At 71.9% G+C, this 56,301-nt stretch carries 55 protein-coding genes and 1 riboswitch (1 of these 56 only partly in view); of the genes, 43 read left to right on the top strand and 12 right to left on the bottom strand.

Features of this window, described 5'->3' with window-relative positions:
* The 5 genes in view from KVF89_RS02860 to KVF89_RS02840 are tightly spaced (at most 14 nt apart) and all read left to right on the top strand, a layout consistent with a single transcriptional unit that may run on beyond the window.
* Positions 1-515 carry the 3' portion of an NAD(P)/FAD-dependent oxidoreductase gene (locus tag KVF89_RS02860; RefSeq protein ID WP_257423190.1) on the top strand. The gene continues 487 nt to the left of window position 1, outside the view, so only the last 515 of its 1,002 coding nucleotides appear in the window; the start codon falls outside the window, past its left edge; its stop codon occupies positions 513-515.
* A 1-nt stretch (position 516) separates the two neighbouring features.
* Complete coding sequence (locus KVF89_RS02855) at positions 517-984, top strand: pyridoxamine 5'-phosphate oxidase family protein (RefSeq protein WP_257423188.1); 468 nt, start codon at positions 517-519, stop codon at positions 982-984.
* A gap of 14 nt (positions 985-998) precedes the next feature.
* Complete coding sequence (locus tag KVF89_RS02850; protein WP_257423186.1) at positions 999-1,193, top strand: ferredoxin; 195 nt, start codon at positions 999-1,001, stop codon at positions 1,191-1,193.
* Positions 1,194-1,195: 2 nt separating this feature from the next.
* Positions 1,196-2,101 carry a 3-oxoacyl-ACP reductase gene (locus KVF89_RS02845; protein WP_257423184.1) on the top strand — a complete coding sequence of 302 codons (906 nt, stop codon included), beginning with the start codon at positions 1,196-1,198 and terminating at the stop codon, positions 2,099-2,101.
* Entirely contained in the window at positions 2,098-2,850 is a 753-nt protein-coding gene (locus tag KVF89_RS02840) for a glucose 1-dehydrogenase (RefSeq protein WP_257423182.1), read from the top strand. The genes KVF89_RS02845 and KVF89_RS02840 overlap by 4 nt, the downstream gene beginning before the upstream one ends.
* A gap of 13 nt (positions 2,851-2,863) precedes the next feature.
* Here KVF89_RS02840 and KVF89_RS02835 read toward each other — a convergent pair whose 3' ends face one another.
* A complete protein-coding gene (locus KVF89_RS02835) occupies positions 2,864-3,475 on the bottom strand; it encodes a TetR family transcriptional regulator (RefSeq protein WP_257423180.1) in 612 nt (203 codons plus the stop codon).
* A gap of 150 nt (positions 3,476-3,625) precedes the next feature.
* Here KVF89_RS02835 and KVF89_RS02830 point away from each other — a divergent pair, with 150 nt between their 5' ends.
* Genes KVF89_RS02830 through KVF89_RS02820 form a run of 3 tightly spaced genes read left to right on the top strand, consistent with a single transcriptional unit; the run spans position 3,626 to position 6,779 of the window.
* Positions 3,626-4,885: a glycosyltransferase family 4 protein gene (locus KVF89_RS02830; RefSeq protein WP_257423178.1), complete on the top strand. Its 1,260-nt coding sequence runs from the start codon at positions 3,626-3,628 to the stop codon at positions 4,883-4,885.
* On the top strand, positions 4,885-5,634 hold the full coding sequence (locus KVF89_RS02825; protein WP_257423176.1) for a class I SAM-dependent methyltransferase: 750 nt from the start codon (positions 4,885-4,887) through the stop codon (positions 5,632-5,634). Before KVF89_RS02830 ends, KVF89_RS02825 begins: the two co-directional genes overlap by 1 nt.
* Complete coding sequence (locus tag KVF89_RS02820) at positions 5,631-6,779, top strand: prenyltransferase (protein WP_257423175.1); 1,149 nt, start codon at positions 5,631-5,633, stop codon at positions 6,777-6,779. The genes KVF89_RS02825 and KVF89_RS02820 overlap by 4 nt, the downstream gene beginning before the upstream one ends.
* Here KVF89_RS02820 and KVF89_RS02815 read toward each other — a convergent pair.
* Positions 6,750-7,409, bottom strand: a complete 660-nt coding sequence (locus KVF89_RS02815) for a class I SAM-dependent methyltransferase (protein WP_257423173.1) — start codon at positions 7,407-7,409, stop codon at positions 6,750-6,752. The two genes, KVF89_RS02820 and KVF89_RS02815, sit on opposite strands and share 30 nt — an antisense overlap.
* Positions 7,410-7,474: 65 nt before the next feature.
* On the opposite strand from KVF89_RS02815, the gene KVF89_RS02810 reads away from it, so the two are divergent.
* Positions 7,475-9,514: an acyl-CoA dehydrogenase family protein gene (locus tag KVF89_RS02810; RefSeq protein WP_257423171.1), complete on the top strand. Its 2,040-nt coding sequence runs from the start codon at positions 7,475-7,477 to the stop codon at positions 9,512-9,514.
* On the opposite strand, the gene KVF89_RS02805 is transcribed toward KVF89_RS02810, so the two are convergent.
* Positions 9,511-10,710, bottom strand: coding sequence for a DUF418 domain-containing protein (locus tag KVF89_RS02805; protein WP_257423169.1), 1,200 nt, complete (start codon positions 10,708-10,710; stop codon positions 9,511-9,513). The genes KVF89_RS02810 and KVF89_RS02805 overlap by 4 nt on opposite strands.
* Before the next feature lie 60 nt (positions 10,711-10,770).
* On the opposite strand from KVF89_RS02805, the gene KVF89_RS02800 reads away from it, so the two are divergent.
* Complete coding sequence (locus tag KVF89_RS02800) at positions 10,771-11,643, top strand: PaaX family transcriptional regulator C-terminal domain-containing protein (protein WP_257423167.1); 873 nt, start codon at positions 10,771-10,773, stop codon at positions 11,641-11,643.
* On the opposite strand, the gene KVF89_RS02795 is transcribed toward KVF89_RS02800, so the two are convergent.
* Positions 11,640-12,899 carry an alpha/beta hydrolase gene (locus KVF89_RS02795; RefSeq protein ID WP_257423165.1) on the bottom strand — a complete coding sequence of 420 codons (1,260 nt, stop codon included), beginning with the start codon at positions 12,897-12,899 and terminating at the stop codon, positions 11,640-11,642. The two genes, KVF89_RS02800 and KVF89_RS02795, sit on opposite strands and share 4 nt — an antisense overlap.
* Positions 12,900-12,966: 67 nt before the next feature.
* Here KVF89_RS02795 and KVF89_RS02790 point away from each other — a divergent pair, with 67 nt between their 5' ends.
* A complete protein-coding gene (locus KVF89_RS02790; protein WP_257423163.1) occupies positions 12,967-14,394 on the top strand; it encodes a WS/DGAT/MGAT family O-acyltransferase in 1,428 nt (475 codons plus the stop codon).
* On the opposite strand, the gene KVF89_RS02785 is transcribed toward KVF89_RS02790, so the two are convergent.
* Positions 14,348-15,271: an alpha/beta fold hydrolase gene (locus tag KVF89_RS02785; protein ID WP_257423161.1), complete on the bottom strand. Its 924-nt coding sequence runs from the start codon at positions 15,269-15,271 to the stop codon at positions 14,348-14,350. The genes KVF89_RS02790 and KVF89_RS02785 overlap by 47 nt on opposite strands.
* Before the next feature lie 33 nt (positions 15,272-15,304).
* Here KVF89_RS02785 and KVF89_RS02780 point away from each other — a divergent pair, with 33 nt between their 5' ends.
* The 5 genes from KVF89_RS02780 to KVF89_RS02760 are packed head-to-tail and all read left to right on the top strand — an operon-like array spanning position 15,305 to position 19,940.
* Entirely contained in the window at positions 15,305-17,473 is a 2,169-nt protein-coding gene (locus tag KVF89_RS02780) for an acyl-CoA dehydrogenase family protein (RefSeq protein ID WP_257423160.1), read from the top strand.
* Complete coding sequence (locus KVF89_RS02775; RefSeq protein WP_257423158.1) at positions 17,470-18,009, top strand: FAS1-like dehydratase domain-containing protein; 540 nt, start codon at positions 17,470-17,472, stop codon at positions 18,007-18,009. The genes KVF89_RS02780 and KVF89_RS02775 overlap by 4 nt, the downstream gene beginning before the upstream one ends.
* The gene (locus tag KVF89_RS02770; protein WP_257423156.1) at positions 18,006-18,392 is read left to right on the top strand and encodes a Zn-ribbon domain-containing OB-fold protein; all 387 of its coding nucleotides are present in this window, start codon (positions 18,006-18,008) and stop codon (positions 18,390-18,392) included. The genes KVF89_RS02775 and KVF89_RS02770 overlap by 4 nt, the downstream gene beginning before the upstream one ends.
* 1 nt (position 18,393) lies before the next feature.
* Entirely contained in the window at positions 18,394-18,771 is a 378-nt protein-coding gene (locus KVF89_RS02765; RefSeq protein WP_257423155.1) for a MaoC family dehydratase, read from the top strand.
* On the top strand, positions 18,768-19,940 hold the full coding sequence (locus KVF89_RS02760; RefSeq protein WP_257423154.1) for a lipid-transfer protein: 1,173 nt from the start codon (positions 18,768-18,770) through the stop codon (positions 19,938-19,940). Before KVF89_RS02765 ends, KVF89_RS02760 begins: the two co-directional genes overlap by 4 nt.
* Before the next feature lie 59 nt (positions 19,941-19,999).
* Here the strand turns inward: KVF89_RS02760 and KVF89_RS02755 are convergent, their stop codons facing one another.
* Positions 20,000-21,313 (bottom strand): HNH endonuclease signature motif containing protein, encoded by a 1,314-nt coding sequence (locus KVF89_RS02755; RefSeq protein ID WP_257423153.1) that lies wholly within the window; start codon positions 21,311-21,313, stop codon positions 20,000-20,002.
* Between the two features lie 299 nt (positions 21,314-21,612).
* On the bottom strand, positions 21,613-22,104 hold the full coding sequence (locus KVF89_RS02750; protein WP_257423152.1) for a cupin domain-containing protein: 492 nt from the start codon (positions 22,102-22,104) through the stop codon (positions 21,613-21,615).
* Between the two features lie 86 nt (positions 22,105-22,190).
* A riboswitch (FMN riboswitch) is annotated at positions 22,191-22,320 on the top strand.
* A gap of 123 nt (positions 22,321-22,443) precedes the next feature.
* Here KVF89_RS02750 and ribD point away from each other — a divergent pair.
* From ribD to KVF89_RS02715, 7 genes are read left to right on the top strand one after another with little or no spacing between them, the layout of a single operon-like run.
* Positions 22,444-23,481 carry a bifunctional diaminohydroxyphosphoribosylaminopyrimidine deaminase/5-amino-6-(5-phosphoribosylamino)uracil reductase RibD gene (gene ribD / locus KVF89_RS02745; RefSeq protein ID WP_257423826.1) on the top strand — a complete coding sequence of 346 codons (1,038 nt, stop codon included), beginning with the start codon at positions 22,444-22,446 and terminating at the stop codon, positions 23,479-23,481.
* Positions 23,481-24,095, top strand: a complete 615-nt coding sequence (locus KVF89_RS02740; protein ID WP_257423150.1) for a riboflavin synthase — start codon at positions 23,481-23,483, stop codon at positions 24,093-24,095. Before ribD ends, KVF89_RS02740 begins: the two co-directional genes overlap by 1 nt.
* A gap of 2 nt (positions 24,096-24,097) precedes the next feature.
* Positions 24,098-25,336, top strand: a complete 1,239-nt coding sequence (locus KVF89_RS02735) for a bifunctional 3,4-dihydroxy-2-butanone-4-phosphate synthase/GTP cyclohydrolase II (protein ID WP_257423149.1) — start codon at positions 24,098-24,100, stop codon at positions 25,334-25,336.
* A 1-nt stretch (position 25,337) separates the two neighbouring features.
* Entirely contained in the window at positions 25,338-25,826 is a 489-nt protein-coding gene (gene ribH, locus KVF89_RS02730) for a 6,7-dimethyl-8-ribityllumazine synthase (protein ID WP_257423147.1), read from the top strand.
* Positions 25,827-25,871: 45 nt separating this feature from the next.
* Positions 25,872-26,135: a phosphoribosyl-ATP diphosphatase gene (locus KVF89_RS02725; protein WP_257423145.1), complete on the top strand. Its 264-nt coding sequence runs from the start codon at positions 25,872-25,874 to the stop codon at positions 26,133-26,135.
* Between the two features lie 26 nt (positions 26,136-26,161).
* Entirely contained in the window at positions 26,162-27,004 is an 843-nt protein-coding gene (hisG, locus tag KVF89_RS02720; RefSeq protein WP_257423143.1) for an ATP phosphoribosyltransferase, read from the top strand.
* A gap of 1 nt (position 27,005) precedes the next feature.
* The gene (locus KVF89_RS02715) at positions 27,006-27,461 is read left to right on the top strand and encodes a PH domain-containing protein (RefSeq protein ID WP_257423141.1); all 456 of its coding nucleotides are present in this window, start codon (positions 27,006-27,008) and stop codon (positions 27,459-27,461) included.
* A gap of 4 nt (positions 27,462-27,465) precedes the next feature.
* Here the strand turns inward: KVF89_RS02715 and KVF89_RS02710 are convergent, their stop codons facing one another.
* From KVF89_RS02710 to KVF89_RS02700, 3 genes are all read right to left on the bottom strand, one after another.
* Positions 27,466-31,134 carry a beta strand repeat-containing protein gene (locus KVF89_RS02710; protein ID WP_257423139.1) on the bottom strand — a complete coding sequence of 1,223 codons (3,669 nt, stop codon included), beginning with the start codon at positions 31,132-31,134 and terminating at the stop codon, positions 27,466-27,468.
* 124 nt (positions 31,135-31,258) lie between these two features.
* Positions 31,259-31,813, bottom strand: a complete 555-nt coding sequence (locus KVF89_RS02705) for a uridine kinase family protein (RefSeq protein WP_257423138.1) — start codon at positions 31,811-31,813, stop codon at positions 31,259-31,261.
* Entirely contained in the window at positions 31,791-33,029 is a 1,239-nt protein-coding gene (locus KVF89_RS02700) for an amino acid deaminase/aldolase (RefSeq protein ID WP_257423136.1), read from the bottom strand. The genes KVF89_RS02705 and KVF89_RS02700 overlap by 23 nt, the downstream gene beginning before the upstream one ends.
* A 34-nt stretch (positions 33,030-33,063) precedes the next feature.
* Between KVF89_RS02700 and KVF89_RS02695 the strand changes: the two genes are divergently transcribed.
* The 10 genes from KVF89_RS02695 to KVF89_RS02650 all read left to right on the top strand — a co-directional run bounded on the left by KVF89_RS02695 (position 33,064) and on the right by KVF89_RS02650 (position 44,357).
* The gene (locus KVF89_RS02695) at positions 33,064-33,594 is read left to right on the top strand and encodes an SseB family protein (RefSeq protein ID WP_257423134.1); all 531 of its coding nucleotides are present in this window, start codon (positions 33,064-33,066) and stop codon (positions 33,592-33,594) included.
* Positions 33,595-33,913: 319 nt separating this feature from the next.
* Complete coding sequence (gene infC / locus KVF89_RS02690; protein WP_235319263.1) at positions 33,914-34,543, top strand: translation initiation factor IF-3; 630 nt, start codon at positions 33,914-33,916, stop codon at positions 34,541-34,543.
* Between the two features lie 24 nt (positions 34,544-34,567).
* Positions 34,568-34,762 (top strand): 50S ribosomal protein L35, encoded by a 195-nt coding sequence (rpmI, locus tag KVF89_RS02685; protein WP_028654205.1) that lies wholly within the window; start codon positions 34,568-34,570, stop codon positions 34,760-34,762.
* Between the two features lie 44 nt (positions 34,763-34,806).
* The gene (rplT, locus tag KVF89_RS02680) at positions 34,807-35,193 is read left to right on the top strand and encodes a 50S ribosomal protein L20 (RefSeq protein ID WP_257423128.1); all 387 of its coding nucleotides are present in this window, start codon (positions 34,807-34,809) and stop codon (positions 35,191-35,193) included.
* A 20-nt stretch (positions 35,194-35,213) separates the two neighbouring features.
* The gene (locus KVF89_RS02675) at positions 35,214-36,002 is read left to right on the top strand and encodes a TrmH family RNA methyltransferase (protein WP_257423126.1); all 789 of its coding nucleotides are present in this window, start codon (positions 35,214-35,216) and stop codon (positions 36,000-36,002) included.
* Positions 35,999-37,036, top strand: coding sequence for a sensor histidine kinase (locus tag KVF89_RS02670; RefSeq protein WP_257423124.1), 1,038 nt, complete (start codon positions 35,999-36,001; stop codon positions 37,034-37,036). Before KVF89_RS02675 ends, KVF89_RS02670 begins: the two co-directional genes overlap by 4 nt.
* 4 nt (positions 37,037-37,040) lie before the next feature.
* Positions 37,041-37,640: a DinB family protein gene (locus tag KVF89_RS02665; RefSeq protein WP_257423123.1), complete on the top strand. Its 600-nt coding sequence runs from the start codon at positions 37,041-37,043 to the stop codon at positions 37,638-37,640.
* A gap of 47 nt (positions 37,641-37,687) precedes the next feature.
* Complete coding sequence (gene pheS / locus KVF89_RS02660; RefSeq protein WP_257423121.1) at positions 37,688-38,812, top strand: phenylalanine--tRNA ligase subunit alpha; 1,125 nt, start codon at positions 37,688-37,690, stop codon at positions 38,810-38,812.
* Entirely contained in the window at positions 38,809-41,286 is a 2,478-nt protein-coding gene (gene pheT / locus KVF89_RS02655; protein ID WP_257423119.1) for a phenylalanine--tRNA ligase subunit beta, read from the top strand. Before pheS ends, pheT begins: the two co-directional genes overlap by 4 nt.
* A 74-nt stretch (positions 41,287-41,360) precedes the next feature.
* Positions 41,361-44,357 carry an AfsR/SARP family transcriptional regulator gene (locus KVF89_RS02650; RefSeq protein ID WP_257423117.1) on the top strand — a complete coding sequence of 999 codons (2,997 nt, stop codon included), beginning with the start codon at positions 41,361-41,363 and terminating at the stop codon, positions 44,355-44,357.
* Positions 44,358-44,366: 9 nt separating this feature from the next.
* Here KVF89_RS02650 and KVF89_RS02645 read toward each other — a convergent pair whose 3' ends face one another.
* Positions 44,367-45,209 (bottom strand): ABC transporter permease, encoded by an 843-nt coding sequence (locus tag KVF89_RS02645; protein WP_257423115.1) that lies wholly within the window; start codon positions 45,207-45,209, stop codon positions 44,367-44,369.
* Positions 45,209-46,231, bottom strand: coding sequence for an ATP-binding cassette domain-containing protein (locus KVF89_RS02640; protein ID WP_257423113.1), 1,023 nt, complete (start codon positions 46,229-46,231; stop codon positions 45,209-45,211). The genes KVF89_RS02645 and KVF89_RS02640 overlap by 1 nt, the downstream gene beginning before the upstream one ends.
* Positions 46,232-46,334: 103 nt before the next feature.
* On the opposite strand from KVF89_RS02640, the gene argC reads away from it, so the two are divergent.
* From argC to argH, 10 genes are read left to right on the top strand one after another with little or no spacing between them, the layout of a single operon-like run.
* Positions 46,335-47,390 carry an N-acetyl-gamma-glutamyl-phosphate reductase gene (gene argC / locus KVF89_RS02635; protein ID WP_257423110.1) on the top strand — a complete coding sequence of 352 codons (1,056 nt, stop codon included), beginning with the start codon at positions 46,335-46,337 and terminating at the stop codon, positions 47,388-47,390.
* Positions 47,387-47,809, top strand: coding sequence for an ACT domain-containing protein (locus KVF89_RS30335; protein WP_257423108.1), 423 nt, complete (start codon positions 47,387-47,389; stop codon positions 47,807-47,809). The genes argC and KVF89_RS30335 overlap by 4 nt, the downstream gene beginning before the upstream one ends.
* A 27-nt stretch (positions 47,810-47,836) precedes the next feature.
* Positions 47,837-48,997 carry a bifunctional glutamate N-acetyltransferase/amino-acid acetyltransferase ArgJ gene (argJ, locus tag KVF89_RS02625; protein WP_257423107.1) on the top strand — a complete coding sequence of 387 codons (1,161 nt, stop codon included), beginning with the start codon at positions 47,837-47,839 and terminating at the stop codon, positions 48,995-48,997.
* Positions 48,994-49,932 (top strand): acetylglutamate kinase, encoded by a 939-nt coding sequence (gene argB / locus KVF89_RS02620; RefSeq protein ID WP_257423105.1) that lies wholly within the window; start codon positions 48,994-48,996, stop codon positions 49,930-49,932. Before argJ ends, argB begins: the two co-directional genes overlap by 4 nt.
* Positions 49,929-51,125, top strand: coding sequence for an acetylornithine transaminase (locus KVF89_RS02615; RefSeq protein WP_257423103.1), 1,197 nt, complete (start codon positions 49,929-49,931; stop codon positions 51,123-51,125). The genes argB and KVF89_RS02615 overlap by 4 nt, the downstream gene beginning before the upstream one ends.
* Positions 51,122-52,063, top strand: a complete 942-nt coding sequence (gene argF / locus KVF89_RS02610; protein ID WP_257423101.1) for an ornithine carbamoyltransferase — start codon at positions 51,122-51,124, stop codon at positions 52,061-52,063. Before KVF89_RS02615 ends, argF begins: the two co-directional genes overlap by 4 nt.
* 1 nt (position 52,064) lies before the next feature.
* Complete coding sequence (locus KVF89_RS02605; protein ID WP_257423099.1) at positions 52,065-52,595, top strand: arginine repressor; 531 nt, start codon at positions 52,065-52,067, stop codon at positions 52,593-52,595.
* On the top strand, positions 52,592-54,022 hold the full coding sequence (gene argG, locus KVF89_RS02600) for an argininosuccinate synthase (protein ID WP_257423098.1): 1,431 nt from the start codon (positions 52,592-52,594) through the stop codon (positions 54,020-54,022). The genes KVF89_RS02605 and argG overlap by 4 nt, the downstream gene beginning before the upstream one ends.
* 1 nt (position 54,023) lies before the next feature.
* The gene (locus KVF89_RS02595; RefSeq protein ID WP_257423096.1) at positions 54,024-54,509 is read left to right on the top strand and encodes an NUDIX hydrolase; all 486 of its coding nucleotides are present in this window, start codon (positions 54,024-54,026) and stop codon (positions 54,507-54,509) included.
* Positions 54,509-55,936: an argininosuccinate lyase gene (argH, locus tag KVF89_RS02590; RefSeq protein ID WP_257423095.1), complete on the top strand. Its 1,428-nt coding sequence runs from the start codon at positions 54,509-54,511 to the stop codon at positions 55,934-55,936. The genes KVF89_RS02595 and argH overlap by 1 nt, the downstream gene beginning before the upstream one ends.
* Positions 55,937-56,301: the final 365 nt, after the last annotated feature.

The raw sequence follows: 56,301 nt of genomic DNA, 5'->3' as shown, positions 1-56,301 counted from the left end.
GCGGCGACAGCGCCTTCGACTGGGCCGTCCATCTCGAGCCGATCGCGCGCTCGGTCACGCTCGTGCACCGCCGCGACGCCTTCCGTGCCCACCAGCGCACCGTCGACCAGGTCCGGGCGTCGTCGGTGCAGGTGATCACCAAGGCCGAGGTCGCCGCGCTCCGCGACGCAGACGGGGGAGCGACCGGTCCGCTGGCCGAGGTCGAGCTGACCGTCGAGGGCGAGTCGCGTGTCCTGCCCGCCCAGGCCGTGGTCGCCGCCCTCGGCTTCATCGCCGACCTCGGGCCGTTGCAGCAGTGGGGGCTGGAGACCCATCGCCGCCACGTGGTCGTCGACCCGTCGATGCAGACCACGCTGCCACGCGTGTTCGCGGCCGGCGACATCACCGAGTATCCCGGCAAGGTCCGGCTGATCGCGGTCGGCTTCGGCGAGGCCGCGACCGCCGTCAACAACGCGGCCGTGGTGATCGACCCGACCGCCCACGTGTTCCCCGGACACTCCTCGGAAGGGAGCTGACATGAGCGCCGGTCGCGACCAGGTCAAGCTGACCGACGAGGAGGTGCGGGGCTTGCTCGAGGAGAACGTCAAGGTGCAGGTCGCGGCCAACGGCCGGGACGGCTTCCCGCACCTCACCACGCTCTTCTACGACGTCCAGGACGGGAGGATCGCGTTCTGGACCTACGGCCGCAGCCAGAAGATCCTCAACCTCGAGCGCGACCCGCGGGTGACCGCGCTGGTCGAGGACGGCACCGACTACTTCGAGCTGCGCGGCGTCTCCATCGAGGGCCGCGCCGAGATCGTGCGCGAGCACGACCGGATCCTCGAGATCGGCAAGGCCGTGTCCGTGCGGATGTTCGGCGTCGACTCGTTCGAGGCCCTCGGCGAGATCGGCGCGCAGACCGTGGAGAAGCAGGCGACCAAGCGGGTGGGCGTGATCATCCACCCCGACCGGGTCGCGTCCTGGGACCACCGGAAGATGACGTGAAAGGCAGCATGTCCATGAAGATCAAGGTCGACTTCGACCTGTGCGAGTCCAACGGCCTGTGCGAGGCGATGGCTCCCGAGGTGTTCGAGCTGGACGACGACGACTTCCTTCAGCTCCACACCGAGCAGACGACCGCTGAGAACCTCGACGACGTCAAGCGTGCCGCCGCGGCCTGCCCGCGTGCCGCGATCACGCTGGTGGAGGAGTGAGCATGGAGGCGACGACGTCGCTGGACGGCAAGGTCGCCGTCGTCACCGGAGCCGGCGCCGGTCTGGGGCGCGCGGAGGCGGTGGCGCTGGCGCGCGCCGGCGCCCGGGTCGTCCTCAACGACCTGCCGGGTGCCGGCGACGAGGCCGCGGCGGAGATCCGCTCCTTCGGCGGAGAGGCGGTCGTCGTACCCGGTGACGTGAGCGAGCGGGCCACGGCCGACGCCATGGTCGCCGCCGCCGTCGAGCAGCTCGGCGGCCTCGACATCGTCGTCAACAACGCCGGCATGACCCGCGACCGGATGCTGTTCAATCTCGGCGACGACGAGTGGGACGCCGTCATCGCGGTGCACCTGCGCGGCCACTTCCTGCTCTCGCGCAATGCCGCGGCCTACTGGCGGGGCAAGGCCAAGGAGAGCGAGAGCGGCACGGTCTACGGCAGCATCGTCAACACCGCCTCCGAGGCGTTCCTCGGTGGCTCCCCGGGCCAGGCCAACTATGCGGCCGCCAAGGCAGGCATCGCCGCGCTGACCCTGTCGACGGCCCGCGGGCTGTCCCGCATCGGCGTGCGCGCCAACGCGATCTGCCCCCGCGCCCGCACGGCGATGACCGCCGAGGTCTTCGGCGAGGACGCCTCCGGCAAGTCGGTCGACCCCTACTCGGCCGACCACGTCGCTCCGTTGGTCGCCTACCTCGCCTCGCCGGCCGCCGAGCGGATCACCGGCCAGGTCTTCGTCGTGTACGGCGGCATGGTGGCCCTGGTCGCCGCGCCCGTCGTGGAGCAGCGCTTCGACGCCGCCGGCGACCTGTGGACCGGCGACGACCTCGACAAGCAGCTCGGCGGCTTCTTCGCCGACCGCGACCCGAACGTCGGCTTCGCCGCCGACTCGATCATGAGGCTGACCGTATGAGACTCGAGGGCAAGGTCGCGATCGTCACCGGCGCCGCGATGGGCCAGGGTGCCGAGATCGCCCGGGCGTACGTCGCGGAGGGCGCGCGCGTCGTCGTCGCCGATGTCGCGAAGGAGCAGGGCCAGGCGCTCGCCGACCAGCTCGGCGCCGCGGCCCACTTCGCCCACCACGACGTCAGCGACGAGGCGTCGTGGACGGCGCTGGTCGAGGACGCCAACAACCGGTTCGGCGCGGTCAACGTGCTCGCCAACAACGCCGGCATCCTGCGCTTCGGCGACATCGAGCGGATGCCCGCCGAGGAGGTCGAGCTGCTGTGGCGGGTCAACCAGCTCGGGGTCTTCCTCGGGATGCAGGCGGTCAGCCGCACCATGCGCAAGAACGGCGGCGGCTCGATCATCAACGCCTCGTCCGTCGAGGGTCTGGCCGGGATGCCGTCGTGCACGGCGTACGCCGCCACGAAGTGGGCGATCCGCGGCATGACCAAGTGCGCGGCGATGGAGCTCGGTCCCAAGGGGATCCGGGTCAACTCGGTGCACCCCGGCATGATCGACACCCCGATGACCCGGGTCCACGGCGGCGACGCGGCGATGGAGTTCGGCGCCAGCAAGGTGCCGTTGCGCCGGGTCGGCACGCCCGAGGACATCGCGCCCGTCTACGTCTTCCTGGCCAGCGACGAGTCGTCGTACATCAACGGCGCCGAGATCGCCGTCGACGGTGGCGTGACGAGCACGCACGCCTTCGGGGGCTGACGGCCCGATGGGCTCAGTCGCGCAGGATCAGGCCGACCGCGGTCTCCATGTGCGCCGCGGTCTCCGCTGCCGTGGAGCGGCCGGTCACCCAGGCCACGAGGGCCGACAGCCACACGTCGCCGATGACGCGCGCGATGGCCACGTCCTCGTCGGTGAGCGCGCCCTCGTCGGGCACGCCGCCGTGCATCGCATGGGTGACGATCGTGGTCATCGCCATGCCGACGACGTGGATCTCGTTGGTCACACTGCTGTCGGCGAACATGAAGGCGCGGGTGAGCGCCTCGGTGAGCTTGGGGTCGCCCTGCATGCCGCGTGCCATCCGCTTGAGGACGTAGAGCACGCGCTCGGCCTGCGTGTCGCCGGGGATGTCGCGCTCGTTGAGGCGCGCCGAGGCGTCCTCGAACTGGCGGCCCAGGGCGGAGACGAGCAGGTGGATCTTCGACGGGAAGTACCGGTACAGCGTGCCGAGGGCCACGTCGGCCTGCTCGGCGACCGCGCGCATCTGGACCGCGTCGAAGCCGCCGGACTTCGCGAGCTCATAGGTCGCATCGAGGATTCGCTTGCGGCGCTCCCGCTGTGCGGCCGATCCGAGATCGTCGGACGTGGACGGGTTCGCGATGGTCACGGGAAGTCCCCCCTGCGGTGCTGTGAAGAGTCGGGTCGATGTGCACCCAGTGGATAGGCTACCGGCAAGTAGCGCATAATTTGGAACACGTTCCACCACGTTTTCATTTCGGACTGCTCCCCGGGAGCAAGGCCTTGGGGAGAGGTACCTGTGCGGATCGCGATGCTGTCCTATCGCAGCAAGACCCACGTCGGTGGGCAGGGGGTGTACCTGCGTCACCTGAGCCGTGAGCTCACCCGACTGGGCCACACCGTCGAGGTGTTCTCGGGGCAGCCGTACCCGGCGCTCGACGACGGCGTCGCGCTGACCAAGGTCCCCAGTCTCGACCTCTACCGCGAGCCGGACCCGTTCCGCGTACCCAGGTTGCGAGAGTTCCGTGACCTGACCGACGTCCAGGAGTTCGCGATCATGTGCCTGGCCGGGTTCCCCGAGCCGCGCACGTTCTCCCGCCGGATCGTGAAGGTCCTCGCGGAGCGCAAGGGCGACTTCGACGTCGTGCACGACAACCAGGTCCTCGGCCACGGCATGCTCGACGTCGAGCAGGCGGCCGGTGCCCCGTTGCTCACCACGATCCACCACCCGATCACCTTCGACCGGCGCATCGACCTCGCGCAGACGCGCAACCCGTGGCGCAAGGTCACGCTGCGGCGGTGGTACGGCTTCTTGCGCATGCAGGCCCATGTCGCCAGGCGCGCGCGCTGGATCCTGACCCCGTCGGAGGCGTCCAAGCGCGACATCGCCCGCGACTTCGGGGTCGACCCCGCGAAGATGCAGGTCATCCTGCTCGGCGTCGACGACAACTTCGTGCCGCCGACCAAGCCGCGCGTCGCCGGCCGGATCATGGCGATGGCCAGCGCCGACGCCCCCATGAAGGGCATCGCGACGCTGCTCGAGGCCTTCGCCAAGCTGCGCACCGAGCGTGACGTCGAGCTGGTGCTGGTCACCCGCCCGGCTCCGGGCGGGCGCACCGAGAAGCTCATCGAGAAGCTCGGCATCGGCGACGCCGTCCGGTTCGCCCATGGGCTCACCGACGACGAGCTGGTCGAGCTGATGGGCTCGGCCGAGGTCGCCTGTGTGCCCTCGCTCTACGAGGGCTTCTCGCTGCCGACCGCCGAGATGATGGCCTGCGCGACGCCGCTGATCGTGTCCCGCGCCGGCGCGATCCCCGAGGTGGTGGGGGAGGACGGCGAGTGCGCCGACCTGGTCATCCCCGGCGACGTCGGCGAGCTGCTCCACGCCCTCGAGCGGATGCTCGACGATCCCGAGCGCCGTGCCCGGATGGGGGCCGCCGGCCGCAAGCGGGTCGAGGAGCAGTTCAGCTGGAAGGCAGTGGCGGTGAAGGTCGCCGCGGCGTACGAGAAGGTCATCGCCGACCATCGCGATGAGCACAGCAGCGAGGAGAAGAACTGATGCTGACCGTCGACTTCGACCGGCTGGGTCTGCGGCCCGGTGACCGCGTCCTCGACATGGGCGCGGGCGCGGGCCGGCACAGCTTCGAGATGTACCGCCGCGGTGCGGACGTGGTCGCGTTCGACCTCGACGCCGAGGAGCTCGAGGGCGTCCGCGACCTCTTCGTGGCCATGAAGGAGGCCGGCGAGGTCCCCGCGGGCGCCGAGGCCGACGTCAAGCAGGGTGACGCGCTCGCGCTGCCCTTCGCGGACGGCGAGTTCGACCGGATCGTCTGCTCCGAGGTGCTCGAGCACATCCACGACGACGTCGCGGCCATCCGCGAGCTGATCCGCGTGCTGCGCCCGGGCGGCACCCTCGCGGTGACGGTGCCCCGCTGGCTGCCCGAGGTGATCAACTGGCGCCTGTCGGCCGAGTACCACAACGCCGAGGGCGGCCACATCCGGATCTACACCGACCACGAGCTGGTCGACAAGGTCACCAAGGGCGGCAGGTTCAACGACGGCACCCCCGGCGACGCGATGCTCTTCGAGGGCAAGAGCCACACCCACGGGCTGCACGCGCCGTACTGGTGGATCAAGTGCGCCGTCGGCGTCGAGAACGACGGCAACCCGCTCGCGAAGGCGTACCACAAGCTGCTGGTCTGGGAGATCATGAAGCAGCCCAAGGCGCTCCAGCTCGCCGGCAAGCTCCTCGACCCGATGATCGGCAAGAGCATGGTGCTCTACTTCCGCAAGCCGCACCGAGCATGACGGCGACCCCCGAGGTCGCACTCTCGCGCCTGCCGTACGTCGACGGCCTCCTCACCGCCCAGCAGGTCGCGGACACCGCTGCCGCCATCGCGGCGATGCAGGAGCCGTGGGGTGCCGTGCCGTGGACGACCGGCGAGCACGTCGACATCTGGAACCACGTCGAGGCCGCCATGGCGATGCTCGTCGGCGGTCAGGTCGAGGCGGCCGAGCGTGCCTACGCCTGGGTGCCGACCATGCAGCGCCCCGACGGCTCGTGGCCGATGAAGATCGTGAACGGCGTCGCGGAGGACGAGCGCGGCGAGGTCAACATGTCGGCGTACTTCGCGGTGGGGCTGTGGCACCACTGGCTGGTGCGCCGCGACATCCGGTTCGTCGAGCGCTACTGGCCCTCCGTGCGGGCCGGCCTCGACTTCGTCGTGTCGCTGCAGGAGCCGTTCGGCGGCATCCGCTGGACGCCCGTCGACGACTTCTGCCTGCTCACCGGCAACTCCTCGATCTACCACTCGCTGCGCGCCGGTGTCGCGCTGGCCGACCTGATGGACGACCCGCAGCCCGAGTGGGAGCTCGCCGGAGGCCGGCTCGGCCACGCGGTGCGCACCCACCCCGACCGGTTCGCGGACAAGGCGAGCTACTCGATGGACTGGTACTACCCCGTCCTCGGCGGCCCGGTCCGCGGCGAGGCGGCCGCCGCGCTGCTCGCGCGGCGGTGGGACGACTTCGTCGTCCCCGGCCTCGGCATCCACTGCGTCGACACCAACCCCTGGGTGACCGGAGCCGAGACCTGCGAGCTCGCGATGGCGCTCGACGTCATCGGCGACCCGGAGTCGAGCCGCCGCGCCCTGCGACTGGTCACCGACATGCAGCACCTGCGCGAGTCCGACGGCCGCTACTGGACCGGCTGGGTCTACTCCGACGCCTCGCGGCCGGCGCCCGAGGGCGAGCCGCGCGACGTCTACTGGCCGCACGAGCACACGACCTACACGGCGGCCGCGGTCATCCTCGCCGTCGACGCGCTCGGGGAGACCTACGGCCACGCCACCCCGGGCTCGGGGATCATGCGCGGCACCTCGCTCGCGCCGCACTTCGACGAGATCGCGCTCGAGTGCGAGTGCCCGTCAGCGGAGCGGGTCTCCGGCCGCGCCTGAGACGCGCCGCAGCACCCGCAGCGAGCCGACGACCTCGATCTCCGTGAAGGCGCCGCCGGCCAGGGCAGGGAGGTAGATCTGCTCGTACGGCGGGCGCCCGCCGTCCGCGGGGTCGGGGAAGACGTCGTGGATGGCCAGGTAGCCGCCGGTCCCGACCCAGTGCGCCCAGCCCTGGAAGTCGGCGCGGGCCGGCTCCTCGCCGTGCCCGCCGTCGATGAAGAGCAGCGAGAGTGGCGTGCGCCAATGGGCGGCGACGGTGCTGGACCGGCCGACGACGGCGACGACGTGGTCCTCGAGGCCGGCGCGGGCGATGTTCTTGCGGAACTGACCGAGCGTGTCCATCAGGCCGAACTCGGGGTCGACGACGCTGGCGTCGTGGTGCTCCCAGCCGGCCTGGTTCTCCTCGGAGCCGCGGTGGTGATCGACGGTGAACACGGTCCCGCCCACGCGCTGGGCGGCGGCGCCGAGGTAGATCCCGGACTTCCCGCAGTAGGTGCCGACCTCCAGGCCCGGGCCGTGGGGGAGTCGCTCGAGGGCGATCCGGAAGAGCAGGTCGCCCTCGTCCGCGGGCATGAAGCCCTTGGCCGCGCGGGCGAGGTCCAGCAGGTCGGACGGCATGGTGTCGGTCACCGGGCCACTCTAGTAAACTGGAACTTGTTCTAGTTCCCACACCTTTCTGACTCCGCGGGGGATCCATGTCGATCGGCATCACCGACGAGCAGGTCGAGCTCGCCGACAGCCTGCGCAAGTGGGCGGCGAGCCTGTCCCCGCTGGCGGCCGTGCGTGCTGCGGAGGGTGACGTGCGTGCCGACTTCGCCGCGATCTGGTCGGCCGCCGACGAGATGGGCGTCGCGGCCATCGCCGTGCCCGAGAGTGCCGGCGGTGGAGGTGGCACGGTCCTCGACCAGGCGGTCGCGCTCGAGGCCTGCGCCCACGAGCTGGTCCCCGGCGGGCTCCTCGGCGCCACGATCGGGTCCCTGCTGACCGGTCGGCCCGGTCGGTACGGCGTGCAGGTGCACCCTGCCGGTGCCGTGTGGGACGGCGGCGCGGCCGTCGAGCGGCTGCTGCTCGACGGCGGCGACGTCACGCCCGAGGTCGGCGTCGACCTGAGCGCCCGGCACGCCCGCGTCTCCGCTCCGGCCCTCACGAGCGCCGGCGACGACCGCCGCCGGCTCCTCGCCGTCACTCTCGCCGCCGCCGAGGCTGCCGGCGTGACCCGCTGGTGCCTGGAGACCGCCGTCGACTACGCCAAGGTGCGTGAGCAGTTCGGCCAGCGGATCGGTGCCTTCCAGGCCGTCAAGCACCTGTGCGCCCAGATGCTCGAGACCGCGGAGGCGGTCACCGCCGCCGCCTGGGACGCCGCCGCGGCCGCTCCGGCGACCGATGCGGGGGAGGGCGACGTCGAGCAGTGGTCGTTCGCCGTCGACGTCGCTCACGTCACCTGCTTCGACGGAGCCGTCGAGGTCGCCAAGGCCTGCATCCAGGTGCTCGGGGGCATCGGGTTCACCCACGAGCACGACGCCCACCTCTACCTGCGCCGCGCCCTCACGCTGCGCGCCCTCGCGGGGTCCGCCGATGCCGCGGCCGAGCGGGTGACCGCCGCCGCCGTGGCCGGGGTGCGACGCCGCGTCGACGTCGACCTCGAGGGCCGCGACGAGGCGGTCCGCCCGGAGGCACGGGCCACCGCCGAGCGGATCGCGGCGCTGGCAGCGGGCGAGCGGCGGGCGGCGCTCGTGGACACCGGCTACCTCACGCCGCACTGGCCCGCGCCCTACGGCCTCGGCGCCGACCCCGCCACGCAGATCGTCATCGACCAGGAGCTGGGCAGGGCGGGCGTCGTCCGGCCGGACCTGGTGATCGCCGGCTGGGCCGTCCCGACGATCCTCAGCCATGGCACGGACGCCCAGCGCGAGCGGTTCGTGCGGCCCTCGCTGCTCGGCGAGCTGACCTGGTGCCAGCTGTTCTCGGAGCCGGGCTCCGGCTCCGACCTCGCCTCCCTGCGCACCCGCGCCGCGAAGGTGGACGGCGGCTGGTCGCTGACCGGGCAGAAGGTGTGGACGTCGGTGGCCGAGCGCGCCGACTGGGGCATCTGCCTGGCCCGCACCGACGCCGACGTGCCGCAGCACAAGGGCATCACCTACTTCCTCGTCGACATGCGCTCGGCCGGCATCGAGGTCCGGCCGCTGCGCGAGCTCACCGGTGAGGCCCTCTTCAACGAGGTGTTCCTCGACGAGGTCTTCGTGCCCGACGAGTGCGTCGTCGCGGAGCCCGGCGACGGCTGGCGGCTGGCCCGCACCACCCTCGCCAACGAGCGGGTGGCGATGGCGAGCGCCCGGCTCACCAAGAGCGTGGAGCGAGCCGTCGAGCTCGCTGACACTCGCGACCTCGGTCCGGTCGATCGGGTCGAGGTGGGCCGCCAGGTCGCCCTCGCCACCGTCTGCGCCCTCCTCGGCGTCCGCACCACCCTGCGCGCCCTCGGCGGCCACGGCCCCGGCGCCGAGTCGAGCGTCGCCAAGCTCCTCGGCGTCCGCAGCCGGCAGGACTCCTCCGAGCTCGTCGTCCGGCTCCAGGGCGACGAGCTCGCGCTGCTCGGCCCGATCGGCAAGGAGTCCGGCGACCCGCTGGCCGCCGACGTCTGGGAGCAGCTCAACACCCGCTGCCTGTCCATTGCCGGCGGGACCACCCAGATCCTGCGCAACGTCGCCGGCGAGCGGATCCTCGGCCTGCCGCGCTAGGAGACGCGGGACGTGCGCCGCCACGGAGGTACGCCGAGTACCGTCCACGCCCGCAGCAGCCACTCGAGCGGACCGTAGGCGTGGCCCCGCAGCCACCACCGGCTCACCGCGAGCTGGACCACGAACAGGATGATCGCGATCGCCGCGACGCCGGCCGGGTGTACCCGGCCGACCAGGCCGGCGCCGTACCCGGTGAAGAGCAGGGCGCAGACCAGTGACTGCCCGAGGTAGTTGGTCAGTGACATCCGGCCGGCGGGAGCGAACGCGGCGAGCGCCTGCTGGCCGCGGCGCGTGTCGAAGAGCCGCAGCATCGTGGCGCCGTAGGCCGCCGCGAGGAGAGGCGCGGTCAGCACGTCGATCCCGAGGGCGAGCACCTGGTAGGCGCTCTCGGGGTGGCGCAGGCTGGCGTGTGCGTAGACGAGCCCGCCGGCCAGCCCGACGGTGAAGCCGGCGACCTGTAGGCGGCGCAGCAGGGGCAGCAGGGCGCCCGGGTCGGCGAGCGCCCGGCGTCGGCCGACGGCGAGGCCGACGAGGAAGGCCGCGAAGGCCGACGGCGCCTGGAAGAAGAGCAGCAGGAAGGCCACGTCCGGCAGCTGGTCGAGATGTACGCCGATCACCGAGCCCGGATCGCCGCGCAGTGCCTCGGTCGCGGCGGCCGCGTGCTCGGCGGTTCCGGCCGGGATCGTCCCTCCGCCTCCGGCCTGGTGGACGGCGAGGGCCAGGGCGCCGTACGCCAGGGCGGTGACCACGAGCACCACCACCGCGGTGCGCACGGCTGCCCGCGGCGCCAGGTCGCGCACCGCCAGCAGGACCAGCCCGAGGAGGGCGTAGAGCGTCAGGATGTCGCCGGGGAAGAGCAGCACCGCGTGCAGCGCCCCGAGCGCGAACAGGCCCGCGAGCCGGCGCAGGAAGCGCGGTCCGAACCGGGCGCCGCTGCGGGTCGCGGAGTCGATCTGCAGGGTGAAGCTGTAGCCGAACAGGAAGGAGAACAGCAGGAAGAACTTCGCCTCGAAGAGCGTCGCGACCAGCCAGCGCACGCCGTGGCCGAGCGGGTCGTCGGTGCCGGGGTCCTCCAGGCCCGTGCCGTGATAGGCAGAGGCCAGGTAGGTGATGTTGACGACGAGGATCCCGAGCAGCGCGAACCCGCGCAGGCCGTCGACGTGGGCGAGGCGTCCGGGAGATCGTCGTGTGCTCATGACCAAGAACTATCATTTCAAGTACGGTCGTAGTCAAAACGAGCGAAAAGAGTGTGGGAGATGAACCGCCCGATCCCGACCCGGCTGCTGGTGGACGCGCTGGTGCGTGAGGACGGCGTCGTCGACGCGGGGGAGCTGTACGACGTCGCGGCTCTGCTCGGCATGACCGACCAGCAGGTGCGGCTGTGCCTGAAGCGACTGGTCGCCGAGGGGCGGTTCGCCCACGAGGGCCGGGGCCGCAAGGCGGTGATCACCGCGTTGGCCGATCCGGGGCACCCGAGCGGGGCACTCGCCCCCGATGCCGAGCACGTCCGCTACGCGTACCGGCAGGATGCCGGCCTGGAGCCGTGGTCGGGGACCTGGCACCTGTTCGGCTTCGCCGTACCCGAGTCGCGCCGGTCCGCTCGGGACGAGCTGCGCGAGACCCTCGTCCACCTCGGCGCGGCGCCGTTGCCCGGCGGGATGTACGTCGCGGCCAACGCGATCGGCGACCTGGTCGAGGCGCGTGCGCGGCATCTCGACGTGCACGACGCCCTCAGCGTGCTGACGACCCGCGACCTGCGGGTCGGCGGGACGGACGATCCCCGTCGGCTGGCCGCCTCGCTGTGGCCGCTCGACGAGATCGCCGAGCGGCATCGGGCGCTTGCCGCGCTCGCCCGGAGGGCGGCCGCCCGGATCGCGGCCGGCGAGGTCGTCACCGGCGCGGAGCGGACCACGCTGACCGTCGAGATCGCCGCCGAGTTCGACCGCGCACTGACCCCCGACCCGCTGCTCCCACCCGAGCTGCTGCCGCGGCCGTGGCCGGGGGCCGAGGCCCGTCGGCTCGCCCGTGAGTGCTGGGCAGCCCTCGAGGCGCTGCCGCCCGCGCCGGGGGAGTCCGACGCGCCGTTGCGGCTCTTCCGGCTGTACGACGACCCGGGCGGGCCTGCCTAGGCCTCCTGGGCCGCCGGTGCCGACAGGGCGGCCCGATGGCGCTGCCAGTGCCAGTGCAGGAAGCGGTCGGTGGCGCGGACGAGGTGCTGCGACCGGATCGACGGGAAGATGTCGAAGGCATGCTGCGCGCCCGGCAGCTCGGCGTAGGTCACGGTCCGCCTCGAGGTCGCGCGCAGCGCCGCGACGAAGGCCCGCGCCTGGCCCGGGTCGACCAGGGTGTCACGCGAGCCGTGGACGACGAAGAAGTCGGGGGCGTCGGCCGTCACCCGCAGCAGCGGGCTGGCCTCCTCGAAGGCGGCACGCTCGGAGCTGGGGGACCGCTTGAACACGATAGGGGCGAGGAACCTGTCCCGCATCAGCTCGGCGGTCCTCAAGCCACTCGCGCCGGCGAGGTCGTAGACGCCGTAGTAGGGGACGGCGGCCTGGACGCTGGTGTCCGCCGCCTCGAAGCCGGGCTGGAACTCCGGCGCGTTCGGCGTCACGGCGGCGAGGGCGGTGAGGTGGCCGCCGGCGGAGCCGCCGGTGATCGCGATGTACGCCGGGTCGCCGCCGTACGCGGTGATGTGCTCCTTGATCCACGCGATCGCCGCCTTCACGTCGACGATCTGGGCCGGCCACGGGTCACGAGGTGCGAGCCGGTAGTTGATCGCCACGCAGACCCAGCCCTTGGCGGCGAGATGCTGCATCAGGGGCAGGCCCTGCTGGTCCTTGTTGCCGATCGTCCAGGCGCCGCCGTGCACCTGGAGGAGCACGGGCGCCCCGGACGCCGGGGTGACCTCGGAGGTGTAGACGTCCAGCAGCCCCCGGCGCCCGTACGGCGCGAACGGGATGTCCCGGTGCACCTCGACCCCCGCCCGGCGGGCGGCGGCGCGGAAGGCGAACGGGTTGGCGATGCGTCGCCAGGGCGTGGCCAGCTCGGCCGGGGTGAGCTTCGCGTCGAGCTGCTCGACGTAGTCGACGCCCAGTCCCTCGACCAGCGCGTCCTCGGCGTCGGTGACCGCCTGCCGGCTCTGTCGGATGAGGTGCACCAGGCCGGCGCCGGCCAGTCCGGCGAGCGTGAGCCCGCGCCAGTCGCGCCGGGACCCGGTGGCGTGGGCGGCGGCGTCGGCGGCGGTGAGGCCGAGGAGATGAGGGGCCAGCTCGCCGGTGAGCCAGCCGGCGAAGAAGGCCGGGATCCCGGCGCGGGACCCGGGCAGGGGCCGGATGGCGTTGGCGGTCAGCGCCGCGGTGACGAGCTGGCGGCCTACGAATCCCATGACCCGAGAATATCCGGATCGTTGTGAGAAACTGATACTCGTTCTAGTTTTCCATGGGGGTTGGCGGATGGATCGGCTGTCGGGACTGGATGCGAGCTTCCTCTACCTGGAGACGCCCGCCCAGCTGATGCACGTGTGCGCGGTGATGGTGCTCGACCCGGCCACCATGACCGCGTCGTACTCCTTCGCCGCCATGCAGCGCGAGATCGACCTCCGGGTGCGTGACGTCCCGGGCTTCACGCGCAAGGTCCGTGGTGTGCCGCTCGGGCTCGACCACCCGGTCTGGGTGCGCGACCAGGGCTTCGACATCGAGCGTCACGTCCACCGCCTCGCGCTGCCGACGCCCGGTGGGTACGCCGAGCTCATGGACCTGTGCGCCCATCTCGCGTCACTGCCGCTCGACCGCTCACGTCCGCTCTGGGAGATGTGGGTGATCGAGGGCTATCGGCCGCAGGGGAGCGCGGAGGAGAAGGTCGTCGTGTTCGCGAAGATGCATCACGCGACCGTGGACGGCGTCTCCGGCTCGAACCTGATCTCGCACCTGTGCTCGCTCGAGCCCGACGCGCCGCCGTTGGTGCCCGAGAACGCCCCGCACCCGCGGGACCCCGGGCGCGGGGAGCTGCTGGGCCGGGCCGTGATCGGCACCGCGACCCGCCCGGTGACCCTGGTCAAGGTGCTCAAGCCGTCCGCGCAGCTGGTCACTCGGAGCATCGGCCGCGCCCGGCGCGGTACGGCGATGGCGGCGCCGTTCTCCGCCCCGCGCACCTCGTTCAACGGCACCATCACCTCGCACCGGTCGATCGGGGTGGCCGACCTGGACCTCGAGGAGATCCGTCGGATCAAGAAGGTCACGGGGACGACGGTCAACGACGTGGTGCTCGCGGTCTCCGGCGGAGCGCTGCGGTCCTACCTGGCCCAGCGCGACGAGTTGCCCGAGTCCTCGCTGCTGGCCACCGTCCCCGTGAGCGTGCGCGACAGCTCGCGCCGAGCGACGGGCGCCAACAAGGTCTCCGCGCTGTTCACCAAGCTCGGGACGGACCTCGACGACCCCCTGGCGCGGCTGCGGATGCTGGCCGAGCGCAATCGGCATGCCAAGGAGCACCACAACGCGATCAGCGCGGACGCGCTCCAGGACTGGGCGGAGTTCGCGGCGCCGCGCACCTTCGGGCTCGCCGTGCGTGCCTACGCCAACCTGCGTCTCGCCGAGCGGCACCCGGTGGTGCACAACCTGGTCATCTCCAACGTGCCGGGGCCGCCGATCCCGCTCTACTTCATGGGCGCGCGGATCGACGCGATGTGCCCGCTCGGCCCGGTCTTCCACGGTGCCGGCCTCAACGTCACCGTGATGTCTAATGCCGGGCAGATGCACGTGGGCGCGATCGCCTGTCGGGAGTCGATGCCCGACGCCGACGCGCTGGTCCGGCACTTCCCGGCCGAGCTGGCGAGGCTCAGCGCGGCGGTGGACGCCGCTGGAGGTCCCGGCGCCGCGCGTTGACTGTCGCGGCCGCCTCGACGAAGCGCGGCACGAACCTCTCGGCGCCGAGCACGCACCCGGCGTGCCCGTCGTCGACCTCGTGCAGGGTCGCGCCGGGGATCGCCCGGGCGAGGGCGAGCTGCCGCTGGGTCGGGATGACCCGGTCGCGCATCATCGCGACCACGGCGGTCGGCACGTCGATCCGGGAGAGCCAGGGCCGGGAGTGGTGCCGGCCGAGTGCGGCGAGCGCCTGCCCGACCGCCCACGGGCTGGTCGACCGGAACTCCCGCAGCGCCCACTCGTGCAGGTCCGACGGCTCCAGGTCGACCCCGCGGGCGGCCGCCCGCGCGGCCCTGAGCGCGGTCCGGGACCGCGACACGCCGCGCAGCGCGAGCATCGTGCTGCCCATGCCGAGGAAGAAGCCACGCTCGGCGGCGGTCAGCTGGAACCGGTCGGTGGTCGCGCCGAGCACCAGCCCCTCCACCTTGGCGGGGTGCTGACGCCAGACCCGCTGCGCGACGATCGAGCCCATGGAGTAGCCGCCGACGATGACGTCGCGCAGGTCCAGGAGGTCGATCAGCGCGGCGACGTCGTCGGCACAGTCGGCGAGGCTGAACTCCTCGCTCTGGATGCCGCGGCCGTGCCAGCGCTGGTCGAGCGTGACCACGCGGAACCGCCGGGAGAGCGGCTCGATCGCGGGGAACCAGGTGAGCAGGCCGGTCGTGCCCAGCGCGTGCAGCAGCACGATCGTGGGGGACGCGGGGTGCGGTCCCGGCGTGTCGGTCACGAAGGTCGCACCGCCGCGGCCGGGCAGCTCCAGCATCCGTCCCGGAGGGATCCGGGTGGGCGGCAGCCGGACGCGGTGCCGTGCGACGTCGATGAGTGAGACGGCCCCCATGCGGCCAACACTAGAACACGTTACAGTTTCGCTGTGGATGCAGAGTCGATCAACGCAGTCCGCGCCGTCGTCGGCGAGGTCCTGGAGCGCGAGTCCGACGCCCGCGAGTGGTCCGCGTGGGCCACCGCCGGGCTGACCTCGCTCCCCGTTCCCGAGGAGCACGGCGGCGAGGGACTCGGTATCGACGCGATCGCGGTGCTGCTGCGCGAGAGCGGACGTCGGGCGGTGCGGGTCCCGGCGTGGGAGACGCTGTGCTGCGGCGCGCTCACCCTGGCCGACCACGGCACCGACGCCCAGCGCAAGGAGCTGCTGCCGGGCATCGCCGCCGGCGACCTGCTGGTGACACCAGCACTGCGCGGTGAGGCGACGTACGCCGACGGCAGGGTCTCCGGTCGCAAGCTCGCCGTCACCTACGCGGAGCGCGCCCACCGCCTGCTGGTCCTCGCGAGCGAGGGCGAGCGCGAGGTCGTCGTCCTCGTCGATCCGACCGGCCCCGGCGTCACCCTGCTGCCCGCGAGCGCGTCGAGCGCCTCCCCCCAGCACACCGTCGTGCTCGACGGCGCGCCGGCCGAGCCACTGGCCGACGGTGCGGTGGAGGCCGCCGCCCGCCTCCGCGACCTGGCCCGCGCGGGTCTCGCCGTGACGGCGGCCGGCGTCCTCTCCGGCGCCCGCGACCTGACGGCGGAGTACGTCAAGGGTCGCCAGCAATTCGGTCGCGCCCTGGCCGAGTTCCAGGCCGTGTCGCTGCAGATGGCCGACGTCTACGTCACCTCGCGCACCCTCGACCTGGCCGCCGACAACGCCGTGTGGCGGGTCGCCGAGGGCCTCCCGGCCGCCGACGACCTCGCCGTCGCGGGCTACTGGGCGAGCCAGGTGGCGCCGTACGCCTTCCGCACCTGCCACCACCTCCACGGAGGCATGGGCGTCGACATCACCTACCCGCTCGTCGCGCTGACGACGTGGGGCACCGACCTCGCCCACGCACTCGACACCACGGCCGCCGACGTCCCCGTCGAGGGCGCCGGCGCCAAGAACCTCGAGCTCACCGAGGACCAGCGTGCCCTCAAGGCGCGGCTGCGCGAGTACTTCGGCGGCGTCGCGGCCGAGTTCGACGGCCTCCACGACCCCGACCCCGTCGAGGGAGCCTGGAACCGCCACGGACCGACGTACGAGCGGATGATCCGCCGCCTCGGCACCGACGGCTGGATGGGTGTCGGCTGGCCGAAGGAGTACGGCGGCCACGGGCTCGGCGAGGTCGAGCAGACGATCTTCGCCAACGAGGCGCAGTACGCCGACGTGCACCTGCCGTCGGTCACGCTGCAGACCGTCGGGCCGACCCTGATCAAGTACGGCACCCAGCAGCAGAAGGATCTCTTCCTGGAGCGCATCCTCAAGGGCGACGTGCACTTCGCGATCGGCTACAGCGAGCCCGATGCCGGCACCGACCTCGCGTCGTTGCGCACGACGGCCAGGCGGGACGGCGACCACTACGTCGTGAACGGCCAGAAGATGTGGACCACCGGCGGCCATCAGGCCGACTACCTCTGGCTGGCGGTGCGCACCGACCCCGACGCCCCCAAGCACAAGGGCATCTCGATCCTCATCGTGGACACGAAGGACCCCGGCTACAGCTGGACGCCGATCATCACCGCCGACGGCTCCCACCACGTCAACGCGACGTACTTCAACGATGTCCGGGTCCCCGTCGACATGCTCGTCGGCGAGGAGAACCAGGGGTGGCGGCTGATCACCACGCAGCTCAACCACGAACGGGTCATGCTCGGCCCCGCCGGCCGGATCGAGGGCCTGCGTGACCGCGTGGTCCGCTGGGCCGCCGCCGCCGGGATCCTCGACCGGCCCGACGCCCGCGAGATCCTCGGCAGGGTGACGGCGGTCTTCCGGATCAACGAGCTGCTCAACTGGGAGGTCGCCCGGGCCGCGGCCGCGGGGGAGATCAAGGTCGCCGACGCGTCCTCCTCGAAGGTGTTCGCCTCCGACCAGGTGCAGCACCTGCTCGCCGACCTCATCTCGCTCGTGCACCGCCACGGTGACGCGGGAGAACCGGAGACCAGGAGGTTGCTCGACTACCTCGACGCGCAGGCCAAGCGGAACCTCGTGCTCACCTTCGGCGGTGGGGTCCAGGAGGTCCAGCGCGAGCTGATCTCGATGTTCGGACTCGGCCTGCCGCGGGTGCCCCGATGAATCACCCCGCGAGCGAGGCTCTGGTGGACCCGGCCGTCCACGAGAAGATCATGGCCGAGGCGGAGCGGATCAAGGGCTGGGGCGAGGCCGCCGAGCGGTTCGCCCGCGACGAGGTCAACCAGCCGACGATCAACAACTGGCTCGAGGCGATGGGCCTCGACAACCCGCGGTTCAAGGCCGGCGAAGCACCGCCGTCGATGGCCCAGGTCTGGACCATGTACGGCCTCGGCGGCAGGCCGTCGGAGGACGACCCGCTGCACGCGATGATGCGCGCGCTCACCGGCGCCGGCTTCACCGCCGTCCTCGGCACCAACTGCGAGCAGTCCTACGACCGCTACCTCGAGGTGGGGGAGCGGCTGCGGGTCACCACCGCTCTCGACTCCGTCGTCGGCCCGAAGGCCACCGGCATGGGCGTCGGCTACTTCGTGACCTCGCGCAACACCTGGTACGTCGACCATCCCGACGGGCGTGGTGAGAGGGTCGCGACCATGCTGTTCCGGGTGCTGAAGTTCATCCCGAGGGAGAAGACGTCGTGAGCGGCCCGGTACGCCCGGTGATCAATCGGGACAACGCCTACTTCTTCGAGGGCACGTCGGCGCGCGAGCTGCGCATCCAGAAGTGCAATGCGTGCGGCGTGCTGCGTCACCCGCCCGGCCCGGCCTGCCCGGACTGCGGCGCCTTCGACCGTGGCTACGTCGTGGCCACGGGGGAGGGGACGGTCTTCTCGTACCTCGTCCACCACGCCCCGCAGGTGCCCGGCAAGCAGCTGCCACTGGTCATCGCCCTGCTCGATCTCGATGAGGGCGTGCGGATGGTCGCCGAGGTGACCGAGCCCGTCGAGATCGGCGACCGGCTGCAGGTCGGCTGGAACGTGATCGACGACGACCTGACCCTCCCGATCTGGACGAAGGCGGACTGACATGAATGTGGGCGACCGGCTCCCCGAGTGGAGCCTGCCGATCACCCCGACGCTGGTGGTGTCGACGGCGATCGCGACCCGCGACTTCCAGGACGTCCACCACGACCGCGACATCGCGCAGGCGGCCGGCTCGAAGGACATCTTCGTCAACATCCTCACCTCGACGGCGCTCTGCGAGCGCTACGTCACCGACTGGGCCGGCCCCGACGTGCAGATCCGGGGGATCTCGATCCGGCTCGGCGCTCCGGCGTACCCCTACGACACGTTCACCTTCTCCGGCGAGGTCACCTCCGTCGAGGACGGTGTCGCCACGATCAAGGTGGTCGGCTCGGTGTCGCTGGGTGACCACGTCATCGGGACCGTGACGGTGGCCGCATGAGCGAGCGCACCCTGTCCGGCAGGGCCGCCATCGCCGGCATCGGCGCGACCGAGTTCTCCAAGGAGTCCGGTCGCTCCGAGCTCCAGCTGTCCGTCGAGGCCGTCCGGCACGCCCTCGCAGACTGCGGGCTCACGCCCGCCGACGTCGACGGCCTGGTCACCTTCACGATGGACACCTCGTCCGAGATCGCCGTGGCCCGCGAGCTCGGCATCCCCGAGCTGCGCTTCTTCAGCCGGATCAACTACGGCGGTGGTGCCGCGTGCGCGACCGTCCAGCAGGCCGCGATGGCCGTCGCCACCGGGGTCGCCGACGTCGTCGTCGCCTACCGCGGCTTCAACGAGCGCTCAGGCGACCGCTTCGGCCAGGTCTCCAACTGGGCGGCCGCGCAGGTCAACACCAACGGCCTCGACAACGCCTGGACCTACCCGCTCGGCCTGTCCACGCCGGCCGCGACGGTCGCGATGCAGGCTCGCCGCTACATGCACGAGTACGGCGCCACGTCGGCGGACTTCGGCCGGGTCGCCGTCGCCGACCGGAGGCACGCCGCCACCAACCCGGCCGCGTTCTTCTACGGCAAGCCGATCACGCTCGAGGACCACCAGGCCTCCCGGATGATCGCGGACCCGCTGCACCTGCTCGACTGCTGCCAGGAGTCCGACGGCGCCGTCGCGCTGGTCATCGTGTCGGCGGAGCGGGCCAGGGACTTGGCCCAGCAGCCGGCGTACGTCGTCGCCGCCGCTCAGGGCTCGGGGCGCGACCAGTTCGTGATGACGTCCTACTACCGCGACGACATCGGCATCCCCGAGATCGGCATCGTCGGGCGCGAGCTGTGGAAGCAGTCCGGGCTCACCCCCGCGGACATGCCGATGGCGGTCCTCTACGACCACTTCACGCCGTACGTCCTCATGCAGCTGGAGGAGCTGGGGTTCTGTGGTCGCGGCGAGGCCAAGGACTTCGTCAAGGACGGCGCCATCGAGGTCGGTGGCCGGCTCCCGATCAACACCCACGGCGGTCAGCTCGGCGAGGCCTACATCCACGGGATGAACGGCATCGCCGAGGGCGTGCGCCAGATCCGCGGCACCTCGGTCAACCCGGTCGCCGACGCCCACCACGTGCTGGTCACCGCCGGCACCGGCGTGCCGACGAGCGGGCTGATCCTCTCGGCCTGACCGCCCGACCGCGAGCACGCCACGATCCCCGCCGGGAGGCGGGGTGTGGGGCGGGGTGGCTACTCGTCCGGTGGGCTGGGGTCGTCGGTGTCGTGGATGGGGTGGGTGCCGTGGTGGTCGACGCGGAACCGGTGGCTGGTGGGGCTGGTCCAGATGTAGGTGGCCGGCATCGGGGTGTCGTAGGCCCAGGTGGAGTGGGTCTTCGCTCGATGGTGCCGTCGACATAGCGCCACCTCGTTGCACGGACAGGTGAGTCCGCCCTGACCGTAGGGTCGGGCGTGGTCGATGTCGCAGCGTTGCGCGGGTCGGGTGCAGTGGGGGAACCGACAGGCGTGGTCGCGCAGGTTCACGCGGGTGCGGTGGCGGTCGGGGATCTCATAGGACCCCACGGGGACATGGTCGGCCAGGTCGATGACCGGTCGCACGATGATCGTGGTGTCCTTGGTCCGCAGCCATTCCCGGATCTGGACCGAGGTGATCGGGCAGCGACCCTCCTCCCACCGACCGACCGGGTTCGCCAACGGGTGATCGTCGCTGATGGTGGTGTCGGTGATGTGGACGTTGAGGATCACCTTGCGGCCCGGGACGGTCGCGATCACCTCTCCGGTGTCGGGGTCGGGGATCAGCAGGTCCAGGGCGAGGTCCTGGCGGGCGAGCTCGGCCGCTGCCTTGGAGCGCCGCACATCCAACGCCGAGTCGTCACCGAGCCGACCGAGGGTCTCGGCTCGTCGGGCGACCGCCTGGTTGAGGTCGTGCCCGTCGGCGGCATCCATGAGGGCGTCGAGGTGGACCAGACCGTGCTCGTCGACCCCACCGATGTCGAACCGACGACCGTCAGCCACGGCCCGTCGTTCGGCCTCGGCCTGCTCGGGGTCGAACCGGACGATCGCCTCGGCCACCAGGCGTTCGAGCTGTGCCCACCCGACCCCGGAGGCATCCCAGAGTTGCCGGTCCACGAACGCCGCCGCGTCGGCTGAGAGGGGGCGGGTGAGGTCGGCGATCCGTTCGGCCCGCCACGGCGCCAACCGCCCCGCGACCACGGCGGCGTAGACGTTGGGGAGTCGCCAGGCGCACTCGATGACCCGCCCGACATACGCACGGCCACCGTCCGGGGTGCGGCCCAGGACCGCGATGAGCTCCATCAACGCGAACTCGCTGACCAGGGGTGCACCTGGTCCGGCGATCGGGACGCCGGTGTCGAGGTAGTCCTCGGTGATGGTCGCCGCGCCTTCGGGGCTGTCGATGATGTGGTCGCCGGCCCATTCGACGATGCCCGCCCATTCGCGGACCAGGGAGGCCTGGCGTCCTTCGACCTCGGCGCGCAGCCCGGACAGCAGCGAGGCTGTCGTGCGGGGCTGGGTTCCGAGATCCATGCCTGGATTCTCCCACCCGGCTACGACACTTCAAAGCGCCGTAAACCCGCTTGTGGACAAGGGAAACTCGATCGGTGGGGTGTGGAGAGCCAACGTCACCATCGGTGACAGAAGTGCCCGAACCACGGCCTCCGGACCGTAGCCCGACCGCCGAACCCGGCCCCCTCCCGACCTTCCTCGTCGCTGCCTTTCGGAATGGAACCGGCCACCCCACCGCAGCCCGCGGACAGCTCTCTCGCCGCACGACCGGACGCCGCCAGTTCCGCGCCGGCCCGCGCCGGCCCGCGCTGAGCGGGCGCCTACTCCGTGACCCAGATGTTGTCGTGCTCCAGCATGAACGCGTCGTACTCCTCGGGCGCCCACTCCTCGCCGCGGGCGAGCCGGTCGAGGCCCTCGAAGTAGGGCTCGCGCGGGGCGCCCGGAGCGAAGTGAAGCAGCATCGACGCCGGGGCGCCCGACTCGTTGCGGAAGCCGTGGATGCCGCCGGGCGGGACGTGGAGGAAGTCGCCGGGACGCGCCGTCGTCCAGCCGTCACCCGTGTGGATCCGCACCTCGCCCTCGAGGATGTAGAACGACTCGGCGATGCTGCGGTGGAAGTGCGGGCTCGGGCCGCTGACCGCCTCGGAGAACTCCCAGCGGTAGAGCCCGAACAGCCCGCCGGTCGCCTCGCCACGGGCTAGGTAGTGGACCCGGTTGCCGTTGGGATAGACGAGGTCGGGACCGTCGCTGTCTGGCCGCACCCAGGCCGAGACCTCGCCGTCGCCGTCGTACAGGGGAGGGGGATACGACATGCGCGCGACGCTACCCACGCCAGGTCCCAGTGACCGGACCCACACGACGCGGCGTGTCGCGGTATGCCACCATGGATCCCAAGAGCTCGCGTGCTCTGGGGTCGGTGAAAATCCGAACCGGCGGTAACAGTCCGCGACCCGATCGCAGCCAGTGATCGGTTGACCAGGTGTGATTCCTGGACCGACGGTCAAAGTCCGGATGGGAAGTGCACGCACGAGTGTCCGACGGACGCCCCGCATCGGGAGTCCGTCGCACGCCAGGCAAGCCCCGGAGTCCGCGCCCAGGACGACGAGAGGCGGTGGCCGGTGGCGGAGACCTTCACCCGTGAGTACGACGCGATGCGTCGTGCGCTCACGCTGGCAGTGAGCCCCGGGGTGCCGCTGCACCCCAACCCACGGGTCGGCTGCGTGCTGCTCGCCCCTGACGGATCGGTCGTCGGGGAGGGATATCACCGCGGCGCGGGCACGCCCCATGCCGAGGTCGAGGCGCTGGGCGTGGCCGGGGACCGGGCCCGGGGCGCGACCGCCGTCGTGACCCTGGAGCCGTGCAACCACACCGGACGGACCGGCCCCTGCGCGCAGGCGCTGATCGCCGCGGGGGTGGCCCGGGTGGTGATCGCGCAGCGTGACCCCAACCCGCGGGCCGCGGGCGGCATGGAGACCCTGCGAGACGCCGGCATCGAGACCGACGCCGGCCTGCTCGCCGACGAGGCGGCCGAGGTCAACCGGGCGTGGTCCTTCGCGCACCGCAACGGCCGGCCGTTCGTCACCTGGAAGTTCGCGACCACCCTCGACGGTCGCAGTGCCGCCGGCGACGGCACGTCCCGCTGGGTCTCGTCGCGGCCCGCCCGCCGTGACACCCACCTGCTGCGCGGACTGTGCGACGCGATGCTCGTCGGCACCAACACCGTCGAGGTCGACGACCCGCAGCTCACGGTCCGCGACGACGCCGACCGGCCGCTGCCCCGCGACGCGCAGCCGCTGCGGGTGGTGATGGGAGAGCGCGACCTCTCGGCCGATCGCCGGGTCCTCGACGACGTCGCGCCGACGGTGCACCTGCGCACCCACGACCCGGCCGCGGCGCTGCGTGCGCTGTACGCCGACCACGACCGGCACCACGTCTTCCTGGAGGGCGGCCCGACGCTGGCCGCCGCCTTCCTGCAGGCGGGCCTGGTCGACGAGGTCGTCACCTACGTCGCCCCGATGCTGCTCGGAGCGGGCCGCTCGGCCGTCGGGAAGCTCGGAATCCGCACCATCGCGGACGCGTTGCACCTCGAGCTCGTCGACACCACCGTCGTCGGCGAGGGCACGGAGGCCAACGTGCGCATGATCATGAGACCCACCAGACAAGGACCGACCATGGGAGGAACGGCCTGATGTTCACCGGGATCGTCGAGGAGCTAGGCACCGTCACCGCCGTCGAGGACCAGGGGGACGCGGTCCGGCTCACCATCGCCTCCGAGGTGACGCTGTCCGACACCGGCCTCGGGGACTCGATCGCCGTCAACGGCTGCTGTCTGACCGTCGCCGAGCGCACCGACACGACCTGGACCGCGGACGTGATGGCCGAGACGCTCGCCAAGACCAGCATCGGTGGCCTCGCCGTCGGCGCCCGGGTCAACCTGGAGCGCGCGGTCACCGCCGAGAAGCGGCTGGGCGGCCACATCGTGCAGGGCCATGTCGACGCCGTCGGCCGGGTCGTCGCGCGCACCCCCAGCGAGCACTGGGAGGTGGTGGAGATCGCGATGCCGGCCGATCTCGGCCGCTACCTCGTCGACAAGGGCTCGATCACCGTCGACGGCACCTCGCTGACCGTCGTCGAGGCCGGCGACAGCACGTTCACCATCAGCCTGATCCCCGAGACCCTCGCCCGGACGACCCTCGGCCTCCGCGCCGTCGGTGACGAGGTCAACCTCGAGGTCGACATCATCGCCAAGCACGTGGAGAAGCTGATGCGCGCCTACACCAGCCCCAGCGACAAGGAGAACTGAGCATGGCGGTGCGACTGGACCCGGTCGAGCGCGCGATCGCCGACATCGCGGCGGGCAAGGCCGTCGTGGTCGTCGACGACGAGGACCGCGAGAACGAGGGCGACATCATCTTCGCCGCCAGCAAGGCGACGCCGGAGCTGATGGCCTTCACGATCCGCTACTCCAGCGGCGTCATCTGCGCCCCGATGCCGGGCACGATGCTGGACCGGCTGGAGATCCCGCTGATGACGCCGCACAACAAGGACGCGTACCGCACGGCGTACACGATCTCGGTCGACGCCCGTGACGGCGTGAGCACCGGGATCTCCGCCGCGGACCGCGCCCACACCGTGCGGGTGCTCGCCGACTCGGCGACCGAGCCGTGGGAGCTGACCCGGCCGGGCCACGTGTTCCCGCTGCGCTACCGCGAGGGTGGCGTGCTCGTCCGCCGCGGCCACACCGAGGCCGCCGTGGACCTGTGCCGCCTGGCCGGGCTCACGCCCGCCGGTGTGCTGGTCGAGGTGGTCAACGACGACGGCACCATGAAGCGCGCTCCCGAGCTGCGCGCCTTCGCCGACGAGCACGGGCTGGCGATGATCTCGATCGAGGACCTGGTCCGGCACCGCCGCCGCGTCGAGAGCCACGTCGTGCGGGAGGCGCAGACCCGCCTGCCCACCAGCCACGGCGACTTCACCGCGATCGGCTACACCATCACCGTCGACGGCAGCGAGCATGTAGCGCTCGTCTATGGCGACCCGGAGACCCTCGGCGACCACGGCCCGGTCCTCACGCGGGTGCACTCGGAGTGCCTGACCGGCGACGTGTTCGGCTCCAGCCGCTGCGACTGCGGTCCCCAGCTCAACGAGGCGATGGACCGGATCGTCGAGACCGGCAGCGGCATCGTGATCTACCTGCGCGGCCACGAGGGCCGGGGCATCGGGCTGGTCGCCAAGCTCCAGGCCTACCAGCTGCAGGACGGCGGCCGGGACACCGTGGACGCCAACCTGGACCTCGGGCTGCCGGCCGACGCCCGCCACTACGGTGCGGCGACCCAGATCCTCAAGGACCTCGGTGTCTCCGAGGTCCGGCTGCTCACCAACAACCCCGACAAGGTCTCCTCGCTCGAGGACTACGGCGTCCGCGTCGCCGAGCGGGTGCCGCTCACCCCGCACCCCAACGGCCACAATCTCGCCTACCTGCTGACCAAGCGGGACCGGATGGGCCACGACCTTCCCGACCTGGATCTCGAAGGAGCCAACTGACATGGCCGGACACGGCGCTCCCGACATCGCTCCCGTCGACTGCCACGACCTCCGGGTCGCGGTGGTCGCCGCGAGCTGGCACACCCAGGTCATGGACGGCCTGATCGCGGGAGCACAGCGCGCGTTCGCCGACCACCAGGTCGAGGCGCCCGTGGTGGTCCGCGTGCCCGGCACCTTCGAGCTGCCGGTCACCGCGGCCGTTCTCGCGCCGTCCTACGACGCGGTGATCGCGCTGGGCGTGGTCATCCGGGGCGGCACGCCGCACTTCGAGTACGTCTGCAACGCCGCCACCGACGGTCTCACCCGGGTCTCCCTCGACCACCACACCCCGATCGGCTTCGGGGTCCTCACCTGTGACACCGAGGAGCAGGCGCTGGACCGGGCCGGTCTCGATGGCTCCCACGAGGACAAGGGCTACGAGGCCGCGTCGGCGGCCCTGCAGACCGCGGCGACGCTGAAGCGGATCCGGTCCCGCGGCTACACGGGCTGAGACCGGCGCAGGTCGGCCAGCGGCGACGCCGTAGGCTGACCTCCCGTGAAGACGTTCGACGAGCTGTTCGCAGAGCTCAGCGACAAGGCAGCCACGCGACCCGAGGGGTCCGGCACCGTCCGGGCGCTCGACGCGGGCGTCCATACGATCGGCAAGAAGCTGATCGAGGAGGCCGCCGAGTCCTGGATGGCCGCCGAGCACGAGGGCAAGGACGCGACCGCGCTGGAGATCAGCCAGCTGCTCTACCACGCCCAGGTCCTCATGATCGCGAGCGGTCTCTCGCTCGACGACGTCTACGCACACCTCTGAGGCCCCGGCCTCACTAGGAAGGCACCATGCTCAAGATCGCCGTCCCCAACAAGGGGGCTCTCTCCGAGGCTGCCTCGGGGATGCTGCGCGAGGCCGGCTACGCCCAGCGCTCGGACTCCAAGCAGCTCACCAAGATCGACCCGGACAACGAGGTCGAGTTCTTCTACCTGCGCCCGCGCGACATCGCGCTGTACGTCGGTGAGGGCACCCTCGACGCCGGCATCACCGGCCGCGACCTCCTCCTCGACTCGCACTCCGCGGCCGCGGAGTCGCTCCAGCTCGGGTTCGGCCGCTCGAAGTTCCGTTTCGCGGCCCGTCCCGGCACCGCCTCGGACGTGCGCGACCTGGCAGGCAAGCGGATCGCGACGTCGTACGACGGCGTGGTCAAGCGCTACCTCGCCGAACTGGGCGTCGACGCCTCGGTCGTCCGGCTCGACGGCGCGGTCGAGACCAGCATCCAGCTCGGCGTGGCCGACGCGATCGCCGACGTCGTCGAGACGGGCAGCACCCTGCGCGCCGCCGGACTCGAGGTCTTCGGCGACGTCATCCTCGAGTCCGAGGGCGTGATGATCACCCGCGAGGGCGCCGATCCAGGCGCCCTGGAGGTCTTCACCCGCCGGCTGCAGGGCGTCCTCGTGGCCCGGGCCTACGTGATGATGGACTACGACATCCGTGCCGAGAAGGTCGAGCAGGCCATCGCGCTCACCCCCGGGATCGAGAGCCCCACGGTCAGCCCGCTTCATCGGGAGGGCTGGGTCGCGGTCCGCTCCATGGTGCCGCGGTCCACCGCCCAGCGGGTGATGGACGAGCTGTACGCGCTGGGCGCGCGCGCGATCCTGACCACCGACATCCACGCCTGCCGGCTCTGACGTGACGACGAACGGCGGTGCGCTGCCGACCGTGCCGCGCACCTGGCGGCCCCTCGGCCCGCGGATCGCGGCGGCCACCTTCGGTGTGGTCCTGGTCGGTGCGTTCGCGTGGCTGTGGATCCAGTTCGACGACGAGACCAGGGCCCGGGTCAACAACCTGGAGAAGGTGACCGTGGTCTTCTTCATCCTGCTGGGCCTGTTCCTCCTCAACGGCCTGGCCCGCTCGCGGGTCGTGGCGAGCGCCGACGGGTTGACGATCGTCAACGGCTACCGCACCCGCCGGCTCTCCTGGGCCGAGGTCGGGACCGTGCGGATGCCCCAGGGCGCGCCGTGGCCGCACCTACAGCAGGGCGAGGACCACAAGATCTCGCTGCTCGGCATCCACGCCTCCGACGGCGCCCGCGCCGCGACCGCCGTCCGGGAGCTGCGGGCGCTCGTCGCGGGCCATCAGGCCTGACGGCTCAGCGCAACCGCTTGCGCACCGTCACCGATGACGCCTGGAAGGTCGGGCCGCCGAGGTAGCTCGCCTGCACCCGGGCCCGGCGAGCCGGGAGTCCCTTCTCCGCGAGCTGGCACCTGCCGACGCCCTGGGCCAGGCTGATCGTGCAGCGGGTGCGGGCTCCGATCTTGATGGTGACCGTGCCCGGCGGTGCCGCCGTCCCGGGCGCCGCCGGCAGCACCTGGACCGCGAAGCGCCGCTTCCAGGCACCGCGGACCTTGACCCGCTTGATGGTGAGACGGGTCGTCGTCGCCACCGACGTGACAGGGGCCTGCTGGGCGACCGTGGCGAGGTCGAAGGTCACCGTGGTCGGTGCCGAGCTGTTGCCCAGGTAGTTGGTGTCCGTGGCCTTGCTCGCGGTGACGATGCAGGTGCCCAGCCCCGTCGCCGCCAAGGTGTACGGCGCGGCGGGGCTGACCGCGCAGCCGGTGGCCGTGCCGTCGACGGTCGTGTAGCTGACGGCACCGGTCCCCGAGCCGCCGGACGTGGTCAGCGGGAGGGGAGCGCCCTGCACGCCGGCGATCGAGGTGACGGTGAGGGCGGCCTGGGCGGCCTTGACGAATGTCACCGTCGTCGGAGCCGACGACCTGGCGAGGTAGGTCGCGTCGGTGGCCTTGGTGGCCGTCACGGTGCACGTGCCGGTGCTGGTGCTCGTGAGGACGCCGGAGCTCATGGCGCACCCGGTGGCCGTTCCGTTGACGACGCCGTAGGTGACGGCTCCCGTTCCGCTGCCCCCGGAGGTGGTGAGGGTGAGTGCCGACCCGAAGGTGCCGCTCGTCGACGTCAGCGTCAGGGCCGTCTGGGTGGCCTTGCCGAGGGTGACGGTCGTCGGTGCCGACGAGACCGGTCCGAAGGTGCCGTCACCGGCCTTGGCGGCGGTCACCGTGCAGGTGCCGGACGTCGTCGCACCGAGCTGGCCGGAGGTGATGGTGCAGCCGGTGGCGGTGCCGTTGGCGACGCTGTAGGTGACAGCTCCCGTGCCGTTGCCCCCGGAGGTGGTGATGGTCAGGGGCGTACCGACGGTCCCGCTGGTCGAGGTCACGACGAGAGCGGCCTGGGCTGACGTGAAGGAGACCGCGGTGGGGGATGACGACCTCGGCGCATAGGTCGCGTCGCCTGCCTTGGTCGCGGTCACGATGCACGTGCCGGCCGACGACGCCGCGACGTTCGTGCCGACCAGGACGCAGTCGGTCGCAGTGCCGTCCGTGACGGTGTAGCTCAGCGCCCCGGTGCCCGATCCGCCCGCGGTGGTCAGAGGTAGGAGGCTGCCGGTGGGCGCGCTCGACGAGGTGATCGTCAACGGGGTCTGGGGCAGCCTGAGGGTGACGGCCGTCGGTGCGGAGGACCGGGCGTTGTACGTCGCGTCCTGTGCCTTGGTCGCCGTGACGGTGCAGGTGCCACCGGTGCTCGCGTTCAGCTTTCCCGAGCTGATGACGCAGCCGGTGGCGCTGCCGTTCGTGACGCCGTAGGAGACCAGGCCCGTGCCGTTGCCTCCGCTGCTCGTGAGCGGGAGTGGCGTGCCGACGACGCCGGTGAGCGAGGTGATGGTGAGCATGGCCTGGTTGAGGCGCATCGTGACCGCGGTCGGAGCCGACGAGCGGGCCTTCCAGGTCGCGTCCTGGCCCTTGGTGGCCGTGACGATGCAGGTGCCGGGGCTGGTGGTGGACAGTGCGAGGGCGGCGATGGCGCAGCCGGTCGCGGTCCCGTTCGTGACGGTGTAGGTGACGGCGCCGATGCCGGAGCCGCCGGTCACCGTCAGGGGCATCGGCGTGCCGACGGTGCCGTTGAGTGAGGTGACGATGAGCGGCGCCTGCGTCTGGCGGAGGGTCACCGTCGTGGGTGGGGACGAGATGGCCAGGTAGGTCGGATCCGTGGCCTTGGTGACGGTCACGGTGCAGGTGCCCGCCGTGGTGCTGGTGGTGGTGAGCTGGCCGGAGGTGACGGCGCAACCGGTCGCGGTGCCGTTCGACGCGGAGTAGGTGACGGCTCCCGTGCCGGACCCGCCGCTGCTGGTCAAGGTCAGGGGGGTTCCGGCGGTTCCGTTGAGTGAGGTCAGGGCCAGGGCCGCCTGGCCGGCCTTGGCGACCGTCAGCGTGAAGGGTTGGCTGACGGTGCCGCCGATGCTGTTGGTGGCGGTGACCGTGAAGTGGTAGGTGCCGGGGCCTGGCGCCGGCCCGCCGATCATGCCGGTGCCGTCGCGGTTGTCGGTGAAGGTCACGCCGGCAGGCAGGGGAGTGCCGGCCGAGACCGCGAGGGTGGGCGTGGCTCCGCTGGTGGTGACCGCGATGTTCAGGGTGGTCAGGGTCGCTCGTGTCGCGCTGGCCGGGCTGGTGAACGCCGGTGCCGCGCCGGCGCCGGGCTCGGCCGCACCGGCGGCGCACCGGGTCTGGCCGGCCGCCGGACCGGGCATGCCACGCTGGTCCTTGCGTGCGCACAGAGCGGTCCCGAAGACCGTCGTGCCGACCGGGACCTGGGCGAGTGCCGGACTGCCGGCGTTGGGCAGCCGGGTCTGCGTCGGGCCGCCGTTGCCAGCCAGTGCGGCAAGGCTCGGTGCGGCGGTGACGGTGTCCGTCCCGGCCGGCGCGCAACTGCCGCCCACGACGTTGTAGCCGCCCGAGACGTATCTCCCGGGGGCGGTGTTGCAGTCGTCGCCGTTGCCCGAGATGATCGACCCGGCCACCTGCCAGCCGCCGACGTTGAAGGCCCCGAGGCCGATGCCTGCGTTGCCGGTGATCGTCGTGCCCGTCAAGGTCGAGGTGCCGGTGCCGATGGTCTGGATCGCCGAGCTGTTGCCCGTGAACGTCGAGTTCCGGACCACGCCGTTCGCCGTGCCCGGGACCTCGATGGCACCCCCGCCGAACGCGCTGGCGGTGTTCCCGGTGAACGTGCTGCCCGAGATCGTGTAGTCGGTCACCAGACCCCCGCCGCGGATCGAGACGGCCCCGCCGCCGCCGCTGCCGAGGGCGGTGTTGCCGGTGAAGGTGCTCCTCGCGACCGCCAGCGTGCCGAAGTTGACGTAGATCCCGCCGCCCTGGCTGTTGACGCAGGCGCCGTCGAGGCACGGATAGGCGGCGACATTGTTGCTGATCGTGCTGTCGATGACGGTGAGATTGCTGTTGCTCGAGATGCCGCCGCCTCGGGACACGGACCGGTTGGCGCTCACCGCGACCCGGTCGAGCAGGACCGTGGGGCCGTCGACCAACAACCCGCCGCCGCCGCCGAGATCCGGGGCGTGGCCGTGGGTGATGGTGAGTCCGCGCAAGGTCAGCGCAAAGCTGCTGTAGATCACCCGGTCGGTGTAGCCGCCGTCGATCACCGCGGGACTGGCGGCGTCGAGGCCGGTGATGGTGAGGGGCCCGCTGGGCTCGATGTTGTCGAAGATGGTGCCGGAGAGGTGGACGGTCGGATTCGATCCGGCCACCGTCAGGGCGTACGTGATCGTCGCGCACGGCGTCGCCTTCGTCTGACAGCTGTTGCCGGCGTTGGTACCTCCCTGGGCCACGTAGAGCGTGTTGTCGTCGGCGGCAGCCGGTGGTGCCTGAGCGATGGTGAGTCCGGTCAGGCCCGCCAGCGCGAGCGCGCCGACCAGGAAGGAGCTCGTTGCACGTCGAAGACCGAGAGAGCGGTGCATGGCGCCACCTTGGGAGCAGAGGGAGCAGCGTGAGGGAGGCACGCCTGTCTCGCAACCTAGGCGGCTTTACCTTCCGACGTGGCGAATCGGGAAGAACCGGTCCGGAGGCGGGAGGTCGCGACCTTCAGGTCCGCACGACCAGGTCCGCCCGGGCCCGGGTGCCCTCCCGGGCGTGCAGCGCCTCCTCGTCGGCCAGCCAGGAGTCCCAGTGTGGCCGCATGCTCTCACCGTCGCGCTCCAGCCATCGGGCCAGGCGGACGTCGCGGTCCGCCTCCACCCAGACCAGCAGCGTCACCAGGTCGTCGTACGCCGCCGCGGCGCTGCCGACGCCCTCGAGCACCAGCAGCGGGCCGGGCTCCAGTGTCCGGGTCTCGGCCCAGCCGTCGGCGTACCAGTCCCAGCGGCGCCAGCGTCCGGGACCTCCCGCGGCCAGCGGTCGCAGCAGTGCCTCGACGGACGCACCCAGCCCCGGCAGACCGGGCCAGCCCTCGAGCATCTCGTCCGTGCCGAGCACGACGGCCTCCGGCGCGAGGGCGGCCAGCCCGCGGGCGAGCGTGGTCTTGCCCGAGCCGGCCAGGCCGTCGACGCAGACCAGCCGGCCGGTGCCCAGCGTCGGCGGCCGTGACAGCGCGGCGGCGAGGACCTGTGCCGGGAGGTCAGAAGGCGAGGCCGTGACCACGGTAGGTCGGGACCTCCTCGACGAACCGCTCGCCCTGGAGGAGCAGCACGCCCCGCCCGTGCTCGAACGGCTCACCCGACTTGGCGTGCCGGAACCACACCAGGTCACCGATCGCCAGCGCTCCCGCGTTGGTGCCGACCAGCGGTGTCTGCACCTCGCCGGCACCCTCGAGCCCGGTCAGGCTCAGCCCGGCCGGCGCCCACGGCGTGGGCGACCTGTCCGCCCCCGCGGGGCCGGAGGCGATCAGCCCGCCACCGTGCACCGTCGCCACGCCCGCCGACGGACGACGGGTCACCGGCAGCCCGAAGAAGGCGGCCGGGGTGGGGGCGAAGGCCTCGTAGTGGTCGAACAGGGTCGGTGCGAGCAGGCCGGAGCCGGCCGTCACCTCGGTGACCACCGGGTCGGCCGCCGACGACTCGATCGAGCCGGACCCACCGGCGTTCCAGAACTCGAGGCCCGAGAAGTCGCCCTGCCCGCGCAGGGTGTCCAGGGCTTCGACGATGGCGCTGCGCCGGACCCGGAGCTGGGCCACGGAGAGCTGCTTGAGCTTGCGGACGATCGCCGACTTGGCACGTTGGTGCGGCACCGCGTCCGGGACGCCGGCGACCTGGCCCTCGTAGGTCATCACGCCCACCAGCTGGAACCCGGGTCGGTCGAGGACCGCGCGCGCCAGCGCGGTGACCGCGCCGATGTCGTAGAGCGGGGAGCGCTTCGGGCCGACGGCCTGGCCGCCCCAGCGCAGGCCGGCGTCGACGTCGATCGCCACCCGGATCGGCACTGCCGTCGACGCACGCAGGCCGTCGACGAGGTCGAGGTGGGCGACGTCATCGACCATGATCGTCACCCGCGACGCGGCCCGCGGTGAGGCGACCAGCGTGGACAGCGCGGCGCGGTCCACGCTCGGGTAGGCGACCACGATGTCGTCGCAGACGTCCTGGTCGGCCAGCCACAGTGCCTCGGCGAGGGTGTAGGCCAGGACGCCGGTGAACCCGTCGGCGGCCAGCGCCCGTCCGACCAGGGACGGGACCCGGATCGACTTGGACGCGACACGGATCGGTGTGCCGCCCGCCCGGCGGGCCAGGTCGGTCGCGTTGGCGTCGAAGGCGTCGAGGTCGACGACGAACACCGGGGTGGACAGGGGATCCGGCCAGGCCGCGACGGCCTCGCGCAGGCGCGCCGCGAGGCGGGTGCGCGTGATGGACGACTGGTGCTGCACCTCGTCATCGTTCCACGGATGGGATGATCGACACGTGAGCACCCCACCGCGTCCCGACGCCCGTCGGATCCAGGGCTCGGCGTACGTCGACGACGACGGTGCCGCCGACGCGGCTCTCGCCCGGACCCTGCGGGCGTACGACGCCGGCGCGGCGTCGTACCCGGAGGTGCTGGCCGCCCTCGGGCCGGCCCGGCTGCTGGTGCCGGTGGTCGCGGTCCTCGGCGAGGTCGAGGTCGGCCCCGCCGAAGAAGGTGGTCTGGTCCGCGACAAGTCCAGTGACATGGCGGCGGTCCTGCTGACCGGCGCCGACGGCCGGATGGCGCTGCTGGCCTTCACCGATCTCGCCGCGCTGGGCGCCTGGGACCCGCAGGCGCGGCCGGTGCCGGTCGCCGCCCACCTCGCCGCCGCCACCGCCGTGCAGGAGGGCGCCCACGCGCTCGTGGTCGACGTCGCGGGGCCTCATGCCTTCGTCCTCGCGGACGACGACCTCCACCGGGTCGCCGCTCAGTGGACGCCGGTCCGGCTCGACGACGGCGGCTGGGGCTGGCTCGGCTCCGGTGATTAGGTCCTCCGGGAACAATCCCGGTAACATCCTGCGTTGACCGATCCGTCATGCCTGCATGACAGATCCACAAGCGGGGACCAGCACCATCGTCTCCCACCCGCAGCGGCCGCCAGGTCGTCGGGTCGGGTCCATGGAGAGCCACATCGATTCACGATCGAGGTGGCTCGTGACTGGCTTCCGCTTGGACTAGCGGGAGCCTCTTTTCATTTCACAGGCCTGGACCTGTGGCCAGAAGGCCTCCCGACCGAACGAGTTTGGAGGACATATCAGCACCGAGCTGCGCATCAACGACCGGATCCGGGTTCCCGAGGTCCGGCTCGTGGGACCCAACGGAGAGACCGTCGGCATCGTCCCCACCGACCAGGCACTCAAGCTCGCGCAGGAGGCCGACCTGGACCTGGTGGAGATCGCGCCGATGGGGAAGCCCCCTGTCTGCAAGCTCATGGACTACGGGAAGTTCAAGTACGAGAACGCCCAGAAGGCCCGTGAGGCACGACGGAACCAGACCAACGTCATCATCAAGGAGATGAAGCTCCGGCCCAAGATCGACGCGCACGACTACGAGACCAAGAAGGGTCACGTCGTTCGCTTCCTCAAGGCCGGCGACAAGGTCAAGATCACGATCATGTTCCGTGGTCGGGAGCAGCACCGCCCCGAGCTGGGCTACCGGCTGCTGCAGAAGCTGGCCGAGGACGTGCAGGAGCTGGGCTTCGTGGAGTCCAACCCCAAGCAGGACGGCCGCAACATGACCATGGTCATCGGTCCGCACAAGAAGAAGGCCGAGGCCAAAGCCGAGGTGAAGGCGGCCAAGGAGGAGCGTCGCGCCGAGCGTGAGGCCGAGGCTGCCCTCGATGCCGCCGCCCAGGCCGAGCGGGTCGCCCAGAAGCCGGCGGCGCAGAAGAAGGAGCGGGGTCGCTCCGAGAATCTCGACCCCGAGATCGACGCCTGAGACCTCGTCATAGGAGAGAGAGCAATGCCGAAGAACAAGACGCACTCCGGTGCCAGCAAGCGCTTCAAGGTCACGGGCAGCGGCAAGATCCTTCGCGAGAAGGCCGGCAAGCGCCACAACCTCGAGAAGAAGGCCTCCAAGGTCACCCGTCGCCTGACCGGCACGGTCGAGGTCGCCAAGAACGACGTCCCGCGCGCGAAGAAGATGCTCGGTCTCTGACCGGCCGTCGTCCGCACCTGAGCTAAGCAACAAGGAGTAAGAAGATGGCACGCGTCAAGCGCGCAGTGAACGCGGCGAAGAAGCGTCGTACCACCCTCGAGCGGGCCAGCGGCTACCGCGGCCAGCGCTCGCGGCTGTACCGCAAGGCCAAGGAGCAGGTCACCCACTCCCTGGTCTACAGCTACAACGACCGCAAGAAGAACAAGGGCAACTTCCGCCGCCTGTGGATCCAGCGGATCAACGCGGCCGCCCGCGCCGAGGGCCTGACCTACAACCGCTTCATCCAGGGCCTCAACCTGGCCGGCATCGAGGTCGACCGCAAGATCCTCGCCGACCTCGCGGTCAACGACCCGGCCGCCTTCTCGGCGATCGTGGCGCAGGCCAAGGCCGCGCTGCCCGAGGACGTCAACGCGCCTCGCGTATCGGCCTAGTCGCCACTTCGCCTGGCTTGATGACTCCTCTGGCCGCGGGCAACGCCCGCGTCAAGGAAGCACGCAAGTTGAGCCGCCGCTCGGTGCGAACCGAGCGGCGGCTCTTCCTTGCCGACGGCCCGAAGGCCGTCGAGGGCGCCCTCGCGACGGTGCTCGACTCAGGGCAGGACTGCGTCGTCGAGGTCTTCGCGACGTCCGCCGCTGCCACCGAGTACGCCGGCCTGCTCGGCGCCGCGCCGGTGACCCTGGTCGACGAGCGGGCGATGGACGGGCTCAGCGACAGTGTCAACCCGGCCGGCCTCGTCGCCGTGTGCCGGTTCCTCGAGAGCGATCTTCCCGCCGCCCCCCGGCTGCTCGCGATCTGCGCCGACGTGCGCGACCCCGGCAACGCCGGCACCGTCATCCGCACCAGCGACGCGGCCGGTGCCGATGCCGTCGTCCTCGCGGGCGATGCGGTCGACCCCTACAACCCGAAGACCGTCCGGGCCACCGTGGGCAGCCTGTTCCACCTCCCGGTCGCCCTCGAGCGCGACCCGGCGGCCGCCGTACGACGGGCCCGGGCGGCGGGCCTCACGGTGCTCGCCGCCGACGGCGGGGGAGAGGTCGACCTGTTCGCCGCCGACGAGCTGCTCGCACGGCCCACGGCCTGGCTGTTCGGCAACGAGGCCTGGGGCCTCCCCGACGAGCTGGCGGCGCTCGCCGACCATCGCGTGCGGATCCCGGTCCTCGGTGCCGCGGAGTCGCTCAACCTCGCCACGGCGGCTGCGGTCTGTCTCTACGCCAGCGCTCGCGCCATGATGAGCCGGTGAACGACACCCTCGACCTCCTTCCGGACGGCGTCGTCGTCGCCGGAGCCGACGGCCGGGTGCGTGCGGTGAACGCGGTGGCGGCCGGGATGCTCGGCCTCGGCCCCGCCCCGGAGCTGGTCGGCCGCCCGCTCGGCGAGGTGCTGGCGCTCACCGATCACGACGCGCGGTCGTGGACCGACGCGAACGCGCCGTACGGTGGGCTGTCCACCCGCACCGGCGTGCCTGAGCAGTCCTGGCTGCTCCCCGACGGCACCGAGGTGCTCGTGACCGCGCGCCTGCACCGCGCCGAGCGCAACGGGCCGGTGAGCGCGGTGGCCGTCGACCTGCGCTCCGGGCGCGGACGGGCCCGCCTCGACCGCGACCGCTCCGACCTCGTCGCCACCCTGGCCCATGAGCTGCGCTCGCCGCTCACCGGCGTGAAGGGGTTCGTCCAGGCCCTCCTCGTCCGCTGGGACAAGCTCAGCGACGACCAGAAGCGGCTGATGCTCACCACGGCGAGTGCCGATGCCGACCGGCTGAGCCGGCTGATCACCGAGCTCCTCGACGTCGCCCGGATCGACACCGGCCGGCTCCAGCTGCACCGTCGGCCGACCGACCTGGGCCGCAAGGCCGCATCGGTCCACCAGTCGATGACCGTGGTGACCTCCACGCCCATCGAGCTCGAGGTCGAGCCGGACCTGCCCTCGGTCGACGCCGACCCCGACAAGGTGATGCAGGTGCTCACGAACATCGTCGAGAACGCCGTGCGCCACGGCAGCGGCACCGTGCGGGTGCGGGTCGGCCTGTGGCGGGAGGACCTCGACCAGGTCGCGGTCACCGTCACCGACGAGGGCGCGGGGATCGCCCCCGAGCTGCGGCAGCGGATCTTCACCAAGTTCTGGACCGAGGGCACCGGCGGCGGATCCGGCCTCGGCCTCTACATCGTCCGCGGCCTGGTCCGCGCACACGGCGGCACCATCGTCGTCGACGACCGCCCCGGCGGCGGCGCGCGGATCGTCACGACCTGGCCCCGGATGCGCGCCGTGGCACCATGAGCCCATGACCGAGGCCGACCAGCCCGTCGACGTGCTCCGCCACTACCTGGCCCGCGCCCGCGAGGCGCTGCTCTGGAAGCTCGAGGGTCTGGGGGAGCGGCAGCTGAGGCTGCCGCGCACGCCCACCGGGACCACGCTGCTCGGCATCGTGCTGCACTGCGCCAACGTGGAGATCGGCTACTTCGGCCCGACCTTCGCACGCACCTGGCCCGAGCCCGACCACCCGGCGCTCATCCCGATGGACGTCTACGACGCCGATCCACAGGCGGACTGGACGGTCCCGGCCGACCTCCCGGCCGCCGAGCTGGTCGCGTTCTACGCACGGGTCGGCGCGTTCGCCGACGCCGCTCTGGTCGAGCTTCCGCTCGACACCCCCGGCCGGGTCCCGTGGTGGGCCGAGGACCGTTCCGCGACCACCCTGCACCAGATCGCCGTGCACGTGCTGTGCGATCTCCAGCGGCACGCCGGCCAGGCCGACATCCTCCGCGAGCAGGTCGACGGGGCCGCCGGTCTGCGCCCCGCGACGAGCAATGTGCCGGACGGATTCGACTGGCCGTCGTACGTCGCCAGGCTGACCGCGATCGCCGACACCTTCCCGGACTGAATACCGGTTCGCTGTCGGGCGGCCCGGGTTCCTAGACTGGCGCCGACATGTCTGGCCCGAACACTGACTACGACCCCGTGGAGGTCGCCGCCGTGAGCCCCGCTGAGCTCGAGGCCGCGCGCGACGCCGCGCTGGCCGCCATCGCCGACGCCGCCGACCTCGAGCAGCTCAAGGCGGTGCGCAGCGAGCACGCCGGCGACCGCTCGCCGCTCGCGCTCGCCAACCGCGAGATCGGCGCGCTGCCGCCTCAGGCCCGCAAGGAGGCCGGCCAGCGGGTCGGCCAGGCCCGCGGCGCCGTCAACCAGGCGCTCGCCGCGCGGCAGGAGGTGCTCGAGGCCGAGCACGAGGCACGGATCCTCGTCGAGGAGGCCGTCGACGTGACGCTGCCGACCGACGAGCTCCCGGTCGGTGCCCGCCACCCGCTGACCACCGGCGCCGAGCTGATCGCCGACATCTTCGTCGCGATGGGCTGGGAGGTCGCCGAGGGTCCGGTCATCGAGGCCGAGTGGCTCAACTTCGACGCGCTCAACCTGGGTCCGGACCACCCGGCGCGCACCATGCAGGACACCTTCTGGACCGAGCCCGCGGACAACCACGTCGTGCTCCGGACCCACACCAGCCCGGTGCAGGCACGCACGATGCTCACCCGCGGTGTCACGGAGGAGGCCCCGATCTACGTCGTGTGCCCGGGCCGCGTCTTCCGCACCGACGAGTACGACGCGACCCACTCGCCGATGTTCCACCAGGTCGAGGGCCTGGCCATCGACGAGGGCATCTCGATGGCCCACCTCAAGGGCACGCTCGACCACTTCGCGAGCCAGATGTTCGGCGAGGGCATCACGACGCGCTTCCGGCCGTCGTACTTCCCCTTCACCGAGCCGTCGGCCGAGGTCGACCTCACCTGCTTCGTCTGCCGGGGGACCGGGCTCAAAGGCGAGGGCCCCGACACCTGCCGCACCTGTCGCGGCGAGGGCTGGATCGAGTGGGGCGGCTGCGGCATCGTCAACCCGCGCGTGCTCCAGGCCTGCGGCATCGACTCCGAGCGCTACTCGGGCTTCGCCTTCGGCATGGGCATCGACCGGACCCTGATGTTCCGGCACGGCCTCGAGGACCTGCGCACCCTGTTCGAGGGCGACGTGCGCTTCACCACGGCATTCGGGAGTGAACTGTGAAGGCCCCTGTCTCCTGGATCCGGGAGCTCGTCGACCTGCCGGCCGAGGTCACCACCGAGGTGCTGACGGACCGGCTGACCGCGCTGGGCCTCAAGCTGGAGGGGATCGACTCGGCCGACATCACCGGCCCGCTCGTCATCGGCCGCGTCCTCACCAAGGAGCCGGAGCCACAGAAGAACGGCAAGACCATCAACTGGTGCACCGTCGATGTCGGTGAGGCCAACGGCACGGGCGAGCCGCAGGGGATCGTGTGCGGCGCGCACAACTTCGCTCCGGGCGACCTCGTGGTCGTCATCCTCCCGGGCGGCGTGCTGCCGGGGAACTTCGTGATCTCCGCACGCAAGACCTACGGCCATGTCTCGGCCGGCATGATCTGCTCGGTGCGCGAGCTCGGCATCGGCGAGGACCACGACGGCATCCTGGTGCTGCCGCCCGACGCCGGCGTTCCCGGTGACGACGTCTTCGGTCTGCTCGGACTCGACGACGAGGTCATCGAGTTCGAGATCAACCCCGACCGTGCCTACGCCCTCTCGCTGCGCGGCGTCGCCCGTGAGGCGGCGCTCGGCTTCGGCGTCCCGTTCGCCGATCCGGCCGTCCGCGAGCTCCCCGCGGCCGACGGCAAGGCCTGGGAGGTCGTCGTCGACGACCCGGCCGGCTGCCCGGTGTTCGCCGCGCGGCTGGTCAGCGGCTTCGACCCGGCCGCTCCCACCCCCGAGTTCATCAAGCGACGTGTCGAGCAGGCCGGCATGCGCTCGATCTCGCTCGCCGTCGACATCACCAACTACGTGATGCTCGAGCTCGGCCAGCCGATCCACGGCTACGACGCCGACAAGGTCGTCGGCGCGCTCGGCGTCCGTCGTGCCCGTGAGGGCGAGCAGGTCACCACGCTCGACGACGCCGTCCGCAAGCTGTCGGTCGAGGACCTCGTCATCACCGACGACTCCGGCCCGATCGGTCTCGCCGGCGTGATGGGCGGCGCGACCACCGAGATGTCGGGGTCGACCACGCGGATCCTGGTCGAGGCGGCCCACTGGGACGCCGTCTCGATGTTCCGCACCGGGCGGCGCCACAAGCTGACGTCCGAGGCCGGCAAGCGCAACGAGCGTGGCGTCGACCCACTGCTGCCCGGTGTCGCCGCCGACCGCGTCGTGGAGCTGCTCGTCGAGCATGGCGGCGCGACCGCCGAGCCGGGGTTCACCCTCGTCGGCACCGCCCCCGAGCGGACCGCGATCACCATCGCCACCGACCTGCCGGCCCGGCTCAGCGGCATCGACATCACCGCGATGACGACGGTCGAGAGCCTGCGTGCCGTCGGCGCGACGGTGACCGAGCAGGACGCCGGCACCATCGAGGTCGTCCCGCCGGCCTGGCGCCCCGACATCAACGACCCCTACGACCTGGTCGAGGAGGTCGTCCGGATCGTCGGCTACGACCAGGTGCCGAGCGTGCTCCCGCGACGGGCGACCGGGCGTGGCCTGACCCGCACCCAGCGGCTGCGCCGCCGGGTCGGCCGCACCCTGGCCGGAGCGGGCCTGGTCGAGGTGGTCAGCTTCCCGTTCGTCGGCGAGGCGACCTTCGACAAGCTCGGCCTGCCCGCCGGCGACCCGCTGCGCGTCACCGTCGGCCTGGCCAACCCGCTCTCCAGCGAGGAGCCGGCCTACACCACCACTCTGTTGCCGGGGCTGCTCGAGGCCGCCTCCCGCAACGTCGGCCGTGGCGCGCCCGGGGTGGCGCTGTTCGAGACCGGCACGGTCGCCTTCCCCGCCGACAACGGTGCGGCGCCGATCTACGGCGTCCACACCCGCCCGAGCGAGGCTGAGCTCGAGAAGCTGGTCGAGGCGCTGCCCGTGCAGCCGCAGCACCTCGCCGTCGTGCTCGCCGGCGAGCGGCGGCGTGCGGGTTGGTGGGGGGCCGGCACCGACGCCGGATGGACCGACGCCCTGGCCGTCGTACGACGTCTCGCGGCCGACCTCGGTGTGCGCGTCGAGGTCGGCGCGGCCGCCCGGATGCCCTGGCACCCCGGCCGGTGCGCGCTGGTCAGCATCGACGGCGTCCAGCTCGGCCACGCGGGTGAGCTGCACCCGAGCGTGTGCGCCGCCTACGGTCTCCCCGCCCGCAGCGCCGCGGTCGAGCTGGACCTCGACGCGCTGATGGCGGCGGCCGCCGACGTGACCCCGGGACCGGACTTCTCGACGATGCCTCTCGCCAAGGAGGACGTCGCGCTCGTCGTCGACGCCGGGGTCACGGTCGCGGCGGTCGAGGCCGCGCTGCGTGAGGGTGCCGGCGACCTGTTGGAGTCGATCCGGCTGTTCGACGTCTATACGGGTGAGCAGATCGAGGAGGGCCAGAAGTCGCTGGCCTTCGCACTGCGCTTCCGCGCTCCCGACCGGACCCTCACCGAGGCCGAGACCGGCGCCGCGCGCGACGCCGCCGTCGCCCGGGCCGCCGAGCTGACCGGAGCGGTGCAACGCTGACCTCCGGGCCGCGGCTGCGGCTGGCCGACGAGGTCACCTGGGACGGCGCGGCCGTCCCAGGGGAGCGGACCCGTGTGCTCCTCGCAGTGCTGGCCGAGGCACGTGGCAAGGCGGTCGGCGAGGAGCGCCTGATCGAGGAGATCTGGGGCGACGAGGCGCCGGTGAACCCGACCAAGGCGCTCCAGGTCGTGGTCTCCCGGGCCCGGTCGGCGACCGCACCCGGGGTCGTCGAGCGCGCCGGGCACGGCTACCGGCTCACGCTCGACACCGGCGACGTCGACGTCTGGTCCCACGACCACGCGGTCGAGGCCGCGCGCCGGGCCGCCGCGGCGGGCGCCTGGAGCGAGGCCGTCGCGCACCTGGCCCACCTCGACGGCGAGCCCGCGCTCGCCGGCCGGATCCTGTCCGCGCTGGGCCGGCACGACGAGGCACTCCCGCTGCTGGAGGCGGCCGCTACCGGGCGCGACGACGCCTGGTTCTCGGCGCTGCTGCGCAGCGAGGCCGCCGTGCGTGGCCTGCCCGCCGCGCTCGCCCGCTACGAGACCTACCGCGAGGGTCTGGCCGACCGGCTCGGCGTCGATCCGGCACCTGAGCTCCAGGCCCTGCACGGCGAGCTGCTGCTGCGCGACCGTCCGGTGCGCTCCGGCCTGAGCCACTACGCCAGCAGCCTGGTCGGCCGCGACGACGACCTGGCCCGGCTCCGTGCCTTGGTCCGGACCCACCGGGTGGTCTCGATCGTCGGCCCTGGTGGCCTGGGCAAGACCCGGCTCGCCCAGCTGGTCGCGGCCGAGGCCGAGCAACCGGTGGTGCACGTGGTCGAGCTCGTCGGCGTCGTCGACCCGGCCGACGTGGTGTCCGAGGTCGGATCGGTGCTCGGCGTCCGCGACTCCGTCCACGGTCGAAAGGCCCTGACCCCCGAGCAGCTGCGCGACGTACGGTCCCGGATCGCCCAGCAGCTCGACCAGGCGCCGGCGCTGCTGGTGCTCGACAACTGCGAGCATCTGGTCGAGGCCGTCGCCGACCTGGTCGCGTTCCTGGTCGCGGTCACCCCGTCGCTGCGGGTGCTGACCACGACCCGCGCGCCGCTGGCGATCACCGCCGAGCACGTCTTCGAGCTGAGCCGCCTCGGTACCGCCGACGCGAGCGACCTGTTCCGGCAGCGCGCGTTCGCCGCGCGGCCCGGCGTCGCGCTGCCCGATGCCGCCGTCACCGAGATCGCCGAGCGTCTCGACGGGCTCCCGCTGGCGATCGAGCTGGCCGCGGTCAAGGTCCGCGCCATGTCGGTCGATGACATCGCGACGCGGCTCGAGAACCGGTTCGCGCTGCTGCGCGGCGGCGACCGCAGCGCACCCGACCGGCACCAGACGCTCCTCGCCGTCATCGACTGGTCCTGGAACCTGCTCGCGGACCGCGACCGCCGCGCGCTGCGGCGGCTCTCGGTCTTCCATGACGGCTTCACCCTCGACGGCGCGGAGGCGATGCTGGGTGACGACGCGTTCGTCTGCGTCGAGGAGCTCGTCGCCCAGTCGCTGCTGACCCTCGTCGACGTCGGTGCCGGGACGCCGCTGCGCTACCGGATGCTCGAGACGGTGCGTGAGTTCGGCCGGATGCGGCTGGTCGATGCGGGCGAGGAGGCCGCGGCCCAGCGCGAGCACCGCGACTGGGCGGTCGCCGTGGCCGACCGGCTCGGCGCGCTGCTGTTCACCCGCGACCAGGTCACCACCGTCGACGCGGTCGCGATCGAGGAGAACAACCTCGCGGACGCCCTGCGCCGGGCGCTGGCCGAGCCGGACCCTGACGCCGTCGCCGCGCTGATGGCGACCCTCGGCGGGTTCTGGAGCATCCGCGGTGAGCACGCCCGCGTGATCATGCTCTGCGAGCCGGTCGCCGGCGTCCTGGTCGACGTGCCGGCCGCGCCGGAGCGGGCCGACCAGACCCGGGCGGCGCTGTGCCTGACCCTGGTCAACTCGTGGATCGCCCAGCTCGACGTCCTCGACGACCTGCTCGGTGAGCTCGCCCGCCTCGGCCCCGGTACGACGAGTCCGCGCGTCGCCGCGATGACCACCGTGGTGCTCGGTGCGAGCGCCCCGGCGGCCAGCCCCCTGCTCTCGCCCTCCGACGCGCTGATCCACGACCCGGATCCCCTGGTCCGCGCCGTCGCGCTCCAGTGGCGCAGCCACGAGCGCGAGAACATCGGCGATCCCGACGCGGCGATCGCGGCCGCCGAGGCGGCGCTGGTGCTCGCCACCGACGACGGCGGACCCTGGACGCGCGCGGTGCTCCATGCCCAGCTGGCCGGGCTCTACAGCCAGGTCGGGCGCCTCGGTGACGCCGAGCCCCACGCGCGGGCCGCCGTACCGATCCTGGTCCGGCTCGGCGCCCACGAGGACGCGCTCCAGGCGATGACCGTCTCGGCGGTCGCCTGGATCGAGCGCGGCGACCCGGATGCCGCCGAGCGGGCCCTCGATGAGGTCGTCGCCCGCACCGACCTGGCCTCCGGCGGCGGTGGCTACAGCGCCCGCGGCACGCTCCTGGTCACCCAGGCCGAGATCGCCTTCGCCCGCGGCCAGATCGACGAGGGCTGCCGGATCGTCCAGCAGGCCGCCGAGGCGATGGCCGCGGTCCGCTTCCCCGGCATGGGCAACGACGCCGACATCGCGCCGTGGCGGATCTACGGCAACACCGTCGCGATCCTGGCGTACGCCCTCCACGACCGCCCGGCACAGGGGCGCGAGCTCCATCGCTGGCTCGTGTCGGCGCTGCCCCGGGTCATCCACCGCGACCGCACCTTCGTCGACGTACCGGTCGTCGGGCTGATGCTCTTCGCGCTCGGCACCTGGGCCCTGCGCTACGGCACGCTGCGGCCCGCCGAGGCGATCCGGCTGCTGGTGCTGGCCGACCGGATGTCGTACCCCCGGTTCGTGCCGTCCCTCTCGTGGGACCGGGCCGTGGCCCGCTGCGAGGCGGCGGCCCCGGGTGAGCTGGCTCTTCTCGCCGCCGAGTACGGCGAACGCCGCGGGCACGCCCTGATGGACGAGACCCGCGACGTCGTCGCACGGCTGTTGGGCTAGATCGGTCGGTCAGATCTTCCGCGAGTACGACCGCACGGCCAGCGGTGCGAAGATCGCGACCACGGCGGCGCAGCCGAGCAGTGCCCAGCCGACCTCCGCGGTGACCTGGCCCTCGTTGATCAGGTCGCGGCACGCGGTGACCACGTGCGAGACCGGGTTGACCTTGACGAACGCCTCGAGCCAGCCCGGCAGCGACTCGGCCGGGACGAAGGCGTTGGACAGGAAGGTGAGCGGGAACATGATCATCATCGAGATGCCCTGCACTGCCTGGGCGGAGCGGGCCACGGTGCCGAGCCAGGTGAAGATCCAGGCCAGCGACCAGGCCGCGACGATGGTCAGCAGCCAGCCGCCCAGCGTGCCCAGGACACCGCCGCCGGGACGGAAGCCCATCGCGATGCCGACCAGGATGGTCAGGGTCGCGGCGATCATGTAGCGGATGACATCGGCCAGGGCGGGCCCGGCCAGGGGAGCGATCCGGGCGATCGGCAGCGAGCGGAAGCGGTCGAAGACGCCTTTGTCCATGTCCTCGCGCAGCTGGGTGCCCATCGCCATGCAGGTCGTGAGCGCGGTCTGAGCCAGGATGCCGGGGATGATCAGCGGCAGGTAGTCCTTGACGCTGCCCGAGATCGCGCCGCCGAAGATGTAGGCGAACATCGCGGTGAACAGCAGCGGCTGGATGGTGACGTCGAAGAACTGCTCCGGGTTGCGGCGCATCTTCTTCGTCGCGCGCCAGGCCATCGCCAGGGTCTGGTCGACGGTCTCGCGCAGGGACGGCCGGCTCGCCAGGTCCTCCGGTACGACGGCCGCGCGGACCGCCAGGGGAGCCTGCGGGCTCTCGGTGACTGCGGTCATCAGGCGACCTCCTCGGTCTCGGTGTCGTTCTCGCTGGTCTCGCTGTGGTGCCCGGTCAGGGCGAGGAAGACCTCGTCAAGCGTCGGCTGGCGCACGGTCGCGGTGGTGATGGACAGCTCGGCCTGACGCAGCGCGATGAGCACCTCGCCGGCGCCGTCGGCGTTGGCGAGCGGGACGTTGAGCCCGCCGGCCTCCGGGGTGAGCACCGGCGCCTCGCCGAGCGCGCGCTCGACCACCGCGGCCGCGGCGGCGGTCTGGGTCCGGTCGGTGAGCCGCAGGTGCAGGGTCGAGGAGCCGACGCCGGCCTTGAGCTCCTCGGGCGTCCCTTCGGCGACCTTGCGACCGGCGTCGATGACCGCGATCCGGTCGGCCAGCTGGTCGGCCTCGTCGAGGTACTGCGTGGTCAGCAGGATCGTCGAGCCCTGCGCGACCAGCTCACGGATGGTGTCCCACATCTGGCCACGGGTGCGCGGGTCGAGGCCGGTGGTCGGCTCGTCGAGGAAGATCAGCGGCGGACGCGAGATCAGCGACGCGGCGAGGTCGAGCCGGCGCCGCATGCCGCCGGAGAAGTTCTTGATCTGCCGGGTCGCCGCCTCGGTCAGGCCGAAGCGCTCGAGCAGGTCGGCCGCGATCGTGCGCGCGGCCGGCCATCGGTGGCCCAGCAGCCGGGCGAAGAGCACGAGGTTCTCGGTCGCGGTGAGGTTCTCGTCGACCGAGGCGTACTGGCCGGTGACACCGAGCAGCTGCCGGACCCGGTGCGGCTGGTCGACGACGTCGACGCCGAAGATGGAGGCGTGCCCACCGTCGATGGGCAGCAGGGTCGCGAGCATGGAGAGCATGGTGGTCTTGCCGGCGCCGTTGGGGCCGAGCACGCCGAAGACCTCGCCGCGGACGACCTGGAGATCGACGCCGTCGACGGCGCGGACGATATTGGATCCTGGGCGACCGAAGGTCTTGACCAGGCCCGTCGCGTCGACCGCGAGGTCACCGCGGGGCGCAGGGGGGTGGAGGTTGTCGTTCATGGGCTCTAGGCTGGGACCACCCGGTTTCAGTTCGGCTTCACCGGATCCGCCGCCACTTTCAGCGACCCCCCTTTCGAGGTTTCATGCAGGGTCCTGTATATTCATGCACATGAGCAAGGTGAAGGTCGCCGTCGCGGGCGCCAGCGGGTACGCCGGAGGCGAGGTGCTGCGGCTGCTGCTGGGTCATCCCGGCGTCGAGATCGGCGCGGTCACCGCGGGCAGCAACGCGGGGGAGCGGCTCGGAGCCCTCCAGCCGCACCTGCTGCCGCTGGCCGACCGGGTGCTCGAGGCGACCACCGTCGAGGTGCTCGCCGGGCACGACGTCGTCTTCCTCGGCCTGCCGCACGGTCAGTCCGGTGCGCTCGCCGAGGAGCTCTCCGCGCACGACCCCGACGTGGTCGTCATCGACTGCGGCGCCGACTTCCGGCTCGACGACGCGACCGCGTGGGAGCGCTTCTACGGCAGCGCCCACGCCGGCACCTGGCCCTACGGTCTGCCCGAGCTGCCCGGCAACCGCGACCTGCTGCGCGGCGCGAAGCGGGTCGCCGTCCCGGGGTGCTACCCGACGATCTCCTCCCTCACCCTCGCGCCCGCGGTGGCTGCCGGGCTCGTCGTACCGGAGGTCGTGGTGGTCGCCGCGTCCGGCACCAGCGGCGCCGGCAAGGCCGCCAAGGCCCACCTGCTCGGCAGCGAGGTCATGGGCAACACCAGCGCCTACGGCGTGGGTGGCGTCCACCGGCACACCCCCGAGATCACCCAGAGTCTCGGCAAGCTCGTCGCCGGCGGCCCCGACAGCGTCAAGGTGAGCTTCACGCCGCTGCTCGTGCCGATGGCCCGCGGCATCCTCGCCACCTGCTCGGCCCCCCTGGCCGGACCGTTGAGCGCCGAAGAGGCGCACGCCGTCTACGCCAAGGCCTACGCCGACGAGCCCTTCGTCCACGTGCTGCCTGCCGGGCAGTGGCCGCAGACCCAGGCGGTGCTCGGCTCCAACGCCGTCCACCTGCAGGTCACCGTCGACGAGCCGGCCGGCCGGCTGGTCGCCGTCGGCGCGATCGACAACCTCGCCAAGGGCACTGCCGGCGCCGCCGTGCAGTGCATGAACCTGGCCCTGGGTCTCGACGAGACCACGGGCCTCTCGACCGTAGGACTGGCACCGTGACCGAGCAGACCGAGCAGACCGAGCAGCAGACGTTCTCCATCGCCCGCTACCCCGAGACGCTCGCGGTCGTCCGGCTCGCGCCGGGTGCCGAGATCCCGGAGTGGGCCGAGTCGTCCTCGATCTTCTCGATCACCGCCACGGCTGCCGAGACCTCGCTGGTGTGCGCCGGCCGGAGCGTCCCGAAGAAGGCCCGGCACCAGAAGCCCCTCACCGCGTTCTGCGTCGACGGCGCGCTCGACCTGTCCGCGGTCGGCATCCTGGTCCGGCTGCTGACCCCGCTGGCCGAGGCCGAGATCCCGGTCTTCACCCTCTCCACCTTCGACACGGACTGGGTCCTGGTCCCGACCGGCATGGCCGACCGGGCCGAGGAGGCCTGGCGACGATCGGGGCACACCGTCGCCCCCGCCGTCCCCGTCTGACCCCGCCTCGAAGGAACATCTGCGCACATGAGCGTCACTCACCCCGCCGGCTTCGTCGCCGCCGGCGCCGCCATCGGTCTGAAGCCGAGCGGCAAGAAGGACTTCGCCCTCGTCGTCAACCAGGGCCCCACGTTCGACTCCGCCTCGGTCTTCACCAGCAACCGCTGCAAGGCCAATCCGGTCCTGTGGAGCGAGCAGGTCGTCAAGGACGGCGTCGTGCGCGCCGTCGTCCTCAACTCCGGCGGCGCCAACTGCTACACCGGCCCGGAGGGCTTCCAGACCACCCACCAGGTCGCCGAGAGGGTGGGCGAGCTCGTCGGCGTCGCCGCCGGCGATGTCGTCGTCTGCTCCACCGGCCTGATCGGTCTGGTCAACGACCGGCAGACCCTGCTCGACGGCGTGGACATCCTGCACGCCCAGCTCGCCGCGGACGGCGGTGGCGCCGCGGCCGAGGCGATCATGACCACCGACACCGTCAGCAAGCAGGTCGTCGTCACCGGCCCCGACGGCGCGGCCTGGTCGATCGGCGGCATGGCCAAGGGCGCCGGCATGCTCGCGCCCGCGCTCGCCACGATGCTCGTCGTGATCACGACCGACGCCGTCGTACCCGCCGCCGACCTGGACGCGGCGCTGCGTGCCGCCACCCGGGTCAGCTTCGACCGGCTCGACTCCGACGGCTGCCAGTCGACCAACGACACCGTCACGCTGATGGCCTCCGGCGCCTCCGGCGTCACGCCGAGCCTCGCCGACTTCACGGCCGCGCTCACCGAGGTGTGCCGCTCGCTGGCGGTCCAGCTGCTCGCCGACGCCGAGGGTGCCGACCACGAGATCGCGATCACCACCGTCAACGCGGCCACCGAGGACGACGCGGTCGAGGTCGGCCGCAGCGTCGCGCGGAGCAACCTGTTCAAGGCGGCCGTCTTCGGCAAGGACCCCAACTGGGGCCGGGTCCTCGCGTCCGTCGGTACGACGTCCGCCGCGTTCGACCCCGCGGACCTCGATGTCGCCATGAACGGGGTCTGGGTGTGCCGCAACAGCACCCCCGCCGAGGACCCGTCGCTCGTCGACCTGTCCGGCCGCACGGTCACCGTCACTATCGACCTCAAGGCCGGCGACGCCCAGGCCACGGTCTGGACCAACGACCTCACCCACGCCTACGTCCACGAGAACAGCGCGTACTCCTCATGACCGCCCACACCGACGAGCAGGGTCCTGGCAAGCCCGACCCGTTCAAGGCCGAGACCCTCGCCGGAGCGCTGCCCTGGCTCAAGGCCTACCACGGCAAGATCGTCGTCATCAAGTACGGCGGCAACGCGATGACGGACGACACCCTCAAGCGCGCGTTCGCCGAGGACATCGCGTTCCTGCGCTTCGCCGGCTTCCGGCCGGTCGTCGTCCACGGCGGCGGACCGCAGATCTCCCAGATGCTCGGCCGTCTCGGCATCGAGTCCGAGTTCCGCGGCGGCCTGCGGGTCACCACGCCCGAGGCGATGGACGTCGTCCGCATGGTGTTGGTCGGCCAGGTCCAGCGCGAGCTGGTCGGCCTGATCAACGAGCACGGGCCGCTCGCCGTCGGCCTGTCCGGTGAGGACGCCGGCCTCTTCACGGCCGAGCAGACCGGCACCGTCGTCGACGGCGAGGAGGTCGATCTCGGCCTGGTCGGCGAGGTCGCCCAGGTGCGGCCCGAGGCGGTCCTCGACCTCATCGAGGCCGGCCGGATCCCGGTCGTCTCCAGCGTCGCACCCGACGTCGACGGCGTCGTCCACAACGTCAACGCGGACTCCGCGGCCGCCTCGCTGGCCGCCGCACTCGGCGCCGAGAAGCTGCTCGTCCTCACCGACGTCGAGGGCCTCTACCTCGACTGGCCGGACCCCGAGGAGGTCATCGGCGAGATCAGCCCCGAGGCGCTGGAGGAGATCCTCCCGTCGCTGGCCAGCGGCATGATCCCCAAGATGAGCGCGTGCCTGCAGGCGGTGCGCGACGGCGTCAAGCGCGCGACCGTCGTCGACGGCCGCCAGGCCCACGCCGTCCTGCTCGAGCTCTTCACCGACGAGGGCGTCGGCACCCAGGTGCTGCCCGGCGTCACCACCAAGACCCGCAAGGCAAGGGAAACCCTGAAGTGACCGCCACCAACGCCGAGTGGACCGAGCGCTACGCCGGCTCCCTCATGAACACCTTCGGCCCGCCCAAGACCGTCCTGGTCAAGGGTGAGGGCACCCACGTGTGGGACGCCGACGGCCGTGAGTACGTCGACCTGCTCGGTGGCATCGCCGTCAATGCGCTCGGTCATGCTCACCCCAGGCTCGTCGCCGCCGTCACCGAGCAGCTGCAGACGCTCGGCCACATCTCCAACTTCTTCGCCAGCGGGCCGCAGATCACCCTCGCGGAGCGGCTCGCCGCGCTGCTCGGCACCGAGGCCCGGGTGTTCTTCACGAACTCCGGCACGGAGGCCAACGAGGCGGCGTTCAAGCTGACCCGTCGCACCGGCCGCACCAGGATCGTCGCGACCGAGGGCTCCTTCCACGGCCGCACCATGGGTGCGCTCGCGCTGACGTCGAAGCCGGCCTACCGCGAGCCCTTCGAGCCGCTGCCCGGCGACGTCGTCTTCGTCCCGTACGGCGACGTCGCCGCGCTCGAGGCCGCCGTCGACCACGACACGGCGGCCGTCCTGGTCGAGCCGGTCCAGGGGGAGGCCGGCGTCATCGTCCCGCCGAGGGGCTACCTGCCGGCCGCGCAGCGGATCGCCCACGAGAACGGCGCCCTGCTCTGGCTGGACGAGATCCAGACCGGTGTCGGGCGGATGGGCACCTGGTTCGCCCACCAGAACCCCGCACTGGTCGACGCCCCGGTGGTGCCCGACATCGTCACGCTCGCCAAGGGCCTGGCCGGCGGGATCCCGATCGGTGCGTGCCTGGCCACCCACGGCTCCGGCAAGCTGCTCGACCCCGGCAACCACGGCACCACCTTCGGTGGCAACCCGGTCGCCGCGGCGGCGGCGCTGGCGGTCCTCGACGTGATCGAGGACGACGATCTGCTGGCCCACGCGACCGCACAGGGGGAGCGGCTCCGCAAGGCGGCCGCTGCGGACCCCCGCGTGGTCGAGACGCGCGGCGCGGGCCTCCTCGTCGGGCTGACGCTGACCGAGCCGAAGGCGGCCGAGGTGGTCACCTCCGCGCAGGATGCCGGCTTCCTCATCAATGCCGCGACCCCGGAGCGGATCCGGATGGCGCCGCCGTTGAACCTCGCCGACGTCGACCTCGACGCGTTCGCCGCCGCGTGGGCAGGGATCCTCGACCAGGCGGGAGTGGGCGCATGAGCATCCGCTCCTTCCTCCGCGACGACGACCTGACCCCGGCCGAGCAGGCGGAGGTCCTCGACCTGGCGGCGAGGCTCAAGGCCGAGCCCTACGACCACCAGCCGCTGGCCGGCCCCCGCACGGTGGCGATGATCTTCGACAAGCCGACCCTGCGCACCCAGGCGTCCTTCGCGGCCGGCATCGCCGAGCTCGGCGGACACCCGATGCTCGTCGACGGCACGCTCGCCGGCATCGGCAAGCGGGAGTCCGTCGCCGACGTCGCCCGGGTGCTCGGTCGTCAGGCCGCGCAGATCGTCTGGCGCACCTATGCGCAGACCGATCTCGACGAGATGGCGTCCTACGCCGGCGTCCCGGTCGTCAATGCGCTCACCGACGAGTTCCACCCCTGTCAGCTGCTCGCCGACCTGCTCACGATCCGGGAGCACAAGGCGCCGGAGGGGAAGAGTCTCGCCGGGCTGACTGCCGCCTTCCTCGGGGACGGCGCCTGCAACATGGGCAACTCGTGGCTGCTCGCCGGCGCCACCGCGGGGATGCACGTGCGGATCAGCGGCCCGGAGGGCTACGTCCCCGACACCGCGATGTTCGCGCGCGCCAACGAGATCGGCGCCGCCACCGGCGGCTCAGGGTCCGCGGTCGCCGACCCGGTCGCCGCCGTCACGGGCGCGGACGTCGTGATCACCGACACCTGGGTCTCGATGGGCAAGGAGGACGAGGCCGCCGAGCGTCGCGCCGTCTTCGGTCCCTGGTCGGTCACATCGGACCTCGTCGCCGCCGCCGAGGACGACGCGATCGTGCTGCACTGCCTGCCGGCGTACCGCGGGATGGAGATCGCCGCCGAGGTCCTCGACGGCCCGCGGAGCGTCGTGTGGGACGAGGCCGAGAACCGCCGCCACGCCCAGAAGGCCGTCATGACCTGGCTCGAGAGCAAGCGGACCTGACATGCACGAGCACGCCCTGACCCCCGTGACCAAGAGTGCCCGGCAGGCGCTCGTCGTCGAGCTGCTGGAGACCCGCGAGGTGCGGTCCCAGTCGGAGCTCGCCGACCTGCTGAGCGGTCGGGGCGTGCACGTCACCCAGGCCACGTTGAGCCGCGACCTCGTCGAGCTCGACGCGGTCCGGGTGCGTTCGGCGAGTGGCGCCCTCGTGTACGCCGTCCCCGCCGAGGGCGGTGACCGATCGCCCGTCACCGGGGAGAGCGCCGCATCTCAGCACCGGCTGTCCCGGCTGGCCTCCGAGCTGCTGGTCAGCGCCGAGGCCAGCGCCAACCTCGTCGTCCTGCGCACGCCGCCGGGCGCGGCGCAGTTCCTGGCCAGCGCGATCGACAAGGTCGAGCTCTCCGATGTACTGGGGAGCATCGCCGGCGACGACACTGTGCTCGTGATCGGGCGCGACCCCGCCGGGGGAGACGCCCTGGCCCGCAAGTTCACCGCACTCGCCGAAGGCGGACACTCGAAAGGAACCATCAGTTGAGCAAGGTCCTGACCTCCCTTCCCCGGGGGGAGCGCGTCGGCATCGCCTTCTCCGGCGGCCTCGACACCTCCGTCGCGGTTGCGTGGATGCGTGACAAGGGTGCGATCCCGTGCACCTACACCGCCGACATCGGACAGCCCGACGAGCCGGACGTCGCCGGCGTCGCTGTCCGCGCCCGCGAGTACGGCGCGGAGATCGCCCGCGCCGTCGACATCAAGCCCCAGCTGGTCGAGGAGGGTCTCGCCGCCCTGGCCTGCGGTGCCTTCCACATCCGCTCCGGCGCCAGGGCCTACTTCAACACGACGCCGCTCGGCCGGGCCGTCACCGGCACGATGCTGGTGCGTGCGATGCAGGCCGACGACGTCAACATCTGGGGCGACGGCTCGACCTACAAGGGCAACGACATCGAGCGGTTCTACCGCTACGGCCTGATGGCCAACCCGGAGCTGCGGATCTACAAGCCGTGGCTCGACGCCGACTTCGTCGCCGAGCTCGGCGGCCGGCACGAGATGAGTGAGTGGCTGGTCGCGCACGGCCTGCCCTACCGCGACTCGATCGAGAAGGCGTACTCCACCGACGCCAACATCTGGGGCGCCACCCACGAGGCCAAGACCCTGGAGCACCTCGACGTCTCGCTGGAGATCGTCGAGCCGATCATGGGCGTGAAGTTCTGGGACCCCTCGGTCGCGATCGAGACCGAGGACGTGACGGTCACCTTCGAGGCCGGCCGTCCGGTCGCCCTCAACGGCACGCGCTACGACGACGCCGTCGCACTCGTCACGGAGGCCAACGTGATCGGCGGTCGGCACGGCCTGGGCATGTCCGACCAGATCGAGAACCGGATCATCGAGGCCAAGTCCCGCGGCATCTACGAGGCGCCCGGCATGGCGCTGCTGTTCGCGGCGTACGAGCGGCTGCTCAACGCGGTCCACAACGAGGACACGCTCGCCAACTACCACCTCGAGGGACGCAAGCTCGGCCGGCTGCTCTACGAGGGCCGCTGGCTCGACCCGCAGGCGCTCATGCTGCGCGAGTCGATCCAGCGCTGGATCGCCTCCCTCGTCACCGGCACCGTCACGCTGCGGCTGCGCCGCGGCGACGACTACACCATCCTCAAGACCGAGGGCTCCCACTTCTCCTACCACCCGGAGAAGCTCTCGATGGAGCGCGTAGAGAACGCCGCCTTCGGCCCGACCGACCGGATCGGTCAGCTGACGATGCGCAACCTCGACATCGCCGACAGCCGGGCCAAGCTCGAGCTGTACGCCGCCCAGCCGCTCGACCAGGGCACCGTCCTCGTCGAGCACGGGACCCTGTTCGGAGAGCTGCCGGCGGGCGGCTACGACCAGATCACGGCCAATCCCGACGGCGGTGACGAGGGCGAGGCGATCCTCGAGGAGGCAGCCATGGAGCTCGGAACCGACTGACATGGGCGGACCACTCGGGGCGGGCGAGCCGACCCGGCGCACGGTGGCGCGGGTGCTCCCTGTCAGCAGCGAGGGCACCGTGCTGCTGCTGCTCGGGTGCGATCCGGCACTGCCGGAGGTGCGCTACTGGTTCACCATCGGGGGCGCGATCGACAAGGGGGAGTCCCTCGCCGAGGCCGGCGCCCGGGAGCTGCGCGAGGAGACCGGCATCGCCGTACCTGCCGAACGGCTCGGCGAGCCGTTCGGCACCTTCGAGGTGGCCTTCTCCTGGGACGGGCGCGACTACGTCAACGAGTCGACGCTGTTCGCGCTCGCCCTGGAGGAGACGCCCGTCAGCTTCGATGGCCTCGACCGGCTCGAGTCGCTCTCGATCTTCGACGCGGCCTGGTGGGCACCCGACGATCTCGACCACGACGGCGGCGCGGTGGACCCGCGGCTGATCGACCAGATGCGGGCGGCGATCGCGCACGTCCGGGGAGGAACCTGATGAGTACCAACACCGGCAAGCTGTGGGGCGGCCGCTTCGAGGGCGGTCCCTCGCCGGAGCTCGACGCGCTGTCCCGCTCGACCCATTTCGACTGGCGACTCGGCCTCTACGACATCGCCGGCTCCCACGCCCACGCCAAGGCGCTCGCCGCGGCCGGACTGCTGACCGCCGCCGAGGAGGCCGAGCTGCACCGCGGTCTGGACGCGCTCGCCGCCCGATTCACCGACGGATCCCTTCGGCCGGACCCGTCCGACGAGGATGTCCACGGCGCCCTCGAGCGGCTCCTCATCGAGGAGGTCGGCCCCGATGTCGGTGGCAAGCTCCGCGCCGGACGCTCGCGCAACGACCAGATCGCCACGCTCTTCCGGTGCTATCTGCTCGACCACGCGGACGCCGTGTCGGGTCTGGTGCTCGACCTGGTCGAGGCCCTCGCGGGTCAGGCCGAGCTGCACCTGACCTCGGTCGCCGGGGGACCGGCGATCATGCCGGGCCGCACGCACCTGCAGCACGCCCAGCCCGTGCTGCTTTCGCACCATCTGCTCGCCCACGCCTGGGCCCTGCTCCGCGACGTCGAGCGCGTCGCCGACTGGCGGCGGCGCGTGGCGGGCGACTCGCCGTACGGCTCCGGCGCGCTGGCGGGGCAGAGCCTGGGGCTCGATCCCGAGTTGGTCGCCCGGGAGCTGGGCTTCACCGGGTCCACGGCGAACTCCATCGACGGCACGGCGTCTCGTGACTTCGTCGCCGAGTTCGCCTTCGTCGCCGCGCAGACCGGGATCGACATCAGCCGGATCGCCGAGGAGATCATCCTCTGGGCGACCAAGGAGTTCGGCTTCGTGACGCTCCACGACTCCTGGTCGACGGGGTCGAGCATCATGCCCCAGAAGAAGAACCCGGACATCTCCGAGCTCGCCCGGGGGAAGGCCGGCCGCCTGGTCGGCAACCTCACCGGCCTGCTGACCACGCTCAAAGCGCTCCCGCTCGCCTACAACCGGGACCTGCAGGAGGACAAGGAGCCGGTCTTCGACTCGGTCGACACCCTCGAGGTGCTGCTCCCCGCGTTCACCGGCCAGGTCGCGACCCTGGTCTTCGACACCGATCGGATGGGGGAGCTGGCTCCGCAGGGCTTCTCCCTCGCCACCGACATCGCGGAGTGGCTGGTGAAGCAGGGCGTCCCGTTCCGGGTCGCCCACGAGCTTGCCGGCGCGTGCGTCCGCGAGTGCGAGGGCCGCGGCATCGAGCTCGACGAGCTCACCGACGACCAGTTCGCGGCGATCTCACCCCACCTGACACCCGAGGTGCGCACCGTCCTGACCGCCGAGGGATCGGTCGCGTCGCGTGACGGCCGCGGCGGCACGGCTCCCGCGCGGGTGGTCGAACAGCTCGCTGACCTGCGCAAACGCGTTCACGAGGCGCGCGCCGGACGCTGAGGGCCACCCCGATTTGCAACGAGGGGGACAGGTGCTGTTAATGTTCATCTCGTTGCGGGGAACGCAGCGAAAACCTCCGGGGCAAGGCCCCAAAGACGAGGGTTTCACTGTGTCCGCAGCAGGGTTCAGGCCCAGGTCGGAGGCTCCGGAAGCTCGGAGTTGACTGCCAGGGTCCGGTCCAGTAACGTTTCACAGGTTGCCCCGCGACCGAGTGCCCGACAGGGCCCGAGGCGCGAGTGCGTGTGATGTTTGAGAACTCAACAGTGTGTCATGCATAGATTGTTGTGACGTTTGTGTGCGTCTGGCTCTGTGTTGATGGATTCCTTCGGGGGTTTGGATTCTGGGGTTGGGCGTGTGTTTTCGGC

Source organism: Nocardioides carbamazepini (assembly GCF_024614185.1).
GTDB classification, from domain to species: domain Bacteria; phylum Actinomycetota; class Actinomycetes; order Propionibacteriales; family Nocardioidaceae; genus Nocardioides; species Nocardioides carbamazepini.
Note: the sequence above shows the minus strand (reverse complement) of the source record. Positions and strands in the feature narration are given on the sequence as shown.

Coding starts and splice junctions, on each gene's coding strand:
- KVF89_RS02800 (WP_257423167.1), top strand. CDS start 10,771: ATGAACCGCCCGATCCCGACCCGGCTGCTGGTGGACGCGCTGGTGCGT.
- KVF89_RS02640 (WP_257423113.1), bottom strand. CDS start 46,231: ATGAACGACAACCTCCACCCCCCTGCGCCCCGCGGTGACCTCGCGGTC.
- KVF89_RS02820 (WP_257423175.1), top strand. CDS start 5,631: ATGACGGCGACCCCCGAGGTCGCACTCTCGCGCCTGCCGTACGTCGAC.
- KVF89_RS02605 (WP_257423099.1), top strand. CDS start 52,065: ATGCACGAGCACGCCCTGACCCCCGTGACCAAGAGTGCCCGGCAGGCG.
- argH (WP_257423095.1), top strand. CDS start 54,509: ATGAGTACCAACACCGGCAAGCTGTGGGGCGGCCGCTTCGAGGGCGGT.
- pheS (WP_257423121.1), top strand. CDS start 37,688: ATGTCTGGCCCGAACACTGACTACGACCCCGTGGAGGTCGCCGCCGTG.
- KVF89_RS02850 (WP_257423186.1), top strand. CDS start 999: ATGAAGATCAAGGTCGACTTCGACCTGTGCGAGTCCAACGGCCTGTGC.
- KVF89_RS02790 (WP_257423163.1), top strand. CDS start 12,967: ATGGATCGGCTGTCGGGACTGGATGCGAGCTTCCTCTACCTGGAGACG.
- KVF89_RS02785 (WP_257423161.1), bottom strand. CDS start 15,271: ATGGGGGCCGTCTCACTCATCGACGTCGCACGGCACCGCGTCCGGCTG.
- KVF89_RS02755 (WP_257423153.1), bottom strand. CDS start 21,313: ATGGATCTCGGAACCCAGCCCCGCACGACAGCCTCGCTGCTGTCCGGG.
- KVF89_RS02810 (WP_257423171.1), top strand. CDS start 7,475: ATGTCGATCGGCATCACCGACGAGCAGGTCGAGCTCGCCGACAGCCTG.
- KVF89_RS02805 (WP_257423169.1), bottom strand. CDS start 10,710: ATGAGCACACGACGATCTCCCGGACGCCTCGCCCACGTCGACGGCCTG.
- argF (WP_257423101.1), top strand. CDS start 51,122: ATGAGCATCCGCTCCTTCCTCCGCGACGACGACCTGACCCCGGCCGAG.
- KVF89_RS02675 (WP_257423126.1), top strand. CDS start 35,214: ATGACTCCTCTGGCCGCGGGCAACGCCCGCGTCAAGGAAGCACGCAAG.
- KVF89_RS02740 (WP_257423150.1), top strand. CDS start 23,481: ATGTTCACCGGGATCGTCGAGGAGCTAGGCACCGTCACCGCCGTCGAG.
- KVF89_RS02645 (WP_257423115.1), bottom strand. CDS start 45,209: ATGACCGCAGTCACCGAGAGCCCGCAGGCTCCCCTGGCGGTCCGCGCG.
- KVF89_RS02825 (WP_257423176.1), top strand. CDS start 4,885: ATGCTGACCGTCGACTTCGACCGGCTGGGTCTGCGGCCCGGTGACCGC.
- KVF89_RS02845 (WP_257423184.1), top strand. CDS start 1,196: ATGGAGGCGACGACGTCGCTGGACGGCAAGGTCGCCGTCGTCACCGGA.
- KVF89_RS02775 (WP_257423158.1), top strand. CDS start 17,470: ATGAATCACCCCGCGAGCGAGGCTCTGGTGGACCCGGCCGTCCACGAG.
- KVF89_RS02760 (WP_257423154.1), top strand. CDS start 18,768: ATGAGCGAGCGCACCCTGTCCGGCAGGGCCGCCATCGCCGGCATCGGC.
- rplT (WP_257423128.1), top strand. CDS start 34,807: ATGGCACGCGTCAAGCGCGCAGTGAACGCGGCGAAGAAGCGTCGTACC.
- ribD (WP_257423826.1), top strand. CDS start 22,444: ATGCGTCGTGCGCTCACGCTGGCAGTGAGCCCCGGGGTGCCGCTGCAC.
- KVF89_RS02595 (WP_257423096.1), top strand. CDS start 54,024: ATGGGCGGACCACTCGGGGCGGGCGAGCCGACCCGGCGCACGGTGGCG.
- KVF89_RS02750 (WP_257423152.1), bottom strand. CDS start 22,104: ATGTCGTATCCCCCTCCCCTGTACGACGGCGACGGCGAGGTCTCGGCC.
- KVF89_RS02665 (WP_257423123.1), top strand. CDS start 37,041: ATGACCGAGGCCGACCAGCCCGTCGACGTGCTCCGCCACTACCTGGCC.
- argB (WP_257423105.1), top strand. CDS start 48,994: ATGACCGCCCACACCGACGAGCAGGGTCCTGGCAAGCCCGACCCGTTC.
- KVF89_RS02855 (WP_257423188.1), top strand. CDS start 517: ATGAGCGCCGGTCGCGACCAGGTCAAGCTGACCGACGAGGAGGTGCGG.
- KVF89_RS02840 (WP_257423182.1), top strand. CDS start 2,098: ATGAGACTCGAGGGCAAGGTCGCGATCGTCACCGGCGCCGCGATGGGC.
- argC (WP_257423110.1), top strand. CDS start 46,335: ATGCACATGAGCAAGGTGAAGGTCGCCGTCGCGGGCGCCAGCGGGTAC.
- KVF89_RS02795 (WP_257423165.1), bottom strand. CDS start 12,899: ATGGGATTCGTAGGCCGCCAGCTCGTCACCGCGGCGCTGACCGCCAAC.
- KVF89_RS02710 (WP_257423139.1), bottom strand. CDS start 31,134: ATGCACCGCTCTCTCGGTCTTCGACGTGCAACGAGCTCCTTCCTGGTC.
- ribH (WP_257423147.1), top strand. CDS start 25,338: ATGGCCGGACACGGCGCTCCCGACATCGCTCCCGTCGACTGCCACGAC.
- rpmI (WP_028654205.1), top strand. CDS start 34,568: ATGCCGAAGAACAAGACGCACTCCGGTGCCAGCAAGCGCTTCAAGGTC.
- hisG (WP_257423143.1), top strand. CDS start 26,162: ATGCTCAAGATCGCCGTCCCCAACAAGGGGGCTCTCTCCGAGGCTGCC.
- KVF89_RS02735 (WP_257423149.1), top strand. CDS start 24,098: ATGGCGGTGCGACTGGACCCGGTCGAGCGCGCGATCGCCGACATCGCG.
- KVF89_RS02765 (WP_257423155.1), top strand. CDS start 18,394: ATGAATGTGGGCGACCGGCTCCCCGAGTGGAGCCTGCCGATCACCCCG.
- argJ (WP_257423107.1), top strand. CDS start 47,837: ATGAGCGTCACTCACCCCGCCGGCTTCGTCGCCGCCGGCGCCGCCATC.